This window comes from Streptomyces sp. CA-243310, from assembly GCF_050936775.1.
Classification (GTDB): Bacteria; Actinomycetota; Actinomycetes; order Streptomycetales; family Streptomycetaceae; genus Streptomyces.
Genome location: NZ_JBNJMF010000002.1, coordinates 1,251,086 through 1,307,628, shown reverse-complemented (window position 1 = coordinate 1,307,628; position 56,543 = coordinate 1,251,086). Strand labels below are relative to the sequence as shown.

The following is a 56,543-nucleotide window of genomic DNA, read 5'->3' as shown; positions in this document are numbered from 1 at the left end:
ACCCGGTCACCGTCTCCTGGGAGAACGAGCCCTACTTCATGGGCGCGTTCAAGGCGAACCTGCCGGGCCACTACCGCTACCAGCGCCGCCTGTTCACCCACTTCATGCAGGACCGCCTCCCCGAGGACAAGCGCGGCATCTTCCTCGCGGGCGACGACATCTCCTGGACGGCAGGCTGGGCCGAAGGCGCCGTGCAGACCGCCCTCAACGCGGTCTGGGGCGTCATGCACCACCTCGGCGGCACGACCGACACCACGAACCCGGGACCGGGCGACGTCTACGACGACATCGCGCCGGTGGAGCTCCCGGAGGACTGACCCCTCCCGGACCCCGTGACCACGGGCCGCCCCCGCGCGAACAGCGCGGCGGCGGCCCGTTCTCGTGCCCGCGGCCCGTTCTCGGGCATGCGGGCGCCGCGCGCGAGGTGGGCGAAGGTGGCGCGGGAACCGTACGGGGCGAACCGCGCGACACGGGTGCGCAGCGCGGCGGACCGCCGCCGAGGCGTCCGGGTCGGGTCGAGGACCTGCGGGCGACGGGCGGCGAGGCCGGTCACCGGGGGAGGCCGGCCGGCGGCCCGCCCCGCCCGCACGGGATTTCAGCCGCGCGGGGTCAGCAGACAGCGGCCGACCAGTCCGACACCGGCGTCCAGGGAGTCGGCGAACTCCTCGGCCAGTTCGGGGACGCGCCGCAGCGTCCACAGCAGGCGGGCCGCGGACCAGGCGCCGGCCCGGGCGCGCTCCAGGCTCCACGACCCCACGAGATGGGTCAACGGGTCGGCGATCTCCAGCAGGTCGGGGCCCGGCATCAGGTCCTCGCGGATCTGCTCCTCCAGGGAGACCAGGGTGTCGCCCACCCGGTCGAAGTCCCCTTCCAGGGCGGCCGGTTCACACCCAAGGTGACGGCAGGTGGCCACCACCGCCAGCGCCAGGTCGTGTCCGATGTGCGCGTTGATGCCCGCCAGCGCGTGCTGGAGCGGCCGGATCCCGGGGTGTCGGCGGTATTGGAGGAGCGGACGCCAGCAGGCCGGGGCCCGGTCCGCCTCCACCGCCGCCAGGTACCGCTCGGCGAAGCACACGCTGAGGGTCTGAGCCCTGCGCGGGGCGGGGAACGCCCCGTGGGAGAGCCGTTCGTGCAGCGTCTGCGTCACCGTCAGGTACACCCGGTTGAAGACGGCCACACCGTCCTGCGCGGGGAGCCGCTCGTCCAGGGCGCGCATACGCGCGAGCACCGCTTCCATGGGAGGCAGCGTCGCAGCAGGAGCGCGCCGTGTGGGGAACTTGGCCGTACGCTTCGCCGGTTCGGGCGAAGCGGCGTCAACCCCGCTTGTCCCCGGGCCCGTCCCCGCCCCGCGGACCGTCGTAGTCGGAGGTGCCCGAGTCGAGCGGCGGCTCGTCCTGCTTCATGTGCGCCGGGGCGAAGTACCGCAGCGTGTGGTAGCCGGTGATCACCACGATGGTGCCGAGCGCGATGCCGCCCAACTCGAAGCTGTCGGTGATGTTCAGCGTGACCCCGCCGATGCCGATGATGATGCCCGCCGCGGCCGGCACCAGGTTCAGCGGATTGCGCAGGTCCACCCGGCCGCTGATCCAGATCTGGGCGCCGAGCAGGCCGATCATGCCGTAGAGGATCACGGTGATGCCGCCCAGCACCCCGCCGGGGATGGCGGCGACGACGGCGCCGAACTTCGGGCACAGGCCGAAGAGCAGGGCGAAGCCGGCGGCGGCCCAGTAGGCGGCCGTCGAGTAGACCCGGGTGGCCGCCATGACGCCGATGTTCTCGGAGTACGTGGTGTTGGGCGGGCCGCCCACCGCCGTCGACAGCATCGACGCGGCCCCGTCGGCCGCGATGGCGGTGCCGAGCTTGTCGTCGAGGGGGTCACCGGTCATCTCGCCGACGGCCTTGATGTGCCCGGCGTTCTCCGCGATCAGCGCGATGACCACCGGCAGCGCGATGAGGATCGCCGACCATTCGAAGGCCGGCGCGTGGAAGCTCGGCAGCCCGATCCAATCGGCCTGGGAGACCCCGGAGAGGTCGAGCCGCCAGTGGTCGACCTTGTCCGGCCCGCCCGTGGTCGAGTGGATCTTGCCGAAGACCAGGTCGAGGATCCAGGAGAGCGCGTACCCGAAGACCAGGCCCAGGAAGATCGCGATCCGGGACCAGAAACCCCGCAGGCACACCACGGCGAGTCCGGTCACCAGCATGGTGAGCAGCGCGGTCCACTGGTCCTGCGGCCAGTACGTGGAGGCCGTCACGGGCGCCAGGTTGAAGCCGATCAGCATCACCACCGCGCCGGTCACCACCGGCGGCATCGCCGCGTGGATGATCCGCGCCCCGAACCGCTGGACCGCGAGCCCCGCGAGGAACAGCGCCACGCCGACCACGAACACCGCGCCCGTCACGACCGCGCTGTCCCCGCCGCCCGCCCGGATCGCGGCCGCGACCCCGACGAAGGCGAGCGAGCAGCCCAGGTACGAGGGGACCCGACCGCGCGTCGCGAGCAGGAAGATGATCGTCGCGACGCCCGACATCATGATGGCCAGGTTCGGGTCCAGGCCCATCAGGACCGGCGCCACGAAACTCGCGCCGAACATCGCCACGACGTGCTGGGCGCCGAGCCCGGCGGTCCGCGGCCACGACAGCCGCTCATCCGGCCGCACCACCGCGCCGGGGGCGGGGGTCCGCCCGTCTCCGTGCAGGGTCCAGCGCACGCCGAAGCCCATGTTCCACCACTCCCGTTTCACCGACCGGTCAACCATCCGGGCCGCACCGCGTGTCCAACCACGGGAGCCAGCCGACATATTACGGCCGGATTCCAGCGGTTTCGTCCCGGTTGGTCGCGGCGGCTTTGCCGGCCGCGGGCTTCGGGCGCAGCACGGCGGCCCCCACCACCAGCGCGAACGCCAGCAGGGTGACCAGACCGAAGGAGACCACGAGCGAGGTCGCGTCCGCCACCGCGCCGATTGCCGACGGTGCGATCAGACCGGAGGTGTACGTGATCGTCGCCACCCCGGCTATCGCCTGGGCCGGCGCCGGACCGCTGCGCGCGGCCGCCGCGAACGCCAACGGGACCACGACCGCGATGCCCAGTCCGATCAACCCGAACCCCGTGAGGGCCGCCGCCGGATGCCGCACGGTCACCACCAACACCCCGCCCAGGGTGGCCAGCACGCCGCCCACGCGGACGGTGCGCACGGCCCCGAACCGGTCCACCACCCGGTCCCCGGCGAGCCGCGCGACGGCCATCGTCAGCGCGAACGCCGTGGTCGAGGCCGCGGCCAGGCCCGCGTTCGTGTGCAGCACGTCCCGCAGGTACACGGCGGACCAGTCGAGACTGGCGCCCTCCGCGAAGACGGCGCAGAAGCCGATCGCGCCGATCAACAGGGCCGACCGCGGGGGCAGGGCGAAGCCCGGCGGCGCCTCCGCGTTCTCCGCGCTGCGCAGGTCCAGTACGCCCCGTACGGCGATCAGCCCGGCCGCGGTCAGTGCGAGCGCGGCGATCAGGTGGTGAAGGCGGGCGTCGGCGCCGGTGTGGGCCGCGAGCGTGCCGGCCGCCGAGCCGACGAGCGCGCCCACGCTCCACATGCCGTGCAGCGAGGACATGATCGAGCGGCCCATCCGGTTCTCGGTCTCCACGCCGAGCGCGTTCATGGCCACGTCCGCCATGCCCGCGCTCGCCCCGTAGACGAAGAGCGCGAGGCAGAGCGTCACCAGGTTCGGGGCGAGGCTCGGCAGGATCAGCGACAGCGTCCACATCGAGAGCAGTCCGCGCAGCGCGGCGCGCGCGCCGAACCGGTGGTTGATCCGCCCGGCCAGCGGCATGGCGAGCGCCGCGCCCAGGGCGGGGAAGGCGAGTGCGAGCCCCAGGGTGCCGGCGCTGAGCTGCGCGTGGTCCTGGATCCAGGGGATGCGGGTGGCGAAGGAGCCGGTGACGGCGCCGTGGGCGCAGAACACGGCGGCTATGGCGAGGCGGGCATGGCGCAGTCGCGCCGGGCTGAGGTCGGTTTCCCCGGTCATGACACGTAAACTATCAGGGACCCTGCCTGATGGTTAATGCCCCGGGACTCCCTAAGATGGGCGCCGTGACCCCTGCCAAGGCCCTGACGGCCGCCGCTCCCTCGCCCGCGTCGCCGAGCACGGCCCGAGCCATCAACGACCGGCTCGCCCTCGGGCTCCTCCAGTCCGAGGGCCCCCTCACGGCCACCCAGCTCAAGCACCTGACCGGCCTGTCCCGGCCGTCGGTGGCCGACCTCGTGGAACGCCTCGCCGAAGCCGGCCTGATCGAGGTCGTGGGGGAGTCCGGGGAACAGCGGCGCGGCCCCAACGCCCGCCTGTACGGGATCGTCGCCCGCCGCGCGCACCTGGCCGCCCTCGACGTCCGCACCGACAGCGCCACCGCGGTCGTCACCGACCTGCTGGGCCTGCCACTGGCCGAGGTCTCGCTGCCGGTCGACGCCGTCGAGGAGGCCGTGGACCGGCTGGACGCCCTGACGCGGGAGGTCGGCGCGGACCCCCTGCACACCGTGGTCGTCGGCGCTCCCGGGCTGGTCTCCCCGTACAGCGGCCAACTCGGCGACACCCTGCGCCTGCCGTCCTGGCACCGGGACCTCGTGGCGGCCCTTCGGCGACGGCTGCCGGCGAAGGTGGTCGTGGAGAACGAGACCAACCTCGCCGCCCTGGCCGAACAGCGGATCGGCGCGGCCCGCGACGTGGACTCCTTCGTCCTGCTGTGGCTGGGCGCCGGTGTGGGCGCGGCGGTGGTCCTGGACGGGCGGCTGCGTCGAGGGGCCTCCGGCGGAGCGGGGGAGATCGGCTTCCTGCCCGTACCGGGGACCGCCGCACTGCCGTCCGACACCGACTGCGGTGGAGGCTTCCACGCGCTGGCAGGACGCCGGGCCGTCACCGCGCTGGCGGCCGAACACGGCTTCCGGGGACCGGCGGAGGAGGCGGTCGCCGGAGCCGCCGGCGAGGCCTTCCTGGACGCGCTGGCCGAACGCCTCGCGATCGGGGCGGCGGCCGTCGCGGCGATCCTCGACCCGGGATGCGTGGTCCTGGCGGGCGAACTCGGCCACGCCGGCGGCCCCGCGCTGGCGGCCCGCGTCGCCGCCCGCCTGAGCACACTGACCCCGGTCACGACGGAGGTCCGCGCCACGGTCCTCGGCGGTGCGGCGGTACTGGCGGGGGCCAGGCTGGCCGCGCGCGAGGAGGCGCAGTCCGTGCTGTTCGGCGGTTGAACCCACCCGCGCCGGGCCACCCGCGCCGGGCCAACCCGCGCCGGGCCCGCCCGCACCCGGCCGCCGCCCCGTCTGCGCACGGCTACCGCCGGGCCAGGAACTCCGCGAAGGTGCCCCGGCCCACCGCGTGCGACGGGGCCAGGTTCCCGCCGCGCCGGAAACCGGCGTACGCCCTGCCCGCGAGCGGGAGCGCGACGATCCGGCGCCGCCTGCCCGTCGCCCTCAGGTACGCGCGCGCCAGGTCCGGCAGGCTCCGGATCTCCGGGCCGCCCATGTCGTCCACCCGCCCCGCCGGGGCGGGCACCGCCAGTTCCGCCAACCGGTCCGCGACCTCCTCGACGGCGATCGGCTGCACCCTGACCCCCTTCGGCAGCGGCATCACCGGGAGCTTGGCCGCCGCGCCCACCACCTGCGCGACCAGGTCGTGGAACTGCGTGGCCCGCAGGATCGTCACGCCCAGCCCCGAGGCCTCCAGCAGCCGCTCCACCTTCAGCTTGGTCGCGTAGTAGCCGAGCGGCACCACGTCCACGCCCACGATCGAGACGTAGACGATGTTGGTCACGGTCCCGGCCCGCCGGGCCGCCTCCACCAGGTTCCCGGCGGCCACGTCGTCACCCCCGCGCGGGGAGCTTGCGCAGTGCACCACCACCTCCGCGCCCCGCAACGCCGCATCCAGGCCGGACCCGTCGATCAGGTCCACCGGGTGGTCGGGCGCGTGCCGACTGAGGACCCGTACGTCGTGCCCCGCCGCCAGCAGTCGCGTCACGACGAACGAGCCGAGGTTTCCGGTGCCTCCGGTGACGACGATCGTGTTCATGGTGTCCCTTCCTTCCCGAGAGGATGCGTTCACCAGCCTGGACCGGACAGCCCTCCGGAATGTGACAGCTGTCGTCGCAGGAACCCCAGCTTCCCCGGGGCGACCACCACCCGCGCGCCACTGACCAGTCCATTCTCGAATTCCGGCACGAACACCGCCACCTCGCCGAAGAGCAGCGCCGGAGCCCCGTTGACCTCCGCGAACGTGACCGCCTCCGCCCCGACGAACTTCCGCAGCGCCCCCACGAGGAAACGGGCCACGTTCTCCCGGCCCACGACGGGTCGCCGGGCCGCGCCCACCACCCCGCCGCCGTCCGACACGTACCGCACGTCGGCGGTGAGCAGGCTCTCCAGCCGGGCCAGGTCTCCGTCGCGCGCCGCGGCCATGAAGGTCTCCACCAGGCCCCGCCACTGTCCGGGATCGGGTTGGAACCGCGGCCGGGGCGTGTCCACCCGCACCGCCGCCCGCCGGTGCAGCTGCCGGGAGTTGACCTCGGTGACGTCCAACAGCCCGGCGATCTCCCGGTGTCCGTACCCGAAGGCCTCCCGCAGCACGTACACGGCGCGCTCCATCGGCGTCAGCCGCTCCAACAGCACCAGCAGGGCCATCGAGACCCCGTCCCGCCGCTCGGCCGAGTCCAGCGGGCCGAGCGTTCCGTCCCCGGTGAGGACGGGCTCCGGGAGCCAGGGGCCGACGTACTCCTCGCGGCGGGCGCGCGCGGAGGTGAGCCGGGTCAGGCACAGCCGGGTGACCGTCTTGGCCAATCAGGCCCCCGGGTGCGCGATCGGTTCGCGGTCGGCGCCGTTCCACCGCAACCAGGCGTCCTGCACGACGTCCTCGGCCTCGTGGGCGGAGCCCGGCATGCGGTAGGCGATGCCGAACATCCGTCGTCGGTGTTCCTCGAAGTCCGCTCCGGTCGCGGCGTTGTCCGTGATCACCGCACCAGCCTACGAGCGGACGCGCGAGGACCCGGTGGCCGCCGGGCCACCGGGTCCTCACACTCGTCGGGTCAAACGGGCGGACCGGGGGTCAGCACGCGCCCTGGTCCTTCCAGACGCCCCAGTCACCGGTGGTGCCGGGCTCCTCGTTCTGCGTCCACCAACCGGCCTTCCAGTTGCGGCCCTTGTGCGACACCACGTTGCCGCTGTTGTAGACCTGACCCGCGACGTACGCCGGGTTGGTGCACGTGCCGCCCGGAGGCGTGGTCGGGGGAGTCGTCGGCGGGGTGGTCGGGGGAGTGGTGGGCGGGGTGGTCGGCGGGGTCGTGGTGCCCGGCTCCACCACCGTCGTGCCGCGCGCCAGGTCGCCGGCGAGGGCGTAGGTCGTGCCGGAGATGTTCACCGTCCAGTTGGAGGGCGTGGACACCGGCAGGTAGTAGTTGAACGACAGGTCGACCGAGGCGCCCGGGGCCAGTGTCTGCCAGGCCGGGAGCTTCAGTGAGACGCGGTTGAAGTCGCCCTTCAGGCCACCGACGTTGCTGCCGGTGTGGTCGCTGCTGATCACCTTGGTGCCGAAGCCGGACTGGTCCGAGGCGTTGGCGGGGGCCGAGGTGCCGTAGTCGAACTGGAACTCGGTGCCGCCGGGCAGCGTGCCCTTGGTGTTGTTGGTGATCTTGATCTTCGGGGTGATCGGGTAGTTCGAGTCGCCGAGCTTGAACTCGTTGAACTCCGTCTTGATGTCCACGGCCTGCGTCGGCAGGGTCGCGTTGGACTTCTTCGCGCCGTACGGGGACGCGGCCTTGAACTTGTCGTACATCACCGAGGTGAGCGTGTCACCGATCTCGTACTGGCCCTTGGCGGCGTTCCAGCCGTAGTCGCCTGCCATCTCCCAGACCATGGTGCCGCCGATGCCCCGGTTGACCACGTAGTCGGCCTTGGCCGCCACCGACTGCTCGTCCTCGGTGGAGAGGAAGACCTTCTTCTGCGCGTTCCACAGCCACGGGGCGACCAGGTTCGCGTCGTACTTGCGGACGTAGCTGCCGGTCAGGGTGGTGTTCGCGGGGAAGCCGTACTTGGTGACGTAGTCGCCGACGATCCCCTTCTCCAGGTTCTTGGCGTGCCACATCGGGTTGGAACCGGCGGGGGACTCGACCCCGTTGGTGTCCTTGTCGTGCCACAGGTTGTCGATGCCGACCGCGCCGTCGCCGCACTTGGTCAGGCCCGCTCCGGCCGGACAGGTGGTCGCGGACGCCTTGCCCCACAGGCCGTCGGTGCCGCCCTGCACGTTCTTGAAGCCGCGGGTGTAGTAGGGCAGGCCGATGTTGATGCGGCCGGCCGGCATGGAGCCGCGGAAGTAGTGGTAGGCCCAGTCGGTGTTGAGGTAGCCGACTCCGCCGTACTGGGAGCTGCCGTAGACGTTCGCGGCGGCCAGCTCGGCGTCCTTGCCGTCGTCGAAGAGCGAGGCGTTGGGGCCGACGTACTCGTTCCAGGCGCCGTGCAGGTCGTAGGACATGATGTTGACGTAGTCCAGATACTTCTGCATCTGGAAGGTCTCCATGCCGCGCAGCAGATAGCCGGAGGAGGGGGCGGCGACGGTGAGCAGGTAGTGCTTGCCGTCGGCGGCGCCGGCCCGGTCCAGCTTCTCGCGCAGGGACTTCATCAGGACGTCGTAGCCCTTGACGAGGCCGGCCCGGCGGGCGTTGGACAGCTGCCAGTCCAGCGGGTTGCCCGCGTCCTTCATGGTGGTCGGGTACTCGTAGTCGATGTCGACGCCGTTGAACCCGTACTTGCGGATGAAGTCGACGGAGGAGGCCGCGAAGGTGTCGATGCCCGCCTGGTTGACCGAGCCGTCGGCGTTGGTGGCCATCGAGTAGAAGCCGCCGGAGGCGACGCGGTTGCCGTCGTCGCCGAAGTAGCCGCCGGTCTCGGCCCAACCACCCACGGAGATGAGCGTCTTGACGTTCGGGTACTGCTTCTTGAATTTGTTCAGCAGATTGAAGTTGCCCTTGTAGGGCAGGGCGGGGTCCATCTCGGCGCCCGCGACGCCCGGCCAGGTCATCCCGGTGGCGGAGTTGTTCGCGTTGTCCGAGCCGACCGAGATCTTGTTGTCGGATCCGACGTGGGCGAAGGCGTAGTTCAGGTGGGTGACCTTGGACCACGGGATGTTGTTCGGCAGGTAGGCGGGGGTGCCGTCCTTGCCGGTGCGCCATCCGGTGAAGTAGCCGATGACGCGGCGCTGGTGGTCGGCGCCCATCTTCTCGCGGCCCGCGGAGTCGTAGACCGAGCAGTACGGGACGTCGACGCCGGCCGTCTTGTACAGCCCGTCGGGGCGACAGGACTCGTTGTCGGCGGCGTGCGAGACGCCGGTCGAGAGCCCGCCGACCAGCAGTCCGGCGATGGTGGCGCCGGATGCCAGGAGCATCGCTCTCGTACGTGTGGGGGACGGCATGGTGCCTCCTGGGGAGGGGAGGATGGCAGGACACAACGTGCAGCAACATGCGGAAGGGTGAAGCTGGTTGGCCCGCGACGTGCGCACATCCGACGGGCCGCTCCCTGGGAAGATGAAGGGAACGTTAAGAGGACTAGACCAACCCGTCAATAGGTCTGGACCAACGCTCGGTCGGAAGTGTGCGCCCCGCACCGGCCGCGCGCGGCCGGCGCGACAGCGGCGCTCGAGAATGGCTTGTTTGTGATCCAGGCCACACGCACTCACCCGCATGGCCGCCGATCACCCGTGGCACACTGGCCTGAGTACCAGTAGCAGCGCACTCCGGGGTCGGTGTAATTCCGAACCGGCGGTTATAGTCCGCGACCCGTCCGCAGCCAGCGGCCGGTTGACCAGGTGAAATTCCTGGACCGACGGTTAAAGTCCGGATGGGAGGCAGTGCGCGGCGGGCCAGTCACCGGTACGCCGCCGTCGGCGGTCCATCGGCGTATCCAGTGGATACGTCTCGAACGGATCGTTTCATCCGACCTCGGCGTTCCCGCGTGTGCTACCCGCTTCATCTGTCGTATCCCGACAGGCCCCGGAGTCCGTGCCCGATTGAGGCAGGAGGACCCGGTGGCACCACACGTCGAGCCGCACCGCGACGACACATCCGCACGTGACGTGCGCGCCGTACGTGCCGTACGTGACGAAACCGCCATGCGCCGAGCCATCGAGCTCGCGGCCCGCGGACTCGGCTCCACCAGCCCCAACCCCGTCGTCGGCTGCGTCGTCACGGACGCCACCGGCCGCGTCGTCGGCGAAGGCTGGCACCAACGGGCCGGCGGCCCGCACGCCGAGGTCCACGCCCTGCGCGCGGCCGGAGCCGCGGCCCGCGGCGGCACCGCATACGTCACCCTCGAACCCTGCAACCACACCGGCCGCACCGGCCCCTGCGCGCAGGCCCTCGTCGACGCCGGCGTCACCCGCGTCCTCTACGCCGTCCCCGACCCGACCCCGCAGGCCGGCGGCGGCTCCGCCACCCTGCGCGAGGCCGGGATCACCGCCGAGGCCGGCCTCCTCGCCGACGAGGCCGAGGACGGCAACGCCGCCTGGCTGACCTCCGTGCGCCTGGGCCGTCCCCACGTCCTGTGGAAGTACGCCGCCACCCTCGACGGCCGTGTCGCCGCCGCCGACGGCACCAGCCGCTGGATCAGCTCCGCCGAGTCCCGCGCCGACGTCCACCGGCTGCGCGCCCAGGTCGACGCCGTCGTCGTCGGCGCCGGCACCCTGCGCGCCGACGACCCGCACCTCGCCGTGCGCGGACCCGCCGCGCAGGCCCTCGCGGGCCGGCCGCTGCGGGTCGTCCTGGACACCCGCGCCGGCATCCGGCCCGGCGCCCGCGTCCTGGACGACGCCGCGCCGACCCTGCTCGCCGTCGGCGAGGACGCCGACACCCGGCACCTGCCCGGAGTCGACGTGGTCCGCCTCCCCGGCGACGCGAACGGACTCTCCGTCGAGGCCCTGCTCGCGGAGCTGTACCGGCGCGGCACCCGCTCCGTACTCCTCGAAGGCGGCCCGACCCTGGCCGGCGCGTTCGTGGCGGCGGGCGCCGTCGACAAGGTCGTCGGCTACCTCGCCCCCGTCCTGCTCGGAGCGGGCCCGAGCGCCCTCGCCGACGCCGGTGTCGCCACCCTCACCGACGCGCTCCGTCTCCGCATCACCGACACGACCCGCATCGGCACCGACATCCGCGTCACCGCAGTCCCCGAAGCCGTCCCCACCGCCCCCAAGGAGCACTGAGTGTTCACCGGAATCGTCGAAGAACTGGGCGAGGTCACCGCCGTCGAGCAGCTCGCGGAAGCCTCCCGCTTCCGCCTGCGCGGCCCCCTCGTCACCGACGGCGCCAAGCACGGCGACTCGATCGCCGTCAACGGCGTCTGCCTGACCGTGGTGGAGACCGCCGACGGCGAGTTCACCGCCGACGTCATGCAGGAGACCCTGAACCGCTCCAGCCTCGGCGCCCTCACCCAGGGGTCCCGGGTCAACCTGGAGCGTCCGATGGAGCTCGGCGGGCGCCTCGGCGGCCACCTGGTCCAGGGCCACGTGGACGGCACCGGCGCGATCCTCTCCCGCACGCCCTCCGAGCACTGGGAGATCGTCAAGGTCGGCCTCCCCGCCGGCCTCGCGCGGTACGTCGTCGAGAAGGGCTCCATCACGGTGGACGGCGTCAGCCTCACCGTGGTCGAGGCCGCCGCCGACTGGTTCACCATCAGCCTCATCCCGACCACCCTCGCCCTGACCACCCTCGGCCTCAAGCAGAGCGGCGACCCGGTCAACCTGGAAGTGGACGTCCTCGCGAAGTACGTGGAACGCCTGCTCGCCGCCGGAGTGAACCCCCTGCACGCCCAGGAGGAGTCGAAGTGAGCGCCCTGACCTGGCTCAACGCCGAGGCCTTCGAGGTCGTCGGTCAGAAGGTCATCTGGTCCGACATGATCGGCAACCTGATGGGCCTGGCCGCCCTCGCGCTCGGCTGGCGCCGCTCCATATGGACCTGGCCCGCCCAGCTCCTCTCCGGCCTGATCCTCATCGCCGCCTACGCCTCCGCCCACCTCGCCGGCGGCGTCGGCAAGCAGCTCCTCGTCATCGGCGTGGCGCTCTGGGGCTGGCGGGCCTGGCAGAAGGGCCGACAGCAGGCCCAGGACGGCTCCATCGCGGTCCGCACCGCGAGCTGGAGGGAGCGCGGACTGCTCCTGGCCGGCGCGGCCCTCGGCACCCTCGCGGTCGGCGGCCTCTTCACCCTGTTCCCGCACCTGTCGTGGAGCCCGTGGGCGGACGCCTACATCTTCGTCGGCACGATCGTTGCCATGGTCGCCCAGGCCCGCGGCCTGGTGGAGTTCTGGTTCGCCTGGCTCCTCGTCGACCTCGTCGGCGTGCCGCTCGCCTTCAACAACGGCCTGGCCTTCTCCGGTCTCGTCTACGTCCTCTACTTCGCGCTCGTCCTGTGGGGCGCGTACGACTGGTACCAGCGCTCGCGCACCACCCCCGCCCCGGCCCTCGAAGGAGCAACGGCATGACCACCCTCAAGCCCGTGCCGGACATGCCCGCCGCAGCCGAGGAGACCTTCCGCCTCGACCCGGTCGAGCAGGCCATCCGCGACATCGCCGCGGGCCGCCCGATCGTCGTCGTCGACGACGAGGACCGCGAGAACGAGGGGGACCTCGTCCTCGCGGCCGAGAAGGCCACCCCCGAGATCATCGCGTTCATGATGAGCGAGTGCCGCGGCCTGATCTGCGCCCCCATGGAGGGCCCCGAGCTGGACCGGCTCGAACTTCCCCAGATGGTCCGGAACAACACCGAGTCCATGCAGACGGCCTTCACCGTCTCCGTCGACGCGAGCGCCGCCCACGGCGTCAGCACCGGGATCTCGGCCGCCGACCGCGCCACCACGCTGCGCCTGCTGGCCGCGGGCTCCTCCGAGCCCTCGGACTTCGTCCGCCCCGGCCACGTCTTCCCGCTCCGCGCCAAGCCCGGCGGCGTCCTGGTCCGCAACGGCCACACCGAGGCCGCCGTGGACCTCGCCCGCCTCGCCGGCCTGAGCCCGGTCGGCGCCATCGTGGAGATCGCCGGCGAGGACGGCGCCATGCTGCGACTGCCCGAGCTGATCCCCTTCGCCCGCAAGCACGGGCTGACGATCATCTCGATCGAGGACCTGATCGCCTACCGCCGCTCGGCCGAACCGACCGTGCGCCGCGAGGCCGAGGTCAGCCTGCCGACCGCCTTCGGCGAGTTCACCGCGTACGGCTACCGCTCCACCGTCGACGGCGTCGAGCACATCGCCCTCGTCCGCGGCGAGGTGGGAGACGGCCGGGACATCCTGGTCCGCATGCACTCCGAGTGCCTGACCGGGGACATCTTCCAGTCCCAGCGCTGCGACTGCGGCCCCCAGCTGCACGCCTCCATGGCCCGCATCCAGGCCGAGGGCCGCGGCATCGTCGTCTACCTGCGCGGCCACGAGGGCCGCGGCATCGGCCTCCTGTCCAAGCTGCGCGCGTACGAGCTCCAGGAACGCGGACGCGACACCCTCGACGCCAACCTCGAACTCGGCCTGCCCGCCGACGCCCGCGACTACGGGGCCGGCGCCCGCATCCTCGCCGACCTGGGCGTGCACGGCGTGCGACTGCTGACGAACAACCCCGACAAGGCCGCGGCCCTGGTCCGCCACGGCATCGCGGTCGACAGCCGGGAGCCGATGCCCGTCGAGGCCGGCGAGCACAACCTGCGGTACCTGCGCACCAAGCGGGACCGGATGGGCCACGACCTGCCCTGGCTGGACGAGGCCGTGTCCACCTCCGCCTGCGGCAACCAGTAACACGTACGAGCCAACCCGACACCACCCGAGCACCACCCGACGAACACCCGAGGAGCAGAGCTGTGAGCGGCAAGGGCGCACCCGAACTGAGCGTGAAGAACTGCGGAGACCTGCGAGTCGCCGTGATCGCGGCCCAGTGGCACGAGAAGGTCATGGACGGTCTGGTCGACGGCGCCCTGCGCGCCCTGCACGAGCTGGGCATCGACGAGCCCACCCTCCTGCGGGTCCCGGGCAGCTTCGAACTCCCGGTCGTGGCGAAGGTACTCGCCGGTCGCGGTTACGATGCCATCGTCGCCCTCGGAGTGGTCATCCGCGGCGGCACCCCGCACTTCGACTACGTCTGCCAGGGCGTCACCCAGGGCCTGGTACAGGTGTCGATCGACACCGGAGTCCCCGTCGGCTTCGGCGTACTGACCTGCGACAACGACGAGCAGGCGCTGGACCGCGCCGGGCTCGAGGGGTCGAATGAGGACAAGGGGCACGAAGCGGTCACCGCCGCCGTCTCCACCGCCATGACCCTGCGGACCGTCAGCGAACCCTGGCGCTGAGTGGCGGCGGGGGACCCCTTATTCTGAGGACCATCATGGCGAACACATCCTCCAAGACCTTCGAAGAGCTCTTCACCGAGCTCCAGCTCAAGGCCGCCAACGGCGACCCCGGCACGTCCCGCACCGCCGAGCTCGTCTCCAAGGGCGTGCATGCCATCGGCAAGAAGGTCGTCGAGGAGGCCGCCGAGGTCTGGATGGCCGCCGAGTACGAGGGCAAGGAAGCCGCCGCCGAGGAGATCTCCCAGCTGCTCTACCACGTCCAGGTCATGATGGTGGCGCGCGGGATCACCCTCGACGACGTCTACGCGCACCTCTAGACCGGCCGACCCTCCCGCGGGCCCCCGCCCGCCCCAGCCCCCACCTCTCGCAACCCACGCATCAAAGGAAGCCCCATGCTGCGCATCGCCGTCCCCAACAAGGGTGCACTCTCCGGACCTGCGTCGGCGATGCTCCATGAGGCCGGCTACCGGATGCGCAAGGAGTCCAAGGAGCTCGTGGTCGTCGACCCCGAGAACGAGGTGGAGTTCTTCTACCTCCGCCCCAAGGACATCGCGATCTACGTGTCCTCCGGGAAGCTCGACATCGGCATCACCGGCCGCGACCTGCTGCTCGACTCCGGCGCCAGCGCCGAGGAGATCCTGCCGCTGAACTTCGGCCGGTCCACCTTCCGCTACGCCACGATCCCCGGCACCGCGAAGGGCCCCGAGGACTTCACCGGGATGACCATCGCGACCTCGTACGAGGGAATCGTCGCCAAGCACCTCGCCGACCAGGGCATCGACGCCTCCGTCGTACACCTCGACGGCGCGGTCGAGACCGCCATCCAGCTCGGCGTCGCCCAGATCATCGCGGACGTCGTCGAGACCGGCACCAGCCTGCGCAACGCCGGCCTGGAGGTCATCGGCGAGCCGATCATGACCTCCGAGGCGGTCGTCATCCGCGGCAACACCGCCGACGCCGAGGACCCGCGCACCCAGCAGTTCCTGCGCCGCCTCCAGGGCGTCCTGGTGGCCCGCAGCTACGTGATGATGGACTACGACTGCCGCGCCGAGCACCTGGAGCGCGCGGTCGCCCTCACCCCGGGCCTGGAGTCGCCGACCGTGTCCCCGCTGCACAACGAGGGCTGGGTCGCCGTCCGCGCCATGGTCCCCGCCAAGGAGGCCCAGCGGATCATGGACGACCTGTACGAGCTGGGCGCGCGCGCGATCCTCACCACCTCGATCCACGCCTGCCGCCTCTGACACCCCCTCCCGGCGGATCCGCCGTCACCGCGGATCCGCCACTCCACCGGCCCCCACCGACTCACCACCTTCCGAGCAGAACCGAGCGCACACCATGGCCGAGTCCGCCGCCCCGCCCGCACCGCCCGCCCTGCCGGTCACCTTCCGGCCGACCCGCACCCGGGTCGTGCTGCTGAGCGTCGGGCTCGCCATGTTCGTGACCATCTCGGCCATCGCCCTGATCCTCGACACCCTCCATCCGGGCGAGCGGATCAGCTTCATCTTCGTGGCGATCCTGCTCAGCTCCGTCCTCGTCCTGCTCAGCCGCCCCAAGGTGGTCGCGGACGAGGCCGGCGTCACCGTCGTCAACCTCACGACCACCCGCCGGCTGGAGTGGGCGCAGATCCTGCGCGTCAACCTGCGCCCCGGCGACCCGTGGGTGTTCCTCGACCTGAACGACGGCACCAGCCTGCCCGCACTCGGCATCCAACCCGGCGTCGCCAAGGCCCAGGCGATCGGCGACGCCCGTGCCCTGCGCGCCCTGGCCGAGAGCCGCGGAACGGGCGGACACGACCACTGACCCCGCCGAGGATCGTCGCTGCGTCCCATTGCGGCGGCGATCCCAGTGACTACCCTGGTGGCGGGGCGCAGCCGTGCGCCCTCCCACCGGCCCCGGGACCCCGTGGCCCGTGGGCAACTGCGACTTGAGGAGTGACTCCCTCCAGCAATGGACGGATCGTCCGGTAGTACCCGCGCCGCCCTCCCGATGGAGGCGGCGGCATGACCATCCCGCTACTCCTGCTCGTGGCGGCTTTCGTCCTGATCCTCGCCAACGGTTTCTTCGTGGCTGCCGAATTCGGCCTCGTCACGGTGGAGCGACCCGAGGCCGAACGCGCCGCGGCCGACGGCGACCGCCGTGCCCGCACGGTGGTCGAGGCCCTGAAGGAACTGTCCTTCCAGCTCTCCGGCACCCAGCTCGGCATCACCATCACCTCCCTCGTCGTCGGCATGCTCGCCGAACCGGCCCTCGCGGCCCTGCTGTCCGGGCCGCTCGCCGCGACCGGCCTGCCCGGGGGAGCCGTCTCCGGCGTAGCCGTCGTCATCGGCATGCTGCTCGCCTCCGCCGTCCAGATGGTCGTCGGCGAGCTCGTACCGAAGAACTGGGCGGTCTCCCGGCCGCTCCAGGTGGCCCGGTTCGTGGCCGGCCCCCAACAGGTCTTCTCCCGCGCCTTCCGACCGGTCATCGCGGCCCTCAACGCCGTCGCCAACCGGCTCGTCCGGGCGCTCGGGGTGGAACCCACCGACGAGATGGCCTCCGCCCGCACCCCCGGCGAACTGGTCTCCCTGGTCCGCCACTCGGCCCAGGCCGGCGCCCTCGAACAGGACACCGCCGACCTCTTCGTACGGACCCTCTCGCTGGGCGAGCTCACGGCCCAGCACGTCATGACCCCCCGGGTGAAGGTCAGCGCCCTCCAGCACACGGCCACCGCGGCCGACGTGCTCAACCTGACACGGGCCACCGGCCTGTCCCGCTTCCCGGTCTACCGCGAACGCATCGACGAGATCACCGGCGTCGTCCACCTCAAGGACGCCCTCGCCGTGCCCGAGTCCGAGCGCGCCCGCACCACCGTGGGCCGGATCTGCGTCGCCCCGCTGCTGGTCCCCGGCTCCCTGCCGGTACAACCCCTGCTGGAGCGGCTGCGCAGCGAACAACCGATGGCCGTGGTCGTCGACGAGTACGGCGGCACCGCCGGAGTCGTCACCCTGGAGGACATCGTGGAGGAACTCGTCGGAGAGGTCCGCGACGAGCACGACCTCGCGGAGGACGGCACGCCCGAACTGGCCGCCGTGCCCGCCGAGGACGGCCGTCCCTCCTGGGAGGCCGACGGCAGCTGCCGCGTGCACACCTTGCGCCGCATAGGCCTGGAGGTGCCCGAGGGCCCCTACGAGACCGTCGCCGGGCTGGTCGCCGACCTGCTCGGCCGGATCCCCGCCCCCGGTGACCGGGCCGAGCTCCCCGGTTGGAAACTGTCCGTCCGCCAGGTCGGCCGCTACCGGGCCGAACGGGTCAGGCTGGTCCGCACGGCCCCCGTCCCCGCCCCGGCCGAGCCCCAGGCGGTGGGTCGGTGAACGCGCTCCAGCTCGTCTTCGCCCTGCTCCTGGTCCTGGCCAACGGCTTCTTCGTCGGCGCCGAGTTCGCTCTCGTCTCCGTACGCCGCAGCCAGATCGAACCCCTCGCGGCCGGGTCCAAGCGGGCCCGCCAGGTCCTCCACGGCCTGGAGAACCTGCCGCGCATGATGGCGGCCGCCCAGTTCGGCATCACCATGTGCTCGCTCACCCTCGGCGCCGTCGCCGAACCGACCGTGGCCCGGCTGCTGGAGCCCGTCTTCCACGCCGCGCACGTGCCGGAAGGCCTGATCCACCCCCTCGGCTACGCCGTCGCGCTCGCCGCCGTGGTCTTCCTGCACCTGGTCATCGGCGAGATGGTCCCCAAGAACCTCGCCATGGCCGCCCCGGAGAAGACCGCCCTGTGGTTCAGCCCCGGCCTGGTGGCCTTCGCCCGGGTCTGCGGCCCGGTCACGACCGCCCTCGGTGCCTGCGCCACGCTCGTCCTGCGGCTCTTCAAGGTCGAGCCGAAGGACGAGGTCGAGGCCGTCTACACCAGCGCCCAGCTCGGTCGCCTCCTCAAGGACTCCCGGCAGGCCGGGTTCCTGGGGCCGGTGCAGCACGAACGGCTGGAGGACGCCCTCGAACTGGGCAGCCGCCCGGTCACCGACGTGCTGCTGGCCCACGACCGGCTCGTGTCGGTCAGTCCGGCGGTCACCCCCCGCCAGATCGAACAGCTGACGGTCCGCACCGGCTTCTCCCGCTTCCCCGTCCAGTCCGACAGCGGTGCCTTCATGGGCTACCTGCACGTCAAGGACGTACTGGACCTGGAGGACCGGGAACGGGCCGTGCCCCAGCGGGTCTGGCGCCGGATGACCACCGTGTGCTCCACCCTCCCGCTGGACGACGCCCTCACCGTCATGCGCCGGGACGCCACCCACCTGGCCCAGGTCGCGGACCCGGCCGGCCGGGTGCTGGGCCTGGTCGCGATGGAGGACGTACTGGAGATGCTGGTCGGAGAGGTACGCGATCCCGCGCACCGCACCGCCCCGCCGGCCCGCCGGGCGCCCGTCTCGGAGGAGGCCATGGCGAGCTGACCCCGCCGACCCGCCCCGGAGCCCCCGTCGCCTACAGCGGCGGGGGCTCCGTGCGGTCCTGGGGACCCCGGCCCGACAGGACCTCCCCGTAGGCCTGCATCAGATCGGCCAACCGCAGCGTGGCCAGGTCCTCCCGTGAGGGATCCGCCGCGAACCCCGCCAACCTCAGGTCCCGGTAGGCGCAGCTCTTCTCGTACAGGGTCCGCAGGAAGCGGCCGTTGCCCAGCTCGTCGATCCAGCCCTGCTCGACGACGTGCCCGCTGATGCTGCGCAGCTCGTCCAGGGCCTCCTCGTCCCAGCAGTCCCCGTTCGCGTCCGCGAGCACCCCGCCGATTGCGGTCAGCTCCGGCGGCCGGTAGCTCGGGAAGTCCACCCGGGTGGTGAAGCGCGACGAGAGCCCCGGGTTCGTGGCCAGCAACCGGTCCATCCCCGCCGGATAGCCCGCCAGGATCACCACCAGGTGGTCGCGATTGTCCTCGGCCCGCTTCAGCAGGACCTGGAGGGCCTCGTCCCCGTACGCGTCACCCTTGCTGTAGCCGGAGTTGGACAGGCTGTAGGCCTCGTCCACGAACAGCACCCCGCCGATCGCGGAGTCGATCAGTTCGTTCGCCTTCACGGCCGTCTGACCCAGGAACTCGCCCACCAGATCGGCTCGTTGGGCCTCCACCAGATGGTCGCCGCCCAGCAGGCCGAGGGCGTAGAACACCCGGCCCAGGATGCGCGCGACCGTGGTCTTGCCCGTCCCCGAGGGCCCCGAGAAGACGAAGTGCCGCTTCGGCGGCTGTACCGGCAGCCCCTGGCTCGCCCGCAACCCGGCCATGTGCAACTGCGCCGACAAGGCCTTCACCTGCCGCTTGACGGGCTCCAGGCCCACCATCCGCTCCAGCTCGGCCAGCGCCTCGGACAACGCCTGCGGATCGGCGGGCCCGGACGGCAGACCCGCCGCCCGGGGCGGAACCACCACCTTGCGGCGCACGCCCTCCAAGCGGTTCGGGCCGGGCGGCACCCCACCCGACCCGAACCGCTGATCCGGCGGCTCCAGGACCGTCGGCGGATCCGGCTCGACCTGTCCGTCCGCCGCGATGTCCTGCACCGGGCCCGAGCCGCCGCCCAGCGCCACCGCCGCGAAATCCCCGCCGGACGGGGAGAGGCCGTGCCCGGCGAAGCCCTCGCCGGAATGCCCGTACCCCGCGTACCCGTCGGCCCCGTCGACGAAGTCGGCGTCCTCGATCGCCGTCAGCCGCGCCACCGTGTCCATGAACGCCGGATCGACCCGGTGCACGGCGCGGTACAACGGCAGCGCCGCCGCGCTGCGCCCCGTGCCCTCGTGGGCCCGCGCCAGCCAGTACCGAAGCTCCTTGCGCTGGGGCTGCTCGCTGCGGCACCGCATGAGCGCCGCCGACAGCATCGGCTCGGCCTGCCCGTACATCTCCAGCCGGACCCGGGCCATCCCGCCGAACAGACCCGCCTCGATGCCCAGCAGCGGATCGTCGACCAGCGGCTCGGTGTGCCGGACCAACTGGTCCCAGTCCTTGACCAGATACGCCCGGCAGGCGTGCAGGAACCGCACCTGGGCATCGGTGTCCACCGGCGGCAGGGCCGCCAGCGCCTGGTCCAACTCGGGCACGTGACGACCGTCCAGCCAGTGCGAGGCGTGGGCCAACAACAGGTCCCGGCGGCTCTCCAACACCGGCTGCACCCACCAGCCCAGCCAGTACCACGAGTTCAGCATGCGCCGGTGACGGGCCCGCTGCTCGCCGAACCGGTCCCGATGGGCGTACATGCGCAATAACGCGTTGGTGGTGTCCACCCGGAGCGCGTGGAGACCGAGCCAGGCGTCGGCCATCGCGGGATCGAGCCGTACGGCCGCCCGGAACTCCTCCTCGGCCTGCGGATAGGCACCCATCGTGCAGGCGTCCACTCCGCGCAGCCAGGCGAGTTCGGCCGGGGCGTGCGTGCTGCCCGGCGTGCCGAAGTCCATCACATCCCCCACAAGCCTGCCCCCGTGGTACGCGGCAACCCCCGCGTCAGTCCCGCGAGTTGCCCACCGCGCCAGATGAAATCAGGGCTGCATCGTACCTGCGGTCACGCACCTTACCCAGGGTGCGGGGGGTGTGCGTCGGGGGCGCGTTTCCGGCTCCTGCGGTGACACAGGGTGAAGGCCGGTGCGCGGCGGACCCGACGGAGGGCAGAACGAAGCCCCCGGTCACGGGGGAACAACCGGGGGCTTGACGTCCGCCGCGGCCCTTGCGGACCGAGCATTCAGAACGTAAGGCCGCCGCGGGCGCCAGGTCAAGCCGGTCGGAGAGGCCCGGTGCGGACGGATTTCCGGACCCGCTCAGGCGCGGGGGAGCCCGTCACCTTGCGTGACGGAAGAGGTGGTTCCTGCGGTCGCAGCGGCCCCGGAAGTCCACTCGTATCCCGTACCGCTCTGGCGTACCAGGGTGTCGGCGAAGGGGCGTGAAGGGTCGTCCGCGAAGTGCGCGAGCTCCGCGCGCTCCCATCCGTCCCAGAAGTCGGAGAGTTCGCGCCCGTCCCGGTTTCGCCCGCGCCCCCAGGACTTCGCGCGCGGTGTCTCCATCCACAGCAGTCCCGCCAGCCACGGCCGGAGGGTCCGCCGCCCGGCCCCGACCCCCTCGACGAGCAGCACCGGGGCCGGCTCCAGCTCCCGCGCGGGACCGAACCGACGTTCGACCCAGTCGTACGGCGTCCAGAGCGCGGGCCGGCCGGCGCGGAGCGGCTCCAGGACCTGGGTACCGAGTCGCCCGTCCCACGCGAAGGGTTCCTCGTGGGTGGCCACGTCGTCCAGATGCATCACCGGCGCCCCGCCCAGGGCCTCGGCGAGCCGCTCCGCGAAGGTGCTCTTCCCGGAGCCCGCGTGCCCGTCGATGCCGATCAGTCGTACCGGACCGAGCGAGGGGGGCAGGGAGGCCAGCTCCCGCGCGAGCCGCTCCAGGGAACCGCCCGCCCGGGCGGGCCCGGGGGGTGCGACGACCGACCGGGAACCGGGTGACGGGTGTGACGGGTGCGACGGGTGTGCTTCCACCCGGCCAGCCTAGATCCTGCCGTCCGCGTCGGAGTCGCCCGCGGGACCGCCCGAGTGGCAGGACCGACACGGGGCCCGTGGCTTCGCCGCCCGGCAGCCGGGAACTGGAAGGGTGGACCACCAGCCGAGCCACCGCACCGACCCATGGGGGCCACCACCGATGACCGCACCCACCCCACGCAGGGCCCTGCTAGCCGTCGCCCTCGCGGCCGCCGCCGCGGCCACCGTTCCCGGCGGGGCGGCCTCGGCCGCCGGCGCGTCCCGGGGCGGAGCGAAGACCCCCCCGGCCCCGGGCGCCGGCGCGTCCGGGGCCGGGGCCGCCGCGGGCCGGACGGTCGACAACCGCTTCTGGTACTCCCACGCGCACTGGCTGGCCGGCACCCACCGGGGCACCGCGGCGGTCGGCGGCGCCCGACCCGGACTGGAGATGAGGACCCCGGCCGGCCGGACCGAGTACACCGACCCGCACACCGCGCGGAAGGCCACCTGGGAGTACGCCTCCTGGACCTCTCCGGTGCACCGCTCGACCGTCCCCGCCACCGAGGCCATCGCGTCCTGGAACGCCCGCACCCCGGCCGGCACCTGGATCCGGATCGAGCTGCGCGGCACGTACACCGACGGCACCGCCACCCCGTGGTACGTCATGGGCCGTTGGGCCTCCGGCGACGGCGACATCCGGCGCACCTCGGTCGACGGACAGAGCGACGGGCGCAGCACCGTCTGGACCGACACGCTGGCCCTCGACGGACCCGCCAAGGCCGCCGGCCTGCGCCTGCGCGGCTGGCAACTGCGCCTGACCCTCCACCGCCGGCCCGGAGCCGAGCGCGGCCCCACGGTCTGGCTGGCCGGGGCGATGGTCTCCGACGTCCCGGACCGCTTCACCGTCCCCGCCTCCAAACCGTCGGGCAAGGCCCACGAACTGAAGGTCCCGAGGTACTCGCAGGAGGTCCACCTCGGGCGGTACCCCGAGTACGACAACGGCGGCGAGGCCTGGTGCAGCCCCACCTCCTCCCAGATGATCATCGAGTTCTGGGGGCGCAGGGCAACCCCGGCGGCCCTGGGCTGGGTCCGCAAGGGGTACTCCGATCCGCAGGTCTGCCACGCAGCCCGCTCCACGTACGACGCGGCGTACAAGGGCTGCGGCAACTGGCCCTTCAACGCCGCCTACGCCGCCACGTACCCGGACATGGCCGGGGTCGTCACCCGGCTGACGTCCCTCGCCGATCTGGAGGTCCTGGTCCGTGCCGGGATCCCGGCCATCACCTCGCAGTCCTTCCGCGCCGAGGAGCTGACCGGCGCCGGCTACGGCACGGCGGGCCACCTGATGACCGTCATCGGCTTCACGGCCACCGGGGACGTGATCGCCAACGACCCGAACTCGGCGGACAACCCCTCCGTCCGCCGCGTCTACCGGCGCAAGGAGTGGGAGACCATCTGGCTCCGCACCAAGCGCCGCAACGCCACGGGCAAGGAGGTCTCGGGCACCGGCGGCATCTGTTACCTGTACGTCCCCGCCCGTCCGTCGGCGGTCGCGATCCGGGCCCTGCGGACGGTGGGGGTGCTCTGACGCGGACGGCGGCCCGCTTGTCCCAAGTGCGCGGCCCTTGTCGGAAGTACGAAAAAACCCGCGCCTGTTTCCGTTGACCCGAATGGGTTGTAAGTGGAACATAAAGGGCACAGAACGTGTGTAGGCACAGGGCAGATTCAGGCTTCAACAGGAGGCGGCCCGCCATGACCACCCACCCGAACATCGAACAACACCCCGACCTCGCCGAGATGCGCACGCGCTTCGAGCAGGTCACCAGCACCCCCCGAGCGCAGGCGGTCGAGGCGATGGCCCTGATCACCGGTCTCTACATCGCGGCATCGCCGTGGATCGTGGGATTCAGCGGCTTCGGCTCGCTGGCGGTCAACAACCTGATCGCCGGACTGGCGTACTGCCTGTGCATGGGCGGCCTGGGGTCCGCCTACGAGCGCACGCACGCGATGGCGTGGACCGCCGTCGTCGTCGCGGCCTGGACGATCGTCGCCCCGTGGGTCATCGCGGGAGACGTCGCCACCACCCGTACCGTGCTGAGCAACGTCATCGCCGGCGCCGTCGCCCTGCTGCTGGCACTGGCCATGGCCGGCATGGCAGGTCGGGACCGCCGCGCCGGCTGACCGCGGCGCACCGCCCCGTCACGCCCGCCGGACCCCGGCGGGCGTGACGTGCGCCACCCGTGACGCTCGTCTCTCGTCCCTACCGCAAGAGCCGCGAATGCTGCCACATTGGACGGCATGACCACACCTGCCGCAGCCCCGACCGACCGCGCCCGCAGCCTCGCCCGCACGGGTGGCCCCAAGGACGCCTCCGGCTGGCTGGAGCACGTGCTCGGCTGGACCCTGGTGGTCGTCATCGCCATGTTCGTCACCCAGGTCGGCTGGCTCTAGGCTCTGTCGTCAGGGCCCGGCGGGCCCGCGGCGGCGCGCGGAACGGGGCCGCCGGACGGATCACGAGGCGTCCAGCCTCAGCCCGTCGGTGACGATCACGTCCGAGGTGACCAGCGCCTGTTCGGCGCTCACCCGCGTCATGAAGACGAACGGCGGGATCACCGGGGGAGCGGGCAGCCCCTCGGGGCTGAAGGTGACGCACAGCAGCCCCTCGATGCAGCCGCTGAACCGCGTCAGGTACAGGGTGACGTCGCCCCGCAGGGTCAGGGACCGGGCCGCCAGACCGTACTCCTCCCCGCCGTCCCGGGTGCGCAGCCGGTAGTCGTACAGCGAGGCCGCCGCCATCTTCAGCACCAGTACCTTGCGCGGTCCGTCGATCGTGTCCACCTCGGTGACCCCCGCCAGGGCGAAGCCCTGGGGTGCGAAGAGCGAGGTGGTCACCGTCGGGGGAGTCCGGGCGGCCTTCGGTGGTCCCTGCCCGGCCGCGTCGGCCCTGGCGGGCGAGGTCCCCGAGGTCAGCGCGACCAGCAGGGCCAGCGGCACCGCCACCGCCGCCGCACGGGACCCGGCGCCATCCGGACCCGTTCCGGGGCCGGGACCGGTCCGGGAGTCCGTCGCCGTCGTGGTGTCGCCCTCCGGCAGCGGGGTCCAGCCGAAGGCCAGGGCGCTGCCCGCGATGCCGAGCAGCATCCCCACCAGGAAGCCGCCCAGGTTCGTCGCCACGAACGACAGCACCGAGAGCAGCAGTGCGTGGATCGACACGTAGGTCCTGGCCTGCGGCAGGAACCACAGGAACAGCCCGGCCACCACCAGCGCCGCGCCGATCCCGATCGCCGCGATCCCGCCGAGCCCCAGGCTGACCAGCACGGTCAGCGGGGACAGTGGGATCAGCAGCAACTCGACCCCGCCCGACAGCACCAGCAGTCCGCCCCAGAACGGCCGGGTCCGCCGCCAGGTGCGCAGTCGTCGCCTGGGTCCGGGCAGGGGGAGTCGCGGCGCCCGCCTCCCCCTGCCCGGGTTCGCGGGTCGGCGCGTCCCTAGAAGCACTGCTTGCCGTCCAGTCCGACGCTCAGCCGCATGCCCTTGAGGCGGAAGTTGCCGCCGGTCGCGGACCAGGCGTGCGAGCGCACGTTCAGGACCTCGATGTTCCCCGCCTGGAGACCGAACCTGCCCGGTTCGCCCCTGACCCCCTCGACCTGGTCGAGGGTGGAGGCGTCCCGGCCGATCTGCGCCGTGCCGAAGGTCGCGTCGCCGTCGAGGTCCTCGCCGTCGATCACCAGGTTCTCGGCGGTGACCTGGCCGGCGGGTCCGCCCGCGCTCAGTTTGAAGACCACGGGCCCCAGAGGGGTGTCCACCCGGGCGGACTGGCAGATGTCGGCCAGTGTGGCCTCGCCGATCCCGAGCAGTGCGACCGGATGCCCCTTGCCGTCGACGGAACGGTCCGTCTGCACGTAGGACGCCAGGCCCTTGCTGCTCAACTTGGATGAGGAGACCTGGAAGGAGGTCCCCGAGACGGCGAAGGACGCGGCGAGCGCGCCCTGCGCCATGACGACGCCCATCGCCCCGACCGCGATCACCGCGGGCAGTGCGACCGCCACCGTCCTCTTCCACTCGATCCGGCCCTCGCGGCCGCTGTTCGTGCTCATGGAGGTGCCTCCCGTACGTCGTCCGTGCGCAGGGAAGTGCATGAGACAGGTCTGCCATACTGCGGGCATCCTGTGGGAGTTCGAGGCTAGGGCCGAATTTGAATAATAGTCAACAGCGCGGCGCGACCGGCCGTTCGCAGGTCCGCCGGGCCGAACTCATGGCGATCGGGCGCAAGTTGTTCGCCGACACCTCGTACGACGCGCTCTCCATGGACGACATCGCCCAACACGCGGGTGTCGCCAAGGGGTTGATCTACTACTACTTCAAGAGCAAGCGCGGCTACTACCTCGCCATCGTCGAGGAGTCCGTCGCCGAACTCGTCGCCCGCGCGGCCGCGGAGACCGAACTGCCCGGCCCGGAACGCGCCCGCCGCACCATCGACGGCTACCTGTACTACGCCGAACACCACCGGGCCGCCTACCGCACCATCGTCACCGGCGGCGTCGGCTCCGACGCCGAGGTGCTCGCGATCCGCGACGCTGTCCGCGAGGAACTGGTCGCCACCATCGCCGAGGCCGCGTATGGCCGTCGCACGGTGTCCCCGCTCGCCAGGCTCGCGCTCGTGGGCTGGCTCTCCGGGGTCGAGGGGATCACCCTGGAGTGGATCGGCGTCCTCGGCGCCGAGGGGCAGCCCGGCCGGGAGGAGGTCGCGGCGCTGCTCGTGCGGCAGCTGCGCGCGACCCTGACGGTGATCGAGGAGTTCGCCCCCGACCACCCCGCTCCACCCGCGCACGAGGTCCCGGAGAATCTCGATGATCATGCACCGGTGACGGGAAGCCCCTGATCGGGCATACTCAAGCCGCCGCAGCCACTGAACAGGCCCTTCCGCGATCCGGGAGGGCAGTATCGGCTGTGAGAGCACCGAGATCCGGTGGCGCGTCCCACACCTCACGCGTCGCCGCCGTGCCCGACCAGGGAGGAGAGCGCCGCCATGACCGACCGCGCCCCGCAGCCGGTGGACCGACAGTTGCCCACCGAAGAGTCCCGTGATCTGCTCGCGCTCGCACGAGAGATCGCGCAGCGGGAGATCCGTCCCCGGGCCGCCGAGGAGGAGGACGACGGACGCTTCCCCCGGGAGGTCTTCACCCTGCTGTCCGAGGCCGGCCTGCTGGGGCTCCCGTACGCCGGCGAGTTCGGTGGCGGCGAGCAGCCGTACGAGGTCTACCTCCAGGTGCTGGAGGAGCTCGCCGCGGCCCGGCTGACGGTCGGCCTCGGTGTCAGCGTGCACTCCCTGGCCTGCCACGGCCTCGCCGGCTACGGCACCAAGGAGCAGCAGGGCGCCCACCTCCCCGCGATGCTCGGCGGCGGCCTGCTCGGCGCCTACTGCCTCTCGGAGCCGGCCGCCGGCTCCGACGCCGCCTCACTGACCACCAAGGCCGTCCGCGACGGCGACGACTGGATCATCACCGGCACCAAGGCGTGGATCACGCACGGCGGGGTCGCGGACTTCTACACGGTCCTCGCGCGCACGGGTGTCAACGGTCCCAAGGGCATCACCGCCTTCCTCGTCCCCGGCGACGCGGCCGGCCTGACGGCGGCGGTCCCCGAGAAGAAGATGGGCATGAAGGGCTCGCCCACCGCCCAGCTGCACTTCGACGGCGTACGCGTCCCCGACACCCGGCGCATCGGCGAGGAGGGGCAGGGATTCACCATCGCCCTGGCCGCCCTGGACGCCGGCCGGCTCGGGATCGCCGCCTGCGCGATCGGTGTCGCCCAGGCGGCCCTGGACGAGGCCCTGGTCTACTCCCTGGACCGCAAGCAGTTCGGGCACCCCATCGCGGACTTCCAGGGGATGCGCTTCATGATGGCCGACATGGCGACCAAGATCGAGGCGGGCCGGGCGCTGTACCTCGCCGCCGCGCGCCTGCGGGACGCCGGCAAGCCCTTCTCCCGGCAGGCCGCCATGGCCAAGCTGTTCTGCACGGACGCCGCGATGGCCGTCACGACGGACGCCGTGCAGGTCCTCGGCGGCTACGGGTACACCGCGGACTTCCCGGTGGAGCGGCTCATGCGCGAGGCGAAGGTGCTGCAGATCGTGGAGGGCACCAACCAGATCCAGCGCATGGTCATCGCCCGCCACCTCGCGGGCCCCGAGACCCGCTGAGGCGCCCGGGCCGGGGCGCCGGCCGTTCCGGCCGTCCCGGCCGCAGCCGCACCGTGGCCCGGCCGTCCCGGCCGTCGCCCGGCCGGTCCGGTCCCGGGCCGCGTCGCCGGGCCGCGTCGCCGGGCCGGGCCCGCCCCGGTTCGTCGGATGGCCGTCCCGCCCCGGCAAGGCGTCGCTCCGGCCCGGCCCGGCGGTACATCGGCCTCCCGCTCAGCCTCCGTACAGGGGGCCGCTGGGCCAGATCGGGGTCGAGGCGATCCGTGACCACTCCGGATCGCGCCGCCCCGGCACCGTCCGGCCCTCGGCGGTCCAGCGGGCCAGGAGCGTGGTGTAGACGGGTGTGTCGGGGTTCCTCGGCGGAACCGATTCTTCGTACCCGTGAGGCAGGGGCCGCCGCCTGCGACCCGTTCTCGGCGTGGACGTCTCAAGCGTGGTCATGCACGGCAGAACGCGAGATCAGCCCCCGGGTAACCGGGCCCCGCCCACGGCCATCCGTTCGACGTGTCGCCGACGCCTCCATCGACCGCGTCTCCCCACCGGCGGTCGCTCGAACCGCGGTCGGCGGGCGACATCCCCCTCCCGGTCCGGGTGTCCGGACGTGCCCTCCTGTCGCGTAGTGCCACAAGTCTGTTCCTTGAAACGGTTTCTGACGTACCGTCATATCCGCTTGAGTCGCACACCAGGCCAACCCGCGCCACGTCACGTCACGCGCCGCCACGCCGCCGCGCCCAGGAGGTCCGCCATGCCCGCCGACCGGCCCGTCCCGCTTGACGAATACCCCATCCACCAGGCGCCGTTGTCGATGAAGCACCTCGTCAGCGGCGACCGCAACGCCTACGACCGCTGCATCTTCCACGTCTTCGACCACGCCGGCCGGGCCGTCCTCATCCTCGGCCTCGGCGTCTACCCCAACGCGGGCGTCATCGACGCCTACGCCACCCTGCGCATCGGGGACGAACTCCTCGCCGTCCGCGCCTCCGACGCCCTCGGCGACGACCGGATGAACCTCTCCGTCGGCCCGCTCCGCATCACCGTCGACGAGCCGCTCAAGCGGATCGGCCTCCACTGCGACGCCGACCCCGACGACCCCGAGGGGCTCTCGTACGACATCACCTGGACCGCCGAGTTCCCCGCCGTCTGGGAGCCCCACCACGTACAGCGCCGCGGCGACCGGCTCATGCTGGAAGGTCGCCGCTTCGTCCAGGCCGGCAACGTCACCGGCACCATCCGGGTCGGGGGCGAGGAACTCACCCTGACCCCCGGCGCGTGGACCGGTACCCGCGACCGCAGTTGGGGCGTGCGCCCCATCCCCGGCGAGGACGGCGGCCGGGCGGGGGAGGAGCACCGCACCGAGGGCTTCCACTGGCTCTGGATACCCGTCCGCTTCGAGGACCGGTTCCTCATGGTCATCGTCCAGGAGGACGCCGACGGCCACCGCATCCTCAACGAGGCCGTCCAGGTCTTCCCCGAGGGCGACGGCCGTCACGACGTCCAACTCGGCTGGCCGCACACCGACATCCGCTACCGCCCCGGCAGCCGCCACCCCGAGAGCGCCGTCGTCCACCTCACCGACCCGGCCCGCAAACCACTCGAACTCGGCGTCCGCGTCCTCAACTCCTCCCCCCTCGCCGTCGGCGCCGGCTACCCGCCCGCCGCCGACTGGCAGCACGGCACCTGGCAGGGCCGCGGCTGGACCGACCGGCGCGTCTACGACCTCTCCGATCCCACCGCGCACCCCACGGCCGCCTTCGGGGTCACCGACCACTCGGCCCGCTTCACCCTCGACGGCCGGGTCGGACACGGCATCTTCGAGCACGGCAGTTTCGGCCGTCACGACCCCAGCGGCTTCACCGACCACACCTCGGTGGCCCCGTGACCCCGGGCGGACCTCGCGAGAGCCCCGAAGACGAGGCTCCATCGGAAAGGAAGGCAGGACCCGCCATGGCGACGGCACCACGTCCCCGCACCTCCACCCGCGAGCCCGAGGAACTCGGCCGCCGCCTCGCGGCCTGGCTCGACGCGATCCTTCCCGGCGCGAAGGTCACCGACATCTCCGTCCCCGGTTCCAACGGCATGTCCAGCGAGACCCTGCTCTTCGACATAGAGCACCCCGACACCCCGGAGCGGGCCTGCGCCCTGCGCCTGGCCGCGGACCCGGCCGCGTACACCGTGTTCCCCGTCTACGACCTGCCCCGCCAGTACCGGGTGATGAGCCTGGTCGCCGCGCACACCGACCTGCCCGTGCCGCGCGTGCGCTGGCTGGAGGAGGACCCGGGCCCGCTCGGTGCGCCCTTCCTCGTCATGGCCCGCGCCGAGGGCCGGGTACCGCCCGACGTCATGCCCTACACGTACGACGGCAACTGGCTGCACTCCGCCACCGACGCCGAACGCGCACGACTCCAGGAGGCGAGCGTCTCCCTGCTCGCCCGCCTCCACGACCAGTTCCCGACCGGGGAGGCGCGCTTCCTGCTCCCGCCCGGGGAGGGAAGCCCGCTGCGCCGCCACGTCGAGGCCCAACGCGCCTACTACGCATGGGTGGTGGCCGGACTGGCCCCCTCCCCGCTCCTGGAGCGGGCCTTCGACCGACTGGAGGAACTCTGGCCGGCCGACGAGGGTGACCCCGTCCTCAACTGGGGGGACGCCCGCATCGGCAACGTCGTCTACCAGGCCGACGGCTTCGAGCCGGTGGCCGTGCTTGACTGGGAGATGGCCTCGTACGCCCCCCGGGAGGTCGACCTGGGCTGGACCGTCTACCTGCACCGGTTCTTCCAGGACCTGACCGTCGGATTCGGCCGGCCGGGCCTGCCCGACTTCCTGCGCCGCGAGGACGTGGAGCGCCGGTACGCCGAACTCACCGGGCACACCCCGCGGGACATGGAGTTCCACACCCTCTACGCCGCCCTGCGGCACGGGATCGTGATGCTGCGCATCGCCTACCGACAGGCGCACTTCGGGGAGGTCGAGGTCCCGGCGGACCCGGACGGCCTGATCCTGCACCACGCCACCATCGACGCCATGGTGCGGGGAACGTACTGGTAGGGCGGGCGGTCCGTCAGGCGGCCTGCGCGTGCTGGCGCATCTGCGGCGGCAGCGGGGCCGTCACGCGGACGGGACGCGAGCCCGGACCGCCGACGTGCGAGAAGGGCTGCGTCCGCCAGTCGAGGCCCTGCGGGAGCGACAGGTGCACGATCGGGTCGAGTTCCTGCACGTCGTGCTGGAACCCGCCCACGGTCGGCAGCGCGTCGGAAGCCGGTCGGCCCGTACCCGCGCACACCGTGAGCCCGAACGGGTTCCACGGGGACGGGCAGAGGGCGTGCTGCGGCAGGTACTCCTCGTCCGCGACGAGGGCGATCGACTGGCCGCAGTCGGGGCAGATCGCGTGGTGGATCTCGAACCCCTCGGCCTCGTCGAGGTAGCCGTCCTCGTCGGAATCGAGCAGTTCCGGAGGCTCCGGTTCGATGCGACCGGCGCGCTTGGCGTTCAGCATGGATGTACTCCCCCTTGAATGGGCCGGGCGGGCAGGTTCTTCGGCCACGGCCACACCAAGCACTTCCCGTCACGCGGCACGAGTAACCACAACCACCCCCGGTACGCCCCGGTACCCCTGTGGCCTTGGTCACATGCCCGCCGCAGGTGCCACCCAACCCGTGGACACCGCTGTGCCTGGAGCGGCATTGGGCAATAGGTTGAGCGGCTATGAGCGCAATGGAGGAGCTGGACCGCCAGATCGTTGATCTGCTCGTGCGGGACGGGCGAATGAGCTACACGGATCTGGGCAAGGCCACGGGACTGTCCACGTCGGCGGTCCATCAGCGAGTACGCCGCCTGGAGCAGCGCGGGGTGATCCGCGGCTATGCCGCCGTGGTCGACCCCGAGGCCGTCGGGCTGCCCCTGACGGCGTTCATCTCGGTCAAGCCGTTCGACCCCAGCGCGCCGGACGACATCGCCGACCGCCTGGCGGGCGTCCCGGAGATCGAGGCCTGCCACAGCGTGGCCGGAGACGAGAACTACATCCTCAAGGTTCGCGTGGGCACGCCCCTGGAGCTGGAGGACCTGCTGGGCCGACTGCGCGCCCTGGCGCACGTCTCGACCCGCACGACGGTGGTGCTGTCCACCCCGTACGAGTCCCGTCCGCCCCGCGTGTGACGGCCCCCTGACCCGTCTTCGACCCGTCTTCCGTACCGCCCGGCCCCGGCCCCCACCCGGGGGACCCGAGGTCGGGCCGGGCCGGCCCAGGCGGGAGACTGGGTCCCATGACTGACCGCACCGCCTCCGCCGACGCCGCCGGAGCCCCCGTACCCGACCGCACCGTCCTCCTCCGCGGCGGCGAGGTGCACAGCCCCGCCGACCCGTTCGCCACCGCGATGGTCGTCGAGCGCGGCCGTGTCGCCTGGGTCGGCTCGGAAGGCGCCGCCGACGCCTTCGCCCAGGGCGTCGACGAGGTCGTCGACCTCGACGGGGCGCTCGTCACGCCCGCGTTCACCGACGCCCACGTGCACACCACCTCCACCGGTCTCGCCCTCACCGGGCTGGACCTCTCCGACGCCCCCACCCTCGCGGACGCCCTGGAGCGGGTACGCGCCCACGCCGCGCGCCGCCCCGCCGACCCCGTGCTCCTCGGGCACGGCTGGGACGCCGCCCGATGGCCGGAGCGCCGCGCCCCGCGCCGCGAGGAGCTGGACCGGGCCACCGGGGGCCGCCCGCTCTACCTCAGCCGCATCGACGTCCACTCGGCCGTGGTCACCACCGCGCTCCTCGACCTCGTCCCCGGGGGTCTCGGCCCGGTCGCCGGCGACGAGCCGTTGACCGCCGACGCCCACCACGCCGTACGCGCGGTCGCCCTCGGCGCCGTCGGTCCCGCCCAGCGTGCCGAGGCCCAGCGGGCCGCCCTGGACCGGGCCGCCTCCCTCGGCATCGGCTCCGTGCACGAGTGCGGCGGCCCGGAGATCTCCTCCCCGCAGGACTTCACCGCCCTGCTCGACCTGGCGCGCAGCCACCCCGGCCCGCGCGTCTTCGGCTACTGGGCCGATCGGGACCTCGACCTCGCCAAGCGGCTCGGCGCGGTCGGAGCCGCCGGCGACCTCTTCGTGGACGGCGCACTCGGCTCCCACACCGCCTGCCTGCACGCCCCGTACACCGACGCCGCGCACACCGGCACCGGCTACCTGGACGCCCGTGACGTCGCCGCGCACGTGACCGCCTGCACCGAACAGGGCCTCCAGGCCGGATTCCACGCCATCGGCGACGCCGCCGTGAGCGCCGTGGTCGAAGGCGTCCGGGCCGCCGCCGACACCGTGGGCCTCGCCCGGGTGCGGGCCGCCCGCCACCGGGTCGAGCACGCCGAGATGATGACCCCGGCCACCATCGCCGCCTTCGCGGAACTGGGCCTCACCGCCTCCGTGCAGCCCGCCTTCGACGCCGCCTGGGGCGGCGAGGACGGCATGTACGCCGACCGGCTCGGCGTCGAGCGCGCCCGCACCCTCAATCCGTACGCGGCCCTGCTGAAGGCCGGCGTCCCGCTCGCCTTCGGCTCGGACGCGCCCGTCACCCCGCTCGACCCCTGGGGCACCGTCCGGGCCGCCGCCTTCCACCGGACCCCCGAGCACCGGATCTCCGTACGAGCCGCCTTCGCCGCCCACACCCGCGGCGGTTGGCGGGCGCTCGGTCGGGACGACGCCGGCATCCTCGTCCCCGGTGCCCCGGCCGACTATGCCGTCTGGCGGACCGAGGAACTGGTCGTCCAGGCTCCCGACGACCGGGTCGCCCGCTGGTCCACCGACCCGCGCTCGGGCACCCCGGGGCTGCCCGACCTGACCCCCGGCGGGGATCTGCCGGTGTGCCTGGCGACGGTCGTCGGCGGCCGGGAGATTTTCGTACGCCCACAGGGGTGATCCGACCGGCCTCGGTTCGGTCCCGGCGGCCGGACCCGGATAGGTTCGGCCGGGTCCACCACAGGACGTCCGTACCGGACGGATCCGTCCGCTCAGCGCACCCGCGCCTCGGGGGCGAGGGAAGGTTTCGCCGGCGGCTGGTGGCCCCAGGTCGGGGCCCGGCGGTCCAGTAGACAACGGTCACGGTGACCCGCAGCCAGCGGGAGCCGGGCCGGCCCGAAGGACCGCCGGCTCCGATCGCTGTTCTAAAATCATCCTGCTGTGACGGGACGTACGAGGCCGGCCGGACGAGAAACACGCAAGGGGACCCAGTGAGCGATGGCGGACAGCGGACCTACGGGCCGCTCGGCACCACCCTGGTGATCATTCCGACGTACAACGAGGCCGAGAACATCGGCCCGATCGTCGGCCGGGTCCGAGCCGCCGTTCCCGCAGCGCACGTCCTGGTCGCCGACGACAACAGCCCCGACGGCACCGGCAAGCTCGCCGACGAACTGGCCTGCGCCGACGAGCAGGTCCACGTCCTGCACCGCAAGGGCAAGGAAGGCCTCGGCGCCGCCTACCTGGCGGGCTTCGCCTGGGGCCTGGAGCACGGCTACGGGGTCCTCGTGGAGATGGACGCCGACGGCTCCCACCGCCCCGAGGAACTGCCCCGGCTGCTCACCGCCCTCGGCAACGCCGACCTGGTCCTGGGATCCCGCTGGGTGCCGGGCGGGCGCGTGGTCAACTGGCCCAAGAGCCGCGAGATGCTCTCCCGCGGCGGTTCCACGTACTCCCGGCTGCTCCTGGACGTGCCGATCCGCGACGTGACCGGCGGCTACCGCGCCTTCCGCAGCGAGACGCTGGAGGGCCTGGGCCTGGAGGAGGTGGCCTCCGCCGGCTACTGCTTCCAGGTCGACCTGGCCCGCCGCGCCATCCGCCAGGGCTTCAGGGTCGTCGAGGTGCCCATCACCTTCGTCGAGCGAGAGTTCGGCGACAGCAAGATGAGCAGGGACATCGTGGTGGAGGCCCTGTGGCGGGTCACCCAGTGGGGCATCAAGGCCCGGGCCGCCAAGCTGACCGGCCGGCCCCCGTACTGACCCGCCTCCCCGACACCCCTTAAGGGATGTCCGGTACCTCCGACTGAGGTCGCTTTTACACCGCCCCGGGCACACTGGTGACATGACGACCGGCATCTCGACGGCCCCACGACGGCGCTCGCCCGCCCGCACCCTGCTCCCCCTGGCGGTCGCCGCCTGGCTGATCCTGGAGATCTGGCTGCTCAGCCTGGTCGCCGGCGCGGCCGGCGGGCTGACCGTCGCCCTGCTGATCGCGGGCGGGATCCTGCTCGGCGCGGTGGTCATCAAGCGCGCCGGGCGACGGGCCTTCAAGAACCTCACCGACACCCTCCAGCGGGCCCAGCAGGGTCAGGTACCCGAGCAGACCAGGCAGCAGCCCGGCCAGGGCAACGGCCTGCTCATGCTCGCGGGCCTGTTCCTGATGCTGCCGGGCCTGATCTCGGACGCGGCCGGACTGCTCCTGCTGCTCCCGCCCGTCCGGGCACTGATCAGCCGCCGCGCCACGCGCTCCCTGGAACGCAAAATGGCCGCGGCGCCCGCCGGCACCTTCGGCGACGCCTTCCAGCAGGCCCGGATCCGCCGGCCCGACGGCAAGGTCGTCCAGGGCGAGGTCATCCGAGAGGACCGTCCGGCGCCCGGACCGGGCCAGGCCGGCCCGGACGCCGGCCACCGGCCGCCGCTGACCCCCTGACGCGCCGATCCCCGAGCCGGTGGGCTCGGGAGCCGGACAAGCCGAGGGCCCCCGCCACGGATGTGGCGGGGGCCCTCGGCTTTGTTCTCAGTCCGGTTGTCAGGCGGACTTGCGGCTGTCCCGCGGATGCACGGCAATGTTCATGGCGCCGGAACGGAGGACCGCGAGCCTCTCGGCAAGCACTTCCTCCAGCTCCTCGCGGGTGCGTCGCTCCATGAGCATGTCCCAGTGCGTTCGCGCGGGCTTGCCCTTCTTCTCTTCGGGCCCGTCCCCGTCGACCAGGAGTGCCATGGCGCCGCACGCCTTGCACTCCCACTCCGGCGGAATTTCTGCCTCAACCGAGAACGGCATCTCAAATCGATGTCCGTTCTGGCATGCGTACTCCACCGCCTGGCGCGGGGCCAGATCGATGCCGCGGTCCGTCTCGTAGCTGGTAACCACGAGCCGCGTACCGCGGAGAGCTCGCTCACTCATGAATCGTGCCTCCCGGGCTTGTCGCCCACAGGACAGGTGTCGCTGTCGTCGTCATCCGGTCAACGTCCGGTCGGCGGTATAGATTCCCGCTCCGGGTCATGCGTCGCCCGTCGTACCGCCCCTTGTTGTACCCACCAGTGCCCGTTTTGTCACATCTGGCAGCAGATGTCACCCAACGTCCGCTCTTCTTGAGCGCGCAGTAACGGTCCGCCTGGCAGGCCAAAGGCGTACACTACCGGCCCTTCGCTTGAACGTCGAAATTCGTTCCGAATTCTTTCCCGGACCCGCTGTCAGATCCTCTCGGGAACAGGATTGCCCGCCGCCTCCACCGCGCGCCGCACCGGCACCCTCGCGAGCAGCACGAAACCCAGTGCGAAGAACACCACCAACGAGATGATCGCGTCCCGATAACTGCCCGTGACCTGGTACGTCAGTCCGAAGACCAGCGGTCCGATCCAGCTCAGCCCCCGGTCGCTCATCTCGTAGGCGGAGAAGTACTCGGCCTCCTTGCCCGCCGGGACCAGGTGCGAGAACAGTGAACGCGACAACGCCTGGCTCCCGCCCAGCACGAGCCCGATCATCGCCGCCAGCGCGAAGAACCACACCGGTGTCCGGGCCGGCAGGAAGTACCCCGCGGCCAGCGTCACCGCCCACGCGGCCAGCGAACCGAGGATCGTCCGCTTGGCGCCGTAGACGCGTGCCAGTCGGCCCATCCCCAGCGCGCCCGCCACCGCCAGGACCTGGACCAGCAGCACCGCCACGATCAGCGTGGACTGTTCCAGCTCCAGTTCCTCCGACCCGTAGACCGAGGCCTGGGAGATCACCGTCTGCACGCCGTCGTTGTAGATCAGGTAGGCCAGCAGGAAGGACAGCGTCAACGGATAGCGCCGCATGTCCTTCAAGGTGGCCACCAGCTGCCGCCACCCGCTGACCGGCGGCGCCGCATCCGCCTCCCGGACCACCCCGCGGTCGCGCAACCGGCGCAACGGGATGATCGCGAAGGCGCCCCACCACAGGCCCGCCGACGCCAGACAGATGCGCACCGCCGCGCCCTCGGACAGCCCGAAGGAGTCGTGGCCCTGGTAGAGCACCAGGTTCATCACGAGCACCAGGGCTCCCGAGGTGTAGCCGAAGGCCCAACCCCGCGAGGAGACGGTGTCCCGCTCGTCCGGAGTGGCGATCTGCGGCAGGAAGGCGTTGTACAACACCATCGAGACCGCCAGCGAGGCGTTCGCCACGATCAGCAGGAACCCGCCGAGCAGATAGCGATCACCGTCGAGGAAGAACATCCCGGTCGTCGCCGCCGCGCCCGTGTACGCCGCCACCGCCAGCAGCGGCTTCTTGCGGCCGCTCCGGTCCGCGAGGGCCCCCGCCAGCGGCATGATCAGCACGGCCAGCAGCACCGACGCGGAGACCGCGTACGCGAAGAAGGAACCGGCTCGGACCGGGACGCCGAGCGGGTGCACGTAGCCCTCGACGTCCGCCGCGGCCCTGGTCACCGACGTCAGGTAGGGCCCGAGGAACACCGTGAGCACGCTGGTCGAGTAGACCGAGCAGGCGAAGTCGTAGAAGTACCAACCGTGCTGTTCGCGTGTGCGGGCGGCGGCGCCGGCTCTGCCGTCCTCCGTCCCCGGTTCCGCTTCCTCCGGTGGAGATATGTCTCGCGCGGTCACTCCGGTGCCCCCTCGCTGTCCCGTGCCGCCTCGGCCGCCGCGGCCCGCGCGGAGCCCGAAGGGCGGTCAGGCCCAGGCCCCGCGCCGGTCCAGCACCGTGCGCAAGATGTCGATCCGGTCGGTCATGATGCCATCGACTCCCATGTCGAGAAGAGAGTCCATGCGTTCCGGTTCGTTCACGGTCCACACGTGCACCTGGAGTCCCCGCTCGTGCGCCGTCCGGACGAACCGCCGGTCGACCACGCGGACGCCGGCCTGGGTCTCCGGAACCTGCGCCGCCACCGCTCCCGCGCGCAGCGCCGCCGGGATCGCGAACGACCGCAGCCGCAGCCCCAGCACGCCGCGCACCCCGTACGAGGTCGCCAGCCGGGGGCCGGCGATCTTCTGGGCCCGGGCCACCCGGCTCTCCGAGAAGGAGCCCACGCACACCCGGTCCCAGACCCGGGCCCGCGCGATCAGGTTCACCAACGGGTACAGGGCGCTCTCGGCCTTGACGTCGACGTTCCAGCGGGCCTCAGGGAACTCCTCCAGGAGGTCCTCGAACAGGGCCAGGGGCTCGGTGCCCGCCACCCGGGCCTCCCGGATCCGCTTCCACGGCAGTTCGGCGATCCGCCCGCTCCCGTCGGTGACCCGGTCCAGGGTGGAGTCGTGGAAGGCGACCAGCTTTCCGTCGACCGTGGCGTGCACATCGGTCTCGAAGTAGCGGTAACCCGCGTCGGCCGCCCGGCGGAAGGCGGCGGCGGTGTTCTCCAGCCCGTCCGCGGCCCCTCCCCGGTGCGCGAAGGGGATGGGAGCGGGGTGGTCCAGATACGGGTGCCGAAGGCGTACGTGCGTCACGGCGGCAGTATGCCCCCTGTCACCGGTGGGACGGGAGCGTCCGGATGGCCGCGGGGTGAACGCGCCCGCGACGAGGCGGGTCCCCTCCGGTGGCCCCTCGCCGTCCCCCTCCGCGGAACGTCGCCGGAGCCCCCTGGCCGCAGTGGACCGCCCCGTGACACCCTGGATCACGCGGAACCAATCCAATGCCGGTCGCCCTTCGGGTCGGACGGGGCCAATTCGATGAAGGTGGACCGGACAGCATGGCTCAGTGGACCTCGGCGGTCGGCGCCGCACAGCTCGCCCGCCTCATCACCTCACAGCAGGGACGCTCCGCCACGTCCGGCACGCGCAAGGCGCCCGCCTACCGCAGCCTCGCCGACGGCATCCGGCTCCTCGTCCTCGAAGGACGCGTCCCCGTCGCCGCCCGGCTGCCCGCCGAACGGGAGCTGGCCGTCGCGCTCACCGTCAGCCGCACCACCGTCGCCGCCGCGTACGAGGCGCTGCGCGGTGAAGGGTTCCTGGAATCCCGCCGGGGTGCGGGCAGCTGGACCGCCGTGCCCGCCGGGAACCCGCTTCCCGCCCGGGGCCTTGAACCCCTGCCGCCCGAGTCCCTCGGCTCGATGATCGACCTCGGCTGCGCCGCCCTGCCGGCCCCCGAGCCCTGGCTCACCAAGGCCGTCCAGGGAGCCCTGGAGGAACTGCCGCCGTACGCGCACACCCACGGCGACTACCCCGCCGGCCTGCCCGCGCTGCGCAGGATGCTCGCCGACCGCTACACCGAGCGCGGCATCCCCACGATGCCCGAACAGATCATGGTGACCACCGGCGCCATGGGCGCCATCGACGCCATCTGCAGCCTCTTCGCGGGGCGCGGCGAGCGCATCGCCGTCGAATCCCCGTCCTACGCCAACATCCTCCAGCTCATGCGCGCCGCCGGGGTGCGCCTCGTGCCCGTCGCGATGGCCGCCGGGCTGAGCGGTTGGGACATGGACGTCTGGCGGCAGGTGCTGCGCGACTCCGCCCCCCGGCTCGCCTACGTGGTCGCCGACTTCCACAACCCCACCGGCGCCCTCGCCTCGGACGAGCAGCGCCGCGCGATGGTGGAGGCGGCCCGTTCGGCCGGCACCGTGCTCGTCGCAGACGAGACCATGGCGGAACTCCTGCTGGACCCGGACGTGGAGATGCCCCGACCGGTCTGCTCCTTCGACCCCGCGGGCTCCACGGTCGTCACCGTCGGTTCCGCCAGCAAGGCCTTCTGGGCCGGCATGCGGATCGGCTGGGTCCGAGCCGCCCCCGACGTCATCCGCAGCCTGGTCGCGGCCCGCGCGTACGCCGACCTCGGCACGCCCGTGCTCGAACAGCTCGCGGTGAACTGGCTGATGCGGACCGGGGGCTGGGAGGAGGCCGTGGGGATCCGGCGCGACCAGGCCCGGGAGAACCGCGACGCGCTCGTCGCCGCGGTACGCCGGGAACTGCCCGACTGGGAGTTCCAGGTGCCTCGGGGCGGCCTCACCCTGTGGGCCCGCGCGGGTGGACTGTCGGGGTCCCGGCTGGCCGAGGTGGGGGAGCGGGTCGGCGTAAGGGTTCCCTCGGGCCCCCGGTTCGGCGTCGACGGGGCCTTCGAGGGGTACGTCCGGCTCCCGTTCACGGTCGGCGGCCCGGTGGCCGAGGAGGCCGCCTCGCGCCTCGCGGCGGCGGCCCGGCTGGTCGGCACGGGCGCCGGCGGCAGCGGGGCGGAACCGCCGCGCACGTTCGTCGCGTAGCGGGGCCCCTCCGCCCGACCCGACCCGACCGGGCCTAGGCCCGGTCGTCGAAGTCTCGCCTGGCCCGCGGCGCTACCGGCGCCACTTCGACGTCAGGACCTAGGGCCCGACCGGCCACGGGCCGCGGGCGGGCGGTGTCTCCGCCGGCACCTCCGCGATCTCCCGGGTGTCGATCGAGGGGCCCTGGGCCTGGGCCGGGGGCTGGACGATGTGCAGCGGCTTCGTCAGCGTGACGTGCTCCGCGACCGCCGTCGGCCGGGCCTGTCGCTCCGGCAGCAGCTCCAGCACCGCCTGACGGTGCGCCGGATGCGCGGCGTCGTCGTACGGGTCCGGGGTCGCGGGCACCTGCACCCGGTGCACGGGGCCCGTGCCGAGCCGCGCGTAGCCGCGCCCGGGCGGCACCATCGCGGTCGGGGTGGTGTGCGGGGGCAGGCCGAGCACGTCGGCGATCTGCTGGATGGAGGCGGAGCCGAGCACGACGCGGGCCCGGGTGTGCTGCCAGACGGCGTCGTCGAGCAGTTCCAGGTGCTCGAACTGCTCCGCGACCACCACCGTGACGTGCGCCGCCCGACCGTGGCGCAACGGCACCTGGAGCTGCGCGAGGGGATCGGGCCGCCCCTCGGCCGCCGCGAGGTGGGTGAGCACGCTGGGGCGGTCGAGCAGGATCCACAGGGGGCGCCGGGTGTCCTCGGGCAGGGGTCGGCCCGCCTCGCGGGCCCGGTGGGTGGCGACGAGGCGTCGCTCGGTCTCCTGCGCGGCCCACTCCAGGACGGCCGGCGCCCCCGCGGGCCCGCACTCCACGGACAGGACGCCCGCGCGGCCGGAGAGGCAGGAGTACTCGCCGCTGCCGCCGCCCTCGACGATCAGCACGTCGCCGTCGTGGTGGAGTGCCTGGAGGGCGACGGAGCGCAGCAGGGTGGACGTCCCGCTGCCGGGTTGGCCGACGGCCAGCAGGTGCGGTTCGGTGGAGCGGGGCCCGGTGCGCCAGATCACCGGGGGCACGTCCCGGGTCTGTTCCCCCTCCGCGACGGGCAGGGTGCGCTGTACGCCGCCCGCGTCGGTGAGGCCGAGGACGGTCTCGCCGGGTGAGGTGACGAACCGTTGGGCGGCGATGCCCGTCGGCAGTGCCTCCAGCACGCTCAGGTCGAGTTGGTTGGCCTCCTCGTCCCAGGCGAAGAGGTACTCCCGTCCGCGCCCGGACTTGGCGTGCAGCAGGGCCTCGATGCGGGCCCGTGAGGCGAGTTCGCCGTCGGCGAAGTAGGCCGGGTAGCGGATGCGGAGCCGGGTGACGCGGCCCGCGTCGTCGAAGACGTGGCCGCTGAAGGCCCGGTCCCATGCCCCGCCGTGGGCGAAGAGCGGGTTCGGGTCCTCGGGGAGGGAGAAGTACGGCACCAGGGCCTCGTAGAGGGAGGCGAGCCGCTCCGTCTCGGCGTCGCTGGGGCCGGTCTTCACCGGGGTGCGGTCGCGTCCGTGCCAGCCCGCCGCCGCCATCAGGCTCACGAGGGCGGCCGGCGGTCCGTACGGGACGAGTGCGACGACGAGGACGCAGGCCACTCCCAGGAACAGGGCGGGACCGCGTTTGTCCTTGGGCGTGTCGGACCACTTGCGCCGCCCGGCGGCGGCCAGGACGCGCAGGCCGCGTGTGATGACGAGGAGCGGATGGAGGACGTCCGTGGCGCTGTCGGCGGCCGTGCGGGCGAAGTCGCGGACCCGGGCCGGCGACACGGTGCCGCTGCTGAGGATGCGGGGGAGTGGGCGCCTGGCCACGGGCGTCTCCTGGAGTCGGGGTGGTGGCGGGACGGTGCGGTCGGGGGCCTGGGGCGTGTCGTCGAAGTCCCGCCTGCCGGCCGGCAGGCGCCACTTCGACGACGTGCCCTAGAGCTTGATCCCGCCGAGAAGGCTCGCGAGGCTCGCGGTGCTCGCCGTGATGCTGGGGGCGATGGCGGAGCCGGCGAGGAAGAAGCCGAAGAGCGCGCACACGAACGCGTGCGACAGCTTCATCCCGTCCTTCTTGAAGAAGAGGAAGCAGATGATTCCGAGCAGGACGACACCTGAGATGGACAGGACCATGAGAAGTTCTCCTGGTGGGTGGGGACGGTCACCGTCAGTCCTTCCAGGCTCACAGCAAGTATCAATGCGACAAAAGGTGCATACGGGTGAATGCTGTAATTTTTCACTTGACTGGACCCGCCCGGCTGGCGCGCCGGGCGATCAGGGGGGCGGAGTGATCCTTGCCTCGGACCGCACCCGTCATGTCCCGGATCGGGCGCTACTCTGACGCTTCACCCGCACGGACGCGGCACCGTGCGCCCCCCGGCCCGCCTGGCCTGGGGAAACGAGTGCCGTGACAGCGAAGCGAAAGGCGGCACGAACGATGAGCGAGCACACCCCGGAAGGCGCCGGCGCGCAGGGCGTTCCCGACGAGGACGTCATCGAACTGGCCACCAAGATCTTCGACCTCGCCCGTCAGGGCGACGCCGAGACGCTGGCCGCCTACCTCGACGCCGGAGTCCCGGCGAACCTCACCAACGACCGCGGCGACACCCTCGTCATGCTCGCCGCCTACCACGGCCACGCCGAGGCCGTCACGGCCCTGCTCGCCCGCGGCGCCGAGGCGGACCGCGCCAACGACCGGGGTCAGACCCCGCTCGCCGGCGCCGTCTTCAAGGGCGAGGAGGCCGTCATCCGCGCGCTGCTCGCCGGTGGGGCCGACCCCGAGGCCGGAACCCCCTCCGCGGTGGACACGGCGCGCATGTTCGCCAAGGCCGACCTGCTGGAACTGTTCGGAGCCAAGTAGTCCGGTTTTAGCCGTGACCTGGCAAGGTCCGACCGGCCCCGGACCTCACGGGTTGGTCACGGCGGCCGTAAATGTGGTCGCGGTGCACAAACCGACTGGGTCATCATGGCGTCGGATTCGATTCGCGAACTTGACAGACGGGCAGGAGCGGGCTGGACACAAGAGGTGTCCATACCCTCCCTGCCGAACCGGCCGCCGTGGTCGCGAAGCACCGACGAGAGTGAGAAGGCAATGGTCTACATCGAGCGGAACATGACGGCGAACGTCCTCACATGCTGTTACGCGGCCCTGTGAATCCCGATTCCCGGTTGCGTCCCCAGCTTGATTTGAGGCCATTCCCATGTTCGAACCAGTCATAGCGCCAAGCGGCACCCTGCTCGGGCTCCTCCAGAGGGGCCGCGGCGACGGCACGCTGCACGCACTCGCGGCGCCCCGGGCGGAGGCCCTGGAGGCCCTCGACCAGTGCGTGATCAGCGATCCGCGCCAGGACTGGCAGGTCGAGAACCGCTCGCTCTACTACGCCCGGCTCTACCTCGACCTCGACGGCCCCCTCGGTGCCATCGAGAGCCACCTCTTCAGCGCCGACGACCTCCTCGACGAGGAGGACCACCGCACGGGGCTCGCCCTGTCCGTCCTGGGCCACCTCGCCTCGTACGGCCGTGACGACGCGCTCATGCTGCTGCGTCGCTACGCCGCCTCCGGCGCGAACTGGGCCTGGGCCCTCGACGAGCTCGCCCTGCGCGACGACGACGAGGGGCTGCGCTCCCTCGCCGGGCCCGTCGTCGCCCGCTTCCCCGCCACCGCCGAGGGCGAGGCGCGGCTGGCCGCCGCCATCCGCGACGCCTACGAACCCCGGCCCTGGTGCCTGTGGGAGGAGTCCGCCCCCCACGGGGAGCGACTGCGCGCCGCCCGCCGACAGGGCTCCTTCGACCGATGGCAGCGCCAGCTCACCCCCAAGGGACCTCAGCCCGGCTGGGGAGTCCAGGCCGTCTTCGACTGGGCCGCCGAAGGACTGGGCCGCGGCACCCCGCTGCACGTCCCGGCGGCCCGCTGCCTGGCCGCCGTGGCCGCGCCCGAGGACCGCTCCGCGATCCTCGCCGCCGCGGCCGGCGCCTCGGGCGAAGCCGCCCGGGCCACCGCCCTGCACCACCTGGTCCTCGCCGAACCGGAGAACCCGGCCGTCCTGGACCTCATCGAAGCCGCCGGGGACGAGCCCGCCGTGGCCGCCTACGAACGCATGTGCGGCCCCGGGGCCGTGGAACGGGCCCGCCGCTGGGTCCACCGCCCCGACGCCCTCGGAGCGGCCGCAGCGACCCTCCTCGCGGCCCGCGGCGGAGCCGAGGACGCCGGTCTCGTCCTGGGCGCCCTGCGCTCCACGGTGCGCGGCTCGGGACCGGACACCCGCAACCTGTTCGCCCTCGTCGACGGGGCCGGCCGCCTCGCCATCGGCTGCGCGGCGCCCGTACTGCGCCACGTCTACCGGGAGACCGCCTCGTCCCACCTCCGCGGCCGGGTCGCCCGGGCCCTGGCCCAGACCGATCCGTCGTTCGCGGCCGGCTTCGCGGTGGAATGCCTGTGGGACTGCGAGGAGACCACCCGCGAGGTGGCCGCCCACCACGCCGAGACCGCCGACGCCCGCGTCGCCCCCCGGCTGCGCCGCCTGGCGGCGGACCCGGCGGAGGAGGAGGACGTGCAGTCGGCGGTGCGCAGCCGCATCGCACCGGAGTCGACGGTGTAGGCCGTCCCCTGCGGACCCCGCCGGGCCACGGCGGGCCACGGCGGGCGGCTCACCGAGCCGCCCGCGTCCCGGTACCGCGGCGTCACGCCCCACCGATCAGGTGCCGGACGGAACCCGGGCCAGGAGCCGCGCCACGATCAGGTGGTGGAACGGCGTGATCGCCGTGAAGTAGAGCCGCCCGGCGGGACGGTTGAAGCGCACGACCGTGGTGCACACGCCTTCGGGGCCGGATCCGTCCGGCTTGGGCCGCACGGCGAACGAGACGCGGAAGTCCAGATGCCTGTCGTCGTCCCCCGCGAGCACCTCGCCCCCGCCGACCGCCAGGATCCGGAAGGGCCCCGTCTTCGCCCCCGGCTCCACGCGGACGTCCCGCGCCCCGCCCGGCTCCGTCACCTTCAGGCCGAACGGAGCGACCACCCTGTCGCGAACGGCCATCAGCCGGCTCACCCAGGGCGTCCTTCCCGTCAACACCAGCCGGGCGAACGCCACGGCGTCGGTGCCGGCCGGCACGTCGACCGCCACCGCGTCCACGTGCTGGTACGTCCCCAGGCTCGCCCGAGCCGCCTCCACCACCGGTACCGCGTGCCTGCGCACCCTGCCCATGTCGTGACTCCCCCGCTCGACGTGGCCCCATTACCTCACAGACCCCGCACGAAGCGGATCGTCACCCCCGGCCGGGCCTGCGCCGCCGCGTCCAGGGCCGGGCCCGCGGGAACCACCCCCACCACGGGATAGCCGCCGGTGACCGGGTGGTCGGCCAGGAAGACGACGGGGAGCCCGTCCGGCGGCACCTGGACCGCGCCCAGGACCATCCCCTCGCTCGGCAGCTCCCCGGCCCGGCGCCGGACCAGCGCCGGGCCCCCCTCCGTGCGCAGCCCGATCCGGTTGGACATCGCCGAGACCCGGTACGGGGCCCGGAGCAGCCGGGCCACCGACTCCGGCTCGAACCAGTCGGCCCTCGGACCCGGCCCCAGCGGCAGCACCAACTCCGTCGGCGGCCCCGGCACCCCCAGGGCGTCGACCCCGCGCACCGGGTCCCGTCCCGGCGACCCCACCGGCAGCAGCGTGCCCGCCGACAGCACCGGCGGCCCCAGGCCCGACAGCAGGTCCGTGGCCCGACTCCCCAGCACCGGGGGCACGGCGAACCCGCCGCGCACCGCGACGTAGCTGCGCAGCCCCCACTCCGCCGCCCCCACCTCCAACTCCGCCCCCGCCCCCAGCGGGACCGGCGCCCCCCAGGCCACCGGGCGCCCCGAGACCCGTACCGCGCAGGGTGCCCCCGTGACCGCCACCGTGACCCGGTCCGACGCCCGCAGCACGACCCCGTCGAGGGTGGTCTCCAACGTCGCCGCGCCCGGGTCGTTGCCCAGCAGCCGGTTGCCCAGGGTGTGCGCCCCGACGTCCAGCGCGCCCGAACGGGGGACGCCCAGGTGGGCGTACCCCGGCCGACCGAGGTCCTGGACGGTGGTCAGCGCCCCCGCCCGCACCACCAGCAGCCCGCTCACGCCCCCGCCGCCTCGACGAAACGCACCCGCACCCCCGGCGCGAACAGCGCGGCAGGCTCCCGCCCCGGGTCCCACAACACGGCCCCGGTGGTCCCGACCAGCTGCCAGCCGCCGGGGGAGGAGCGCGGGTAGACCCCCGCGTAGGCACCCGCCAGGGCCAGCGAGCCCGCCGGCACGGCCGTACGGGGCGTGGCCCGTCGAGGCAGGTGGAAGCGCTCGGGAAGCCCGGTCAGGTATCCGAAGCCGGGCGCGAACCCGCAGAACGCCACGCGGAACTCGACCGACCCCACGATCCCCGGCACCTTCCCGGGTCCCACCCCCCACAGCCGCGCGACCTCCGCCAGGTCCGGCCCGTCGTAGCGGACCGCGACGGTGATCAGCGGCCCCTCGCTCCCGGCGAGAGGCGGCACCTCCCACCCGGCGATCCGGGCCGCCAGCGCGGCCGGCTCCGCCACCCCGTCCAGGAGCACGGTCCGCGCGGCCGGCACGATCTCCCGTACGCCGCCCAGTTCCGCGCGCCGCCGCAGCAGCTCGGCGTGGAGCGCGGCCACCTCCCGCGCCGAGTCCGCCTCCAGCAGCAGGGCCCGCGCGCCCACGGCGAGCGCCCTCACGCGAAGGCCTCCACCCGTACCCCGGCCGCGCCCAGGGCCCGACGCACCCTCAGGGCGAGGTCCGCCGCCCCCGGGGTGTCCCCGTGCAGGCACAGGGAACGCGCGGGCACGGCCACCGGGCACCCGTCGATCGCGGTCGCGGACCGCTCGGCGGCCATCCGCACCGCGCGGGCGACCACCGCGTCCGGGTCGTGCAGCACCGCCCCCGGCTCGCCGCGCGGCACCAACGTGCCCTCCGTCGTGTACGCCCGGTCCGCGAACGCCTCCGGTACGGCGGTCAACCCCGCCTCCTCGGCGGCGGACAGCAGCAGCGACCCGGGCAGGCCCAGGACCGGCAGCCCGCCCGCACCGGCGGCCAACCGCACCCCCGCGACGACCGCCCCGGCCTGACCCGCGTCGCGCACGGTGCGGTTGTAGAGGGCGCCGTGCGGCTTCACGTACGACACCCGGGAACCGGCCGCCCGCGCGAACACCTCCAGCGCCCCGATCTGGTACGCCACCTCGTCCGCCAGTTCGCCCGCCGGCACGTCCATCGCCCGCCGGCCGAAGCCCGCGAGGTCCCGGTAGGAGACCTGCGCCCCGATCCGCACCCCCCGCTCGGCGGCCAGCTCGCACACGCGACGCATGATGGACGGGTCCCCGGCGTGGAAACCACAGGCCACGTTGGCGCTCGTGACGACGGACAACAGCGCCTCGTCGTCGGTCAGCGTCCAGCGACCGAAGCCCTCGCCGAGGTCGGCGTTGAGGTCGATCACGGGCGGGTGCGCGGGCGTGGCCATCGGTGTGATCATGGAAGCCATGCGGTGAGCGTAGAACAGCGCCCGCTCCGAGCGGCCAGGGACGATCCGGCCGAACCATGCCGTTTGGGATGTTGTCCGTGTCAGCGCCTAGTCTTTCCGTCGTGACTCTCCCTGCCCCGGCGAAGACCCTTCCGTCCCCGGCGCCGGGCCCGGCCGCCGACGAGGGCCTGGCCCGGCGGCTGCGCGCCCTCGCCTGCACCGCCCCGCTCCACGACCTCGACGTGCGCAAGGCCAATCTGGCCGGCGAGTACGGGGTCTACGCGATGGCCGAGGTCGCCCTGTCCGCGATCGACCTGGTCACGCTCAACATGGACTTCGACACCGGCGCGGACCACGAACAGATAGTGGCCAGGCTGCTGCCGCGCGTCGCGGCGCAGGCGCCCGCCCGCCCGGTCGCCGAGCACGAGCGGGTGGCCCGCTGGGTCCTGGAGAACCTGATCAACGTCGGCAGCGTCGACCGGGGCTTCCGCGCGATCTACGGCACCTTCGGCCCGGACGGCGTGTACGTCCGCCGCGACTACGACTTCAAGCTGATCGAAGAGGTCCCCGGCCACGGCGGGGCCGTCTACCTGCGCACCACCGACGAGGCCGTCAACGTCCTCGTCGGAGCCCTCGACACCGACGTCACGAGCGCCCAGATCGCCGCCGAGGTCAAGCTGGAGGTGCTGATCAGCCGGGGACGCCTCGCGGACGCCCAACTGGCCGCCGAACAGGCGCGCTACCGGACCGTCCAGTACGCCGAGACCCTGCGCCGCACCCTGGACGCCACCCGCCGCAACGTACGCGCCGTGGACTGGCTGGAGGCCGTCCCGGACATGATCGCCGAAGCGCTGGACCACGTCGCCGACCGCTACCGGCACGAGAACGCGATCCTGACCAACATCCGCAAGGCACGGGACGAGGCCGAGGACCCCGACAACAAGCGGCGCGCCGCCGAACTCGTCGACATCGTCAAGGACTGCATCCGCCGCCACACCCAGCTCCAGTCCCGACTGCTCGACGCCGGTCCGCTCTTCCGCGCCGAACAGGACCGCCAGGCCTTCGCCGCCCCCGCGCCGCGCACCGGCATCGACCTGTACGGACAACTCGTCTCCCCGGTCCTGCCGCTGCCGCTGGAGCAGGCCACACGGGTCACCGACGCCTTCTTCGCGGCGGGCACGGGACTGCGCACCCCCGTCTCGGTGCGCATGGCGGACCTGGTCGAGATCCTGCTGACCCCGCCCCAGGAACGCGAACACCTCGGCGTGGAGATGCCCGAACCGGACCTCATCGCCACCCCCGACGACAGCCGGTTCAGCGAGGAGCAACTCGCCGTCGCCATGAAGCTGCTGGACCTGCCCCACGACGCCCCGCGCCGGCTCTCCGGCCTGCTCGCCGAGGCCCGACGCGAGGATCCCGACCTGCCGTACCTGGTGGCGCTGCTGGCGGTCCACGCGGCGAGCCCCGCCGTGGGCACGGCCTACCGCCAGGGCGAGGAACGCCTGCTGTTCGCCGTGGACGACGGCGCCGAACTCGACGACCCGGAGTTCGGCGGCGCCGACCTCATCGTCGGCACCGCGCTCCTCGACTCCGCGGCGATGACCGCGGACCGCACGGAGGCGGCGTGAGCACCACCGGCGTGACCACCGCCCGCGTCCCCGACGTCGGCGCGAGCACCAGCGGCGTGACCACCGCCCCGGCGCCGGCCGACCGCCGCGCGGACACCCCGCCGCGCTCGTCGCACGGACTCGCGCGGCCCCGGCGGCGCCCCGCCCCCCGGCCCGCCGCCGAGCCGGCCCGCGCCCCCCGAGACCACCACCACCCGTACCGCATTGCCGAGGAGCCGCACCCGTGAGCGAGACCCACGCCGAGCACCCCGCGTGGAGCGAGCCCGACGCGGCGTCGGCTCCGACCGGGACCACCCACCCCGTGACCCCGGCGGACGCCGCCGACGCGGCGCGCCTCGTCGCGTTCGGACTCCAGCCCAAGCTGCTGCCCGCCCGCGACGCCGAGTACGCCGAACTGCTGCGCCGCTACCGCGAGGAACCCGCCTTCGGCCGCCTCGCCGACGCCGTCGCCACCGGCCTCGGCCTGATCGTGCTGGAGGTCTCCCCCCGCGCCGGCATGGCCGTGGCCGCCGGCGAGGACTCCGTCTTCGCCGTCCGGATGGGCGACTACGCCCGCCGCACCACCGCCGACGGCGGCGACCGCTTCCTGCACGGCCTCGCCCACCTGGCCGTCGCCGCCCTCGCCTTCCCCCGCCCCGAGGACCTCGCCGACGACGGCTACATCGGCCGGATCACCGTCAACGGAGTCGACGCCTTCGTCCGGCAGACGTGCCGCCGCCTCGAAGAGCGCGCCGACGAACTCGGCGAGAACACCGACCCCGCCTCCGACGCCCCCGGCCTGGAGGCCGGCTGGCGGGTGTACGCCCGCCGCTCCGCCACCGGCGCCACCAAGGACGCCCGGCGGCTCGCCGGCTCCACCACCGGCATCGTCGGCAAGGCCGCCGCCTTCCTCACCGAATCCGGTTTCCTCCAGCGCACCGGCGACGACGCCGGAGGCACCTACCGCACCACCCCCCGCTACCAGCTCCAGGTCCGCGACATGGCGGGCAGCGCGGCCATGGCCGAGCTGCTGGAACTCGGCGTGGTCCCCGTCAGCGACGGCTCCGCCACCCTGCTGCCGCCGCCCGAGGGCGACGACCTGGAGCTCGCCGCCGACGCCGGGCTCCCCTTCCACGCCTGAGCGAGCCCCGCGCCACCTGTCCTCCGTACGACCCACGAGAGACCACGAGAGTCCGCCGCCATGTACGAGCTGTCCCGGATCCGCCTCTACTCCATCGGGCCCGCCGGCGCGCGCTACGCCGACACCGTGCTCGACCTGCGCGGAGTCGGCGCGCCGGTGCCCCACCCGGCGCCCACCCAGGCGGAGTTCTTCGAGGACGAGCCCGCCGGCCCGCCCCGGCGCCCGGCGCCCGCGGGCGTGCTCTTCCTGGAGAACGGCGGCGGCAAGTCCGTCCTCCTCAAACTGATCTTCTCGGTGATGTTGCCCGGCCACCGCAACACCCTCGGCGGGGCCAGCTCGGGCGTCCTGCGCAAGTTCCTGCTCGCCGACGACTGCGGGCACGTCGCCCTCGAATGGCAGCACACCCAGACCGGCGAGTGCGTGGTCGTCGGCAAGGTCAGCGAATGGCGGGGCCGCCAGGTCTCCAACGACCCCCGCAAGTTCGCCGAGGCCTGGTACTCCTTCCGCCCCGGACCGGGACTCGGCCTCGACAACCTCCCCGTCGCCGAGGCCACCGCCGTCCGACCGCCCGTCGAGGGCGCGTCCGGCGCACAGGGCCGCCGCCGCACGATGAAGGGCTTCCGCGACGCCCTCACCGAGGCCGGCAAGGCGTACCCGCACCTGGAGGTGTACTGGGAGGAGATCCACGACCGCTGGAACGAACACCTCACCGAGGTCGGCCTGGATCCCGAACTGTTCCGCTACCAGCGCGAGATGAACGCCGACGAGGGCGAGGCCGCCGGCCTCTTCGCCGTCAAGAAGGACTCCGACTTCACCGACCTGCTGCTGCGCGCCGTCACCGACACCCGCGACACCGACGGTCTGGCCGACCTCGTCCACGGCTTCGGCAACAAACTCGGCCGCCGCGCCGAACTCATGGCCGAACGCGACTTCACCGCCGGCTCGGTCGACCTCCTGCACCGCATCGTCGAAGCAGCCGAGACCCGCTCCCGGCTGCGCGACGTCCACGCCGGCGCCGAACGCCGCACCCGCACCCTCGCCCGGCGGCTGTCCGCCCGCGCCGTCGAGGAACGGGGCCGCGCCGCCGACCTCGCCCAGCGGGTCACCGAAGCCGCCCACCAGGTCACCGGAGCCGAGAGCGCCCGCGGCCGCAGCGCCGCCGTGTCCGCCGAACTCGCCTACCGGCACGCCTCGCTGGCCCTCACCGTCGCCGACAAGGCCGCCGCCGCCCAGCGCCGCGAACTCCTCGAAGCCCGCACCCTGCACTCCGCCTGGCAGGCCGCCGAGATCGTGCTGCGCCACCGCGCCGCCGCCGACCGCTCCGCCCGCGTCGCCGCCGCCATCCTCGAAGCCGAACGGGACGCCGCCCCCGCACTGGCCGCCCGCGCCACCGCCGCCGCCGACCTCGTACGGGCCCTGCACACCGCCGCCGAACACGGCGAGACGCGCGCCAACGAGGAGGAGGAACGGTCCGCGGAGCTCCAGGCCGTCGGCGAGAGCGCCCACCGCGACGCCACCTCCGCCGCCACCGCGGCCCAGCGCGCCCGCAGCGAGGCCGAACACCTCCGGGCCCGCCTCGCGGAGGTCCAACAGGAGACCGCCGAGGCCGTACAGGCCGGCTGGCTCGACGACTCCGAACCCGACGCCGACCCCGCCCGCGCCGCCCTCGCCGCCAGCGACGCCGAGAAGACCGCCGTCGCGGCCTGGAGCGAGTCCCGCGAGGCCGCCCGCGGCGCCGCCGAGACCGCCCGCGAGGCCGCCACCGCGGAATCCCGCGCCGAACTCACCGCCGCCCGCGCCGCGGACGCCGCGGACGCCGCCGAATCCGCGCACGAGGCGGAGGCCCGCGCCGCCGCCTCGCTCGCCGAAGCGCCGCGCCTGGCAGCCCTCCTGGGCCTCCCGAGCGCCCCCGACGCCACCGTCCCGCACCCGCGCGGCGACCACGGCCCGAACGACACACCCCCCACCCCCGAACAGGGCCCCGCCTGCGTCGCCTCGGCCGCGACCCACGGCGGCCTCACCGTCGAAGACCTCGACCGGGGCGCCGACGACCTCCGCACCCTGCTCACCGACTCCATCGCCTCCGCCGAACGGCAACTCTTCGAGCTGCGCACCGCCGCCGCCGACGACGCCCGCATCCTCGGCGCCCTCGGCGACGGCGGACTCCTGCCGCCCGGACCCGACGTCCTCGCCACCGTCGAGCACCTCGGCGAACACGGCATCCCCGCCCTCCCCGGCTGGCGCTACCTCGCCCAGTCCGTGGACCCCGCCGACCACGCCGCCGTCCTCGCCGCCCGCCCCGAACTCGTCGACGGCGTCGTCATCACCGACCCCGACACCCACGCCCGGGCCCGCGAGGTCCTGTCCGCCGCCGCCCTGCTGCCCCGCTCCACCGTCGCGGTCGGCACCGCCGCCGCCCTCCTCGCGCCACTGCCCCCGACCGACGCCGACAACGACGTCTCCGGCATCTTCATCGTGTCGCCGAACCCGGCCATGCACGACGAGCAGGCCGCCGACGCGGAGCGCCAGACCCTGCGCACCCGCGCCACCGCCCGCGACACCGAGATCCGGGACCTGGCCGCCCGACTCTCCGGCGACCGCGAACTCGCCGCCCGACTCGCCTCCTGGCGCACCGGCTGCCCGCCCGGCCGCCTCGCCGAACTCGCCCGGCACGCCGAGGCCGCCCGCGCCTTCGCCGAGGAGGCCGACGCCGAACTCGCCGAGGTCCGCACCGTACGGGCCGAGGCGGACGAGGCCGCCGCCGACGCCGCCCGCGTCCGCGAGGAACGCCAGGACACCGCCCAGCGCGCCCGCCGCGTCGCCGACGCCCTCGCCGGCCTCGCCCACCGCCTGCGCGAGCGCGCCGGCTGGCAGGCGAGGCTGCGCGAACTCGCCGACGACACGGCCGAGTCCGAAGCCCGCGCCGAGGTCTGCCTGGACCGGGCCCGGGCCGCCGACGAGGACCGCCGCGCCGCCCAGCGCGCTGCCGACGACGCCCGCCGCACCTCCCGCGCACTGCGGGCCGAACGCGCCGAGATCGCCGGCGCCCCCGAGCCGCTCCCGGCGGACGACGGCTCCGCCAAGGCCCCCCTGCCCGACCTGCGCGAGGCCTACCGGGCCGCCTCACAGCTCTACGAGAAGGTCGGGGTCGGCGCCGACCTGCGCGCCGAACAGGCCCGCGCCGAGAGCGCCGAAAGCGCCGCCCTCGCCGAACTCGACCGCCTCACCAACAAGGTCCGCACCCGCGCCGCCCAACTCCTCGAAGGCACCGACGGATCCGACGGCCCGTCCCGGCAGGCCGCCGCCGCCCGCGCCGAATCCCTCGTACAGATGCTGGAGACCCGCGCCTCGACCGCGAGCGAGCAGCTCGGCCGACTGCGCGGCGAGGCCGAACGGCACGCACCCGCCGAGGGCGAGGCACACACCGAACTCCCCGAGGACCTCGTCCCCGAGAACGTGGAACAGGCCCAGGGCCTGCTGCGCGCCGCCACCGCCCGGCTCGCCGCCCACACCGCCGCCGTGGAGGGCGCCCGGGCCGCCCACGCCGACCTGCTGCGCGCCCACCGCACCGCCGAGGACGGCGCCGGCGGCTTCGACGAGACCGCGACCCTGCTCCGGGACCTGCTGCGCGACCACACCCACCAGGACGACGAACAGGAGCCGGTGGCCCACCCGGGGACCCTGGAGGAGGCCCGCCAGTCGGCCACCGAGGCACGCCGCTCCCTGCGTGGCTGCGCCGCGGACCTCTCCGCGGCGGAATCCGGCGTGCGCGAGGCGAGCGACATCCTCGTCCGGCACGCCAACGCCAACCGCTACGAGCAGGTGCGCACCCCCGCCCGCCAGCAGATCCGCGAACTCCCCGCCTCCGCCCTGCCCGAACACGCCGCCGCCTGGGCCACCGCCTTCGCACCCCGACTGCGTGTGCTCACCGACGAGTTGGAACAGCTGGAACGCAACCGGGGCAGCATCGTCGACCGACTGCGCGGCCTGGTGGAGTCCGCCCTCGCCACCCTGCGCTCCGCCCAACGGCTCTCCCAACTGCCCGAGGGCCTGGGGGAGTGGTCGGGGCAGGAGTTCCTGCGCATCCGTTTCGAGGAACCCGACCAGGCCACGCTCACCGAGCGGCTGGGCGAGGTCATCGACGAGGCCACCCGCGCGGCCGTGAAGAAGAACAGCACGGCCTCCTTCGGGGAAGGCCGGCGCGACGGCATGTCCCTGCTGCTGCGCGGCGTGCAGGCCGCGCTGGAGCCCAAGGGCATCGCGGTCGAGATCCTCAAGCCGGACGCGGTCCTGCGCGCCGAGCGCGTCCCGGTCGGCCAGATGGGCGACGTGTTCTCCGGGGGGCAACTGCTCACCGCCGCCATCGCCCTGTACTGCACGATGGCGGCGCTGCGCAGCAACGACCGGGGCCGCGACAAGCACCGCCACGCGGGCACGTTGTTCCTCGACAACCCGATCGGCCGCGCCAACGCCACCTACCTGCTGGAGCTCCAGCGGGCCGTCTCGGACGCGCTCGGCGTCCAGCTCCTCTACACCACGGGCCTCTTCGACACCACGGCGCTCGCGGAGTTCCCGCTGGTCATCCGGCTGCGCAACGACGCGGACCTGCGCGCGGGCCTGAAGTACATCAGCGTCGAGGAGCACCTGCGTCCGGGCCTGCCCCAGCAGTCGCCCGACGAGGAGACGATCCACGGCGAGATCACGGCCACCCGCATGTACCGCCGCTCCGCGGTGGGCGCCTGACCGCTCCCGGTCCCACCGTGCGCGGCAGGGTCGCCCGGGGGTGCCACGCACCCCGCCGCCCCGCTCCGGGCCGGACTATCCCCGGCCGGGCGCGGCGTGTCGTATGCGGGCGGGCCGGGCGGCCGGCGGTCCCGCACCGGCCTGCCCCCGGTCCCGCCGCCGCTCCCCGCGCCCGTCGCGGGCGGTGCTGCCGGGCGCCGAGACGACCCCGTACCGCTGGTTCCACGTCTGCCGGGTGATCAGTACGTCCAGTACGCCCCAGGTGGCCACCACCGTGCCGCCTATCGCGATGAGCGCCATCGGCAGTACCAGCCAGGACCCGGTCAGCGCGAGGAAGAAGGTGATCGTGGACTGGGTCAGGGTGACCGAGACGATCAGCACCGCCCGCACCGCGGACGTCCGCACCGGGTCGGGCAACCGATACCGCCTGGCCGGCTCCTCGATCCACAGCCCGTGCCCGGGCCCCTCCGTCACCGCGCCGTCCTCTTCGTACATCCTCATGTTCCGCTCACTCCCCACAACGTGGTCCGCCATGCGTCCCCGACGATGACGATCCGAACGTCTCCACCAAAGTGTCCCCAAAACGTCCCTCGACCAGACAGACGTCCGGGACGGCCCGGACGTTCCGGGGGAGGCAGTGGCCCCGCCGGGAAAAAGGATCAGGAGCCGGCCCTGGCCGAGCCCCGGTTCCCGCCCCGATGTCCCTCACCCCGCATTCCCGCATCGCGGACTCCTCCCGAGTGCCCGAACGGCACGGAACGAAGAGTTCCAGCCATCCACTGCCTTGCGGGAACCGATGGCCCACCAGGTGTCATGTGCCACAAATCGGGCCGGACTTGACCGGATCTATCGGACAACTCGTGATCTTCGCCGGAGGTGTCGGCCGAAAACGTCCGGACAGGCCTTCGAAGGCGCCCGGTGGCAGTAGTAGGCTCACGCCGTTTAAATGACGGAACACCTACCCCCGGCAACGGGGTTGAGCTGGGGGAGGCTGGGGAGGCCATGCGCTTTCGCGGGAAGTCCATCCGCCGGAAGATCGTGGCGTTGCTCCTTGTGCCGCTCGTCTCCCTGACCGCCCTCTGGGGTTTCTCGACGGTCATCACCGGTCGGCAGGCCGTCCAACTCCTCGACGTCGCCTACGTCATCGAGAAGGTCGGATACCCCATCGAGGACGTCGTCCGGGTCATCCAGAAGGAACGTCGCCAGACCCTCGTCCTCATCGGCGACCCGCGGGCCTCGGCCGCCACCGCCGAGCTGACCCGCAGCCGCGCC

Annotated in this window: 53 protein-coding genes and 1 riboswitch (2 of these 54 running past the window's edge); of the genes, 31 read left to right on the top strand and 22 right to left on the bottom strand. The window is 73.1% G+C overall.

Features of this window, described 5'->3' with window-relative positions; genetic code table 11:
• Positions 1-317: the 3' portion of a flavin monoamine oxidase family protein gene (locus tag ACQEVM_RS23405; RefSeq protein WP_433082083.1), read on the top strand. The gene continues 1,396 nt to the left of window position 1, outside the view; 317 of the gene's 1,713 nt are visible here — the last part of the coding sequence; its start codon lies beyond the left edge, outside the window; its stop codon occupies positions 315-317.
• A 278-nt stretch (positions 318-595) separates the two neighbouring features.
• Here ACQEVM_RS23405 and ACQEVM_RS23400 read toward each other — a convergent pair whose 3' ends face one another.
• The 3 genes from ACQEVM_RS23400 to ACQEVM_RS23390 all read right to left on the bottom strand — a co-directional run bounded on the left by ACQEVM_RS23400 (position 596) and on the right by ACQEVM_RS23390 (position 4,014).
• A complete protein-coding gene (locus tag ACQEVM_RS23400; RefSeq protein ID WP_433082081.1) occupies positions 596-1,237 on the bottom strand; it encodes a DUF5995 family protein in 642 nt (213 codons plus the stop codon).
• A 76-nt stretch (positions 1,238-1,313) separates the two neighbouring features.
• Positions 1,314-2,720, bottom strand: coding sequence for a uracil-xanthine permease family protein (locus ACQEVM_RS23395; RefSeq protein ID WP_433085338.1), 1,407 nt, complete (start codon positions 2,718-2,720; stop codon positions 1,314-1,316).
• A gap of 79 nt (positions 2,721-2,799) precedes the next feature.
• A complete protein-coding gene (locus ACQEVM_RS23390) occupies positions 2,800-4,014 on the bottom strand; it encodes an MFS transporter (RefSeq protein ID WP_433082079.1) in 1,215 nt (404 codons plus the stop codon).
• Positions 4,015-4,070: 56 nt separating this feature from the next.
• On the opposite strand from ACQEVM_RS23390, the gene ACQEVM_RS23385 reads away from it, so the two are divergent.
• Complete coding sequence (locus tag ACQEVM_RS23385) at positions 4,071-5,231, top strand: ROK family protein (protein WP_433082077.1); 1,161 nt, start codon at positions 4,071-4,073, stop codon at positions 5,229-5,231.
• Positions 5,232-5,313: 82 nt separating this feature from the next.
• On the opposite strand, the gene ACQEVM_RS23380 is transcribed toward ACQEVM_RS23385, so the two are convergent.
• The 4 genes from ACQEVM_RS23380 to ACQEVM_RS23365 all read right to left on the bottom strand — a co-directional run bounded on the left by ACQEVM_RS23380 (position 5,314) and on the right by ACQEVM_RS23365 (position 9,435).
• Entirely contained in the window at positions 5,314-6,048 is a 735-nt protein-coding gene (locus tag ACQEVM_RS23380; RefSeq protein ID WP_433082075.1) for an SDR family oxidoreductase, read from the bottom strand.
• A 29-nt stretch (positions 6,049-6,077) separates the two neighbouring features.
• A complete protein-coding gene (locus tag ACQEVM_RS23375; RefSeq protein WP_433082072.1) occupies positions 6,078-6,812 on the bottom strand; it encodes a sigma factor-like helix-turn-helix DNA-binding protein in 735 nt (244 codons plus the stop codon).
• A complete protein-coding gene (locus tag ACQEVM_RS23370) occupies positions 6,813-6,986 on the bottom strand; it encodes a sigma factor (protein ID WP_433082070.1) in 174 nt (57 codons plus the stop codon).
• Positions 6,987-7,077: 91 nt separating this feature from the next.
• Complete coding sequence (locus tag ACQEVM_RS23365) at positions 7,078-9,435, bottom strand: chitinase C-terminal domain-containing protein (protein WP_433082068.1); 2,358 nt, start codon at positions 9,433-9,435, stop codon at positions 7,078-7,080.
• 312 nt (positions 9,436-9,747) lie between these two features.
• A riboswitch (FMN riboswitch) is annotated at positions 9,748-9,878 on the top strand.
• Positions 9,879-10,131: 253 nt separating this feature from the next.
• On the opposite strand from ACQEVM_RS23365, the gene ribD reads away from it, so the two are divergent.
• The 10 genes from ribD to ACQEVM_RS23315 all read left to right on the top strand — a co-directional run bounded on the left by ribD (position 10,132) and on the right by ACQEVM_RS23315 (position 18,754).
• Entirely contained in the window at positions 10,132-11,214 is a 1,083-nt protein-coding gene (ribD, locus tag ACQEVM_RS23360) for a bifunctional diaminohydroxyphosphoribosylaminopyrimidine deaminase/5-amino-6-(5-phosphoribosylamino)uracil reductase RibD (protein ID WP_433085336.1), read from the top strand.
• Entirely contained in the window at positions 11,215-11,838 is a 624-nt protein-coding gene (locus ACQEVM_RS23355) for a riboflavin synthase (protein WP_433082066.1), read from the top strand.
• The gene (locus ACQEVM_RS23350; protein WP_433082064.1) at positions 11,835-12,488 is read left to right on the top strand and encodes a nicotinamide mononucleotide transporter family protein; all 654 of its coding nucleotides are present in this window, start codon (positions 11,835-11,837) and stop codon (positions 12,486-12,488) included. Before ACQEVM_RS23355 ends, ACQEVM_RS23350 begins: the two co-directional genes overlap by 4 nt.
• Positions 12,485-13,783 (top strand): bifunctional 3,4-dihydroxy-2-butanone-4-phosphate synthase/GTP cyclohydrolase II, encoded by a 1,299-nt coding sequence (locus ACQEVM_RS23345; RefSeq protein ID WP_433082062.1) that lies wholly within the window; start codon positions 12,485-12,487, stop codon positions 13,781-13,783. The genes ACQEVM_RS23350 and ACQEVM_RS23345 overlap by 4 nt, the downstream gene beginning before the upstream one ends.
• A 62-nt stretch (positions 13,784-13,845) precedes the next feature.
• Positions 13,846-14,331: a 6,7-dimethyl-8-ribityllumazine synthase gene (gene ribH / locus ACQEVM_RS23340; protein WP_007262951.1), complete on the top strand. Its 486-nt coding sequence runs from the start codon at positions 13,846-13,848 to the stop codon at positions 14,329-14,331.
• 35 nt (positions 14,332-14,366) lie between these two features.
• Positions 14,367-14,648: a phosphoribosyl-ATP diphosphatase gene (locus tag ACQEVM_RS23335; protein WP_433082060.1), complete on the top strand. Its 282-nt coding sequence runs from the start codon at positions 14,367-14,369 to the stop codon at positions 14,646-14,648.
• A gap of 75 nt (positions 14,649-14,723) precedes the next feature.
• On the top strand, positions 14,724-15,572 hold the full coding sequence (gene hisG, locus ACQEVM_RS23330; RefSeq protein ID WP_053681799.1) for an ATP phosphoribosyltransferase: 849 nt from the start codon (positions 14,724-14,726) through the stop codon (positions 15,570-15,572).
• 94 nt (positions 15,573-15,666) lie between these two features.
• Complete coding sequence (locus ACQEVM_RS23325) at positions 15,667-16,131, top strand: PH domain-containing protein (protein ID WP_433082057.1); 465 nt, start codon at positions 15,667-15,669, stop codon at positions 16,129-16,131.
• Between the two features lie 200 nt (positions 16,132-16,331).
• The gene (locus tag ACQEVM_RS23320; protein WP_351375088.1) at positions 16,332-17,681 is read left to right on the top strand and encodes a hemolysin family protein; all 1,350 of its coding nucleotides are present in this window, start codon (positions 16,332-16,334) and stop codon (positions 17,679-17,681) included.
• Positions 17,678-18,754, top strand: a complete 1,077-nt coding sequence (locus ACQEVM_RS23315; protein ID WP_433082055.1) for a hemolysin family protein — start codon at positions 17,678-17,680, stop codon at positions 18,752-18,754. The genes ACQEVM_RS23320 and ACQEVM_RS23315 overlap by 4 nt, the downstream gene beginning before the upstream one ends.
• 31 nt (positions 18,755-18,785) lie before the next feature.
• On the opposite strand, the gene ACQEVM_RS23310 is transcribed toward ACQEVM_RS23315, so the two are convergent.
• Both ACQEVM_RS23310 and ACQEVM_RS23305 read right to left on the bottom strand, forming a co-directional pair.
• Positions 18,786-20,735, bottom strand: a complete 1,950-nt coding sequence (locus ACQEVM_RS23310) for an AAA family ATPase (RefSeq protein WP_433082053.1) — start codon at positions 20,733-20,735, stop codon at positions 18,786-18,788.
• Positions 20,736-21,092: 357 nt separating this feature from the next.
• Complete coding sequence (locus tag ACQEVM_RS23305) at positions 21,093-21,710, bottom strand: uridine kinase family protein (RefSeq protein WP_433085334.1); 618 nt, start codon at positions 21,708-21,710, stop codon at positions 21,093-21,095.
• 250 nt (positions 21,711-21,960) lie between these two features.
• Between ACQEVM_RS23305 and ACQEVM_RS23300 the strand changes: the two genes are divergently transcribed.
• From ACQEVM_RS23300 to ACQEVM_RS23290, 3 genes are all read left to right on the top strand, one after another.
• A complete protein-coding gene (locus ACQEVM_RS23300) occupies positions 21,961-23,367 on the top strand; it encodes a peptidase C39 family protein (protein ID WP_433082051.1) in 1,407 nt (468 codons plus the stop codon).
• Positions 23,368-23,531: 164 nt separating this feature from the next.
• Positions 23,532-23,960 carry an SPW repeat protein gene (locus ACQEVM_RS23295; protein WP_433082049.1) on the top strand — a complete coding sequence of 143 codons (429 nt, stop codon included), beginning with the start codon at positions 23,532-23,534 and terminating at the stop codon, positions 23,958-23,960.
• A gap of 117 nt (positions 23,961-24,077) precedes the next feature.
• Positions 24,078-24,230, top strand: a complete 153-nt coding sequence (locus ACQEVM_RS23290; protein WP_433082047.1) for an SCO1431 family membrane protein — start codon at positions 24,078-24,080, stop codon at positions 24,228-24,230.
• A gap of 60 nt (positions 24,231-24,290) precedes the next feature.
• Here the strand turns inward: ACQEVM_RS23290 and ACQEVM_RS23285 are convergent, their stop codons facing one another.
• Positions 24,291-25,277 (bottom strand): DUF6114 domain-containing protein, encoded by a 987-nt coding sequence (locus ACQEVM_RS23285; RefSeq protein WP_433082045.1) that lies wholly within the window; start codon positions 25,275-25,277, stop codon positions 24,291-24,293.
• Entirely contained in the window at positions 25,268-25,876 is a 609-nt protein-coding gene (locus ACQEVM_RS23280) for a DUF6230 family protein (RefSeq protein ID WP_433082043.1), read from the bottom strand. Before ACQEVM_RS23280 ends, ACQEVM_RS23285 begins: the two co-directional genes overlap by 10 nt.
• 98 nt (positions 25,877-25,974) lie before the next feature.
• Between ACQEVM_RS23280 and ACQEVM_RS23275 the strand changes: the two genes are divergently transcribed.
• From ACQEVM_RS23275 to ACQEVM_RS23260, 4 genes are all read left to right on the top strand, one after another.
• On the top strand, positions 25,975-26,661 hold the full coding sequence (locus ACQEVM_RS23275; RefSeq protein ID WP_433082041.1) for a TetR/AcrR family transcriptional regulator: 687 nt from the start codon (positions 25,975-25,977) through the stop codon (positions 26,659-26,661).
• A gap of 147 nt (positions 26,662-26,808) precedes the next feature.
• The gene (locus tag ACQEVM_RS23270; protein ID WP_433082039.1) at positions 26,809-27,981 is read left to right on the top strand and encodes an acyl-CoA dehydrogenase family protein; all 1,173 of its coding nucleotides are present in this window, start codon (positions 26,809-26,811) and stop codon (positions 27,979-27,981) included.
• 742 nt (positions 27,982-28,723) lie between these two features.
• Positions 28,724-29,857, top strand: a complete 1,134-nt coding sequence (locus ACQEVM_RS23265) for a hypothetical protein (protein ID WP_433082037.1) — start codon at positions 28,724-28,726, stop codon at positions 29,855-29,857.
• Between the two features lie 65 nt (positions 29,858-29,922).
• Positions 29,923-31,020 carry a phosphotransferase family protein gene (locus ACQEVM_RS23260; protein WP_433082035.1) on the top strand — a complete coding sequence of 366 codons (1,098 nt, stop codon included), beginning with the start codon at positions 29,923-29,925 and terminating at the stop codon, positions 31,018-31,020.
• A gap of 13 nt (positions 31,021-31,033) precedes the next feature.
• On the opposite strand, the gene ACQEVM_RS23255 is transcribed toward ACQEVM_RS23260, so the two are convergent.
• Positions 31,034-31,468 (bottom strand): hypothetical protein, encoded by a 435-nt coding sequence (locus tag ACQEVM_RS23255; RefSeq protein WP_351752517.1) that lies wholly within the window; start codon positions 31,466-31,468, stop codon positions 31,034-31,036.
• 218 nt (positions 31,469-31,686) lie between these two features.
• On the opposite strand from ACQEVM_RS23255, the gene ACQEVM_RS23250 reads away from it, so the two are divergent.
• From ACQEVM_RS23250 to fxsA, 4 genes are all read left to right on the top strand, one after another.
• On the top strand, positions 31,687-32,127 hold the full coding sequence (locus ACQEVM_RS23250; RefSeq protein ID WP_053681811.1) for an Lrp/AsnC family transcriptional regulator: 441 nt from the start codon (positions 31,687-31,689) through the stop codon (positions 32,125-32,127).
• A gap of 107 nt (positions 32,128-32,234) precedes the next feature.
• Entirely contained in the window at positions 32,235-33,872 is a 1,638-nt protein-coding gene (locus ACQEVM_RS23245) for an amidohydrolase (protein ID WP_433082033.1), read from the top strand.
• A 311-nt stretch (positions 33,873-34,183) separates the two neighbouring features.
• The gene (locus ACQEVM_RS23240; protein WP_433082031.1) at positions 34,184-34,951 is read left to right on the top strand and encodes a polyprenol monophosphomannose synthase; all 768 of its coding nucleotides are present in this window, start codon (positions 34,184-34,186) and stop codon (positions 34,949-34,951) included.
• Positions 34,952-35,033: 82 nt separating this feature from the next.
• The gene (gene fxsA / locus ACQEVM_RS23235; RefSeq protein WP_433082029.1) at positions 35,034-35,621 is read left to right on the top strand and encodes an FxsA family membrane protein; all 588 of its coding nucleotides are present in this window, start codon (positions 35,034-35,036) and stop codon (positions 35,619-35,621) included.
• Positions 35,622-35,720: 99 nt separating this feature from the next.
• Here the strand turns inward: fxsA and ACQEVM_RS23230 are convergent, their stop codons facing one another.
• From ACQEVM_RS23230 to ACQEVM_RS23220, 3 genes are all read right to left on the bottom strand, one after another.
• On the bottom strand, positions 35,721-36,095 hold the full coding sequence (locus ACQEVM_RS23230) for an RNA polymerase-binding protein RbpA (protein ID WP_007262928.1): 375 nt from the start codon (positions 36,093-36,095) through the stop codon (positions 35,721-35,723).
• Positions 36,096-36,385: 290 nt separating this feature from the next.
• Entirely contained in the window at positions 36,386-37,753 is a 1,368-nt protein-coding gene (locus ACQEVM_RS23225; protein WP_433085332.1) for an MFS transporter, read from the bottom strand.
• Between the two features lie 81 nt (positions 37,754-37,834).
• Positions 37,835-38,605: a glycerophosphodiester phosphodiesterase family protein gene (locus ACQEVM_RS23220; protein ID WP_433082026.1), complete on the bottom strand. Its 771-nt coding sequence runs from the start codon at positions 38,603-38,605 to the stop codon at positions 37,835-37,837.
• 242 nt (positions 38,606-38,847) lie between these two features.
• Here ACQEVM_RS23220 and ACQEVM_RS23215 point away from each other — a divergent pair, with 242 nt between their 5' ends.
• Entirely contained in the window at positions 38,848-40,350 is a 1,503-nt protein-coding gene (locus ACQEVM_RS23215) for a PLP-dependent aminotransferase family protein (protein WP_433082024.1), read from the top strand.
• 99 nt (positions 40,351-40,449) lie between these two features.
• On the opposite strand, the gene ACQEVM_RS23210 is transcribed toward ACQEVM_RS23215, so the two are convergent.
• The gene (locus ACQEVM_RS23210) at positions 40,450-42,117 is read right to left on the bottom strand and encodes a hypothetical protein (protein ID WP_433082022.1); all 1,668 of its coding nucleotides are present in this window, start codon (positions 42,115-42,117) and stop codon (positions 40,450-40,452) included.
• Between the two features lie 108 nt (positions 42,118-42,225).
• Positions 42,226-42,420, bottom strand: a complete 195-nt coding sequence (locus tag ACQEVM_RS23205) for a hypothetical protein (RefSeq protein ID WP_008743136.1) — start codon at positions 42,418-42,420, stop codon at positions 42,226-42,228.
• A 304-nt stretch (positions 42,421-42,724) separates the two neighbouring features.
• Between ACQEVM_RS23205 and ACQEVM_RS23200 the strand changes: the two genes are divergently transcribed.
• Entirely contained in the window at positions 42,725-43,147 is a 423-nt protein-coding gene (locus tag ACQEVM_RS23200) for an ankyrin repeat domain-containing protein (RefSeq protein WP_433082020.1), read from the top strand.
• Positions 43,148-43,487: 340 nt separating this feature from the next.
• A complete protein-coding gene (locus ACQEVM_RS23195; RefSeq protein WP_433082018.1) occupies positions 43,488-44,885 on the top strand; it encodes a HEAT repeat domain-containing protein in 1,398 nt (465 codons plus the stop codon).
• A gap of 96 nt (positions 44,886-44,981) precedes the next feature.
• On the opposite strand, the gene ACQEVM_RS23190 is transcribed toward ACQEVM_RS23195, so the two are convergent.
• The 4 genes from ACQEVM_RS23190 to ACQEVM_RS23175 are packed head-to-tail and all read right to left on the bottom strand — an operon-like array spanning position 44,982 to position 47,756.
• Entirely contained in the window at positions 44,982-45,488 is a 507-nt protein-coding gene (locus ACQEVM_RS23190) for a DUF2867 domain-containing protein (protein ID WP_433082016.1), read from the bottom strand.
• Between the two features lie 35 nt (positions 45,489-45,523).
• On the bottom strand, positions 45,524-46,390 hold the full coding sequence (locus ACQEVM_RS23185) for a biotin-dependent carboxyltransferase family protein (RefSeq protein WP_433082014.1): 867 nt from the start codon (positions 46,388-46,390) through the stop codon (positions 45,524-45,526).
• Complete coding sequence (locus ACQEVM_RS23180) at positions 46,387-47,001, bottom strand: 5-oxoprolinase subunit B family protein (RefSeq protein ID WP_433082012.1); 615 nt, start codon at positions 46,999-47,001, stop codon at positions 46,387-46,389. The genes ACQEVM_RS23185 and ACQEVM_RS23180 overlap by 4 nt, the downstream gene beginning before the upstream one ends.
• Positions 46,998-47,756 carry a LamB/YcsF family protein gene (locus ACQEVM_RS23175; RefSeq protein ID WP_433085330.1) on the bottom strand — a complete coding sequence of 253 codons (759 nt, stop codon included), beginning with the start codon at positions 47,754-47,756 and terminating at the stop codon, positions 46,998-47,000. The genes ACQEVM_RS23180 and ACQEVM_RS23175 overlap by 4 nt, the downstream gene beginning before the upstream one ends.
• Positions 47,757-47,857: 101 nt before the next feature.
• Between ACQEVM_RS23175 and ACQEVM_RS23170 the strand changes: the two genes are divergently transcribed.
• From ACQEVM_RS23170 to ACQEVM_RS23155, 4 genes are read left to right on the top strand one after another with little or no spacing between them, the layout of a single operon-like run.
• The gene (locus ACQEVM_RS23170) at positions 47,858-49,408 is read left to right on the top strand and encodes a hypothetical protein (protein ID WP_433082010.1); all 1,551 of its coding nucleotides are present in this window, start codon (positions 47,858-47,860) and stop codon (positions 49,406-49,408) included.
• Entirely contained in the window at positions 49,405-49,635 is a 231-nt protein-coding gene (locus ACQEVM_RS23165; RefSeq protein WP_433082008.1) for a hypothetical protein, read from the top strand. The genes ACQEVM_RS23170 and ACQEVM_RS23165 overlap by 4 nt, the downstream gene beginning before the upstream one ends.
• On the top strand, positions 49,632-50,528 hold the full coding sequence (locus tag ACQEVM_RS23160) for a hypothetical protein (RefSeq protein WP_053681823.1): 897 nt from the start codon (positions 49,632-49,634) through the stop codon (positions 50,526-50,528). Before ACQEVM_RS23165 ends, ACQEVM_RS23160 begins: the two co-directional genes overlap by 4 nt.
• Positions 50,529-50,588: 60 nt before the next feature.
• Positions 50,589-55,271, top strand: a complete 4,683-nt coding sequence (locus tag ACQEVM_RS23155; RefSeq protein ID WP_433082006.1) for a hypothetical protein — start codon at positions 50,589-50,591, stop codon at positions 55,269-55,271.
• A gap of 75 nt (positions 55,272-55,346) precedes the next feature.
• Here the strand turns inward: ACQEVM_RS23155 and ACQEVM_RS23150 are convergent, their stop codons facing one another.
• On the bottom strand, positions 55,347-55,772 hold the full coding sequence (locus ACQEVM_RS23150; RefSeq protein WP_433082004.1) for a hypothetical protein: 426 nt from the start codon (positions 55,770-55,772) through the stop codon (positions 55,347-55,349).
• Positions 55,773-56,273: 501 nt separating this feature from the next.
• Between ACQEVM_RS23150 and ACQEVM_RS23145 the strand changes: the two genes are divergently transcribed.
• Positions 56,274-56,543, top strand: partial view of a sensor histidine kinase gene (locus ACQEVM_RS23145; protein ID WP_433082002.1) — the start only. 2,643 nt of this gene lie beyond the right edge of the window; the window shows 270 of its 2,913 coding nt (coding positions 1-270); it begins with the start codon at positions 56,274-56,276; the stop codon falls past the right edge of the window.

Bases quoted from the DNA above. Each gene is read 5' to 3' on its own strand.
- ACQEVM_RS23400 (WP_433082081.1), bottom strand. From the start codon at position 1,237: ATGGAAGCGGTGCTCGCGCGTATGCGCGCCCTGGACGAGCGGCTCCCC.
- ACQEVM_RS23395 (WP_433085338.1), bottom strand. From the start codon at position 2,720: ATGGGCTTCGGCGTGCGCTGGACCCTGCACGGAGACGGGCGGACCCCC.
- ACQEVM_RS23390 (WP_433082079.1), bottom strand. From the start codon at position 4,014: ATGACCGGGGAAACCGACCTCAGCCCGGCGCGACTGCGCCATGCCCGC.
- ACQEVM_RS23385 (WP_433082077.1), top strand. From the start codon at position 4,071: ATGGGCGCCGTGACCCCTGCCAAGGCCCTGACGGCCGCCGCTCCCTCG.
- ACQEVM_RS23380 (WP_433082075.1), bottom strand. From the start codon at position 6,048: ATGAACACGATCGTCGTCACCGGAGGCACCGGAAACCTCGGCTCGTTC.
- ACQEVM_RS23365 (WP_433082068.1), bottom strand. From the start codon at position 9,435: ATGCCGTCCCCCACACGTACGAGAGCGATGCTCCTGGCATCCGGCGCC.
- ribD (WP_433085336.1), top strand. From the start codon at position 10,132: ATGCGCCGAGCCATCGAGCTCGCGGCCCGCGGACTCGGCTCCACCAGC.
- ACQEVM_RS23345 (WP_433082062.1), top strand. From the start codon at position 12,485: ATGACCACCCTCAAGCCCGTGCCGGACATGCCCGCCGCAGCCGAGGAG.
- ACQEVM_RS23335 (WP_433082060.1), top strand. From the start codon at position 14,367: ATGGCGAACACATCCTCCAAGACCTTCGAAGAGCTCTTCACCGAGCTC.
- hisG (WP_053681799.1), top strand. From the start codon at position 14,724: ATGCTGCGCATCGCCGTCCCCAACAAGGGTGCACTCTCCGGACCTGCG.
- ACQEVM_RS23325 (WP_433082057.1), top strand. From the start codon at position 15,667: ATGGCCGAGTCCGCCGCCCCGCCCGCACCGCCCGCCCTGCCGGTCACC.
- ACQEVM_RS23320 (WP_351375088.1), top strand. From the start codon at position 16,332: ATGACCATCCCGCTACTCCTGCTCGTGGCGGCTTTCGTCCTGATCCTC.
- ACQEVM_RS23310 (WP_433082053.1), bottom strand. From the start codon at position 20,735: ATGGACTTCGGCACGCCGGGCAGCACGCACGCCCCGGCCGAACTCGCC.
- ACQEVM_RS23300 (WP_433082051.1), top strand. From the start codon at position 21,961: ATGACCGCACCCACCCCACGCAGGGCCCTGCTAGCCGTCGCCCTCGCG.
- ACQEVM_RS23295 (WP_433082049.1), top strand. From the start codon at position 23,532: ATGACCACCCACCCGAACATCGAACAACACCCCGACCTCGCCGAGATG.
- ACQEVM_RS23290 (WP_433082047.1), top strand. From the start codon at position 24,078: ATGACCACACCTGCCGCAGCCCCGACCGACCGCGCCCGCAGCCTCGCC.
- ACQEVM_RS23280 (WP_433082043.1), bottom strand. From the start codon at position 25,876: ATGAGCACGAACAGCGGCCGCGAGGGCCGGATCGAGTGGAAGAGGACG.
- ACQEVM_RS23270 (WP_433082039.1), top strand. From the start codon at position 26,809: ATGACCGACCGCGCCCCGCAGCCGGTGGACCGACAGTTGCCCACCGAA.
- ACQEVM_RS23265 (WP_433082037.1), top strand. From the start codon at position 28,724: ATGCCCGCCGACCGGCCCGTCCCGCTTGACGAATACCCCATCCACCAG.
- ACQEVM_RS23260 (WP_433082035.1), top strand. From the start codon at position 29,923: ATGGCGACGGCACCACGTCCCCGCACCTCCACCCGCGAGCCCGAGGAA.
- ACQEVM_RS23255 (WP_351752517.1), bottom strand. From the start codon at position 31,468: ATGCTGAACGCCAAGCGCGCCGGTCGCATCGAACCGGAGCCTCCGGAA.
- ACQEVM_RS23250 (WP_053681811.1), top strand. From the start codon at position 31,687: ATGGAGGAGCTGGACCGCCAGATCGTTGATCTGCTCGTGCGGGACGGG.
- ACQEVM_RS23245 (WP_433082033.1), top strand. From the start codon at position 32,235: ATGACTGACCGCACCGCCTCCGCCGACGCCGCCGGAGCCCCCGTACCC.
- fxsA (WP_433082029.1), top strand. From the start codon at position 35,034: ATGACGACCGGCATCTCGACGGCCCCACGACGGCGCTCGCCCGCCCGC.
- ACQEVM_RS23230 (WP_007262928.1), bottom strand. From the start codon at position 36,095: ATGAGTGAGCGAGCTCTCCGCGGTACGCGGCTCGTGGTTACCAGCTAC.
- ACQEVM_RS23215 (WP_433082024.1), top strand. From the start codon at position 38,848: ATGGCTCAGTGGACCTCGGCGGTCGGCGCCGCACAGCTCGCCCGCCTC.
- ACQEVM_RS23205 (WP_008743136.1), bottom strand. From the start codon at position 42,420: ATGGTCCTGTCCATCTCAGGTGTCGTCCTGCTCGGAATCATCTGCTTC.
- ACQEVM_RS23200 (WP_433082020.1), top strand. From the start codon at position 42,725: ATGAGCGAGCACACCCCGGAAGGCGCCGGCGCGCAGGGCGTTCCCGAC.
- ACQEVM_RS23195 (WP_433082018.1), top strand. From the start codon at position 43,488: ATGTTCGAACCAGTCATAGCGCCAAGCGGCACCCTGCTCGGGCTCCTC.
- ACQEVM_RS23190 (WP_433082016.1), bottom strand. From the start codon at position 45,488: ATGGGCAGGGTGCGCAGGCACGCGGTACCGGTGGTGGAGGCGGCTCGG.
- ACQEVM_RS23170 (WP_433082010.1), top strand. From the start codon at position 47,858: ATGCCGTTTGGGATGTTGTCCGTGTCAGCGCCTAGTCTTTCCGTCGTG.
- ACQEVM_RS23155 (WP_433082006.1), top strand. From the start codon at position 50,589: ATGTACGAGCTGTCCCGGATCCGCCTCTACTCCATCGGGCCCGCCGGC.
- ACQEVM_RS23150 (WP_433082004.1), bottom strand. From the start codon at position 55,772: ATGAGGATGTACGAAGAGGACGGCGCGGTGACGGAGGGGCCCGGGCAC.